General features: G+C 46.9%; 47 protein-coding genes, 2 tRNA genes and 2 pseudogenes (1 of these 51 running past the window's edge). 25 read left to right on the top strand and 26 right to left on the bottom strand.

All coding sequences use genetic code 11. From position 1 onward, the window contains the following. Positions 1-1,153 carry the 5' portion of an acyl-CoA desaturase gene (locus tag B0681_RS03835; RefSeq protein WP_078317436.1) on the bottom strand. 26 nt of this gene lie to the left of the window's left edge, so only the first 1,153 of its 1,179 coding nucleotides appear in the window; its start codon is at positions 1,151-1,153; its stop codon lies beyond the left edge, outside the window. A gap of 417 nt (positions 1,154-1,570) precedes the next feature. On the opposite strand from B0681_RS03835, the gene B0681_RS03830 reads away from it, so the two are divergent. Next, on the top strand, positions 1,571-2,299 hold the full coding sequence (locus B0681_RS03830; protein ID WP_199174083.1) for a TetR/AcrR family transcriptional regulator: 729 nt from the start codon (positions 1,571-1,573) through the stop codon (positions 2,297-2,299). A gap of 79 nt (positions 2,300-2,378) precedes the next feature. On the opposite strand, the gene B0681_RS03825 is transcribed toward B0681_RS03830, so the two are convergent. From B0681_RS03825 to B0681_RS03795, 7 genes are all read right to left on the bottom strand, one after another. Continuing rightward, the gene (locus B0681_RS03825; protein WP_078317435.1) at positions 2,379-3,767 is read right to left on the bottom strand and encodes an APC family permease; all 1,389 of its coding nucleotides are present in this window, start codon (positions 3,765-3,767) and stop codon (positions 2,379-2,381) included. 325 nt (positions 3,768-4,092) lie between these two features. Beyond that, entirely contained in the window at positions 4,093-4,863 is a 771-nt protein-coding gene (locus B0681_RS03820) for a pteridine reductase (protein ID WP_078317434.1), read from the bottom strand. A gap of 76 nt (positions 4,864-4,939) precedes the next feature. After that, positions 4,940-5,629, bottom strand: a complete 690-nt coding sequence (locus tag B0681_RS03815) for a metallophosphoesterase family protein (protein WP_078317433.1) — start codon at positions 5,627-5,629, stop codon at positions 4,940-4,942. A 61-nt stretch (positions 5,630-5,690) separates the two neighbouring features. Continuing rightward, complete coding sequence (locus B0681_RS03810) at positions 5,691-6,866, bottom strand: tRNA nucleotidyltransferase (RefSeq protein ID WP_078317432.1); 1,176 nt, start codon at positions 6,864-6,866, stop codon at positions 5,691-5,693. 100 nt (positions 6,867-6,966) lie between these two features. Then, a complete protein-coding gene (locus tag B0681_RS03805) occupies positions 6,967-9,297 on the bottom strand; it encodes an NADP-dependent malic enzyme (protein WP_078317431.1) in 2,331 nt (776 codons plus the stop codon). A 283-nt stretch (positions 9,298-9,580) separates the two neighbouring features. Beyond that, positions 9,581-10,585 (bottom strand): porphobilinogen synthase, encoded by a 1,005-nt coding sequence (gene hemB, locus B0681_RS03800; RefSeq protein WP_078317430.1) that lies wholly within the window; start codon positions 10,583-10,585, stop codon positions 9,581-9,583. A gap of 218 nt (positions 10,586-10,803) precedes the next feature. Then, complete coding sequence (locus B0681_RS03795) at positions 10,804-11,328, bottom strand: MCR_0457 family protein (protein ID WP_078317429.1); 525 nt, start codon at positions 11,326-11,328, stop codon at positions 10,804-10,806. A gap of 349 nt (positions 11,329-11,677) precedes the next feature. Between B0681_RS03795 and ruvB the strand changes: the two genes are divergently transcribed. After that, positions 11,678-12,667: a Holliday junction branch migration DNA helicase RuvB gene (ruvB, locus tag B0681_RS03790; protein WP_078317428.1), complete on the top strand. Its 990-nt coding sequence runs from the start codon at positions 11,678-11,680 to the stop codon at positions 12,665-12,667. Between the two features lie 212 nt (positions 12,668-12,879). Here ruvB and B0681_RS03785 read toward each other — a convergent pair whose 3' ends face one another. Beyond that, positions 12,880-14,163, bottom strand: coding sequence for an acetyl-CoA C-acetyltransferase (locus tag B0681_RS03785; protein WP_078317427.1), 1,284 nt, complete (start codon positions 14,161-14,163; stop codon positions 12,880-12,882). Between the two features lie 361 nt (positions 14,164-14,524). On the opposite strand from B0681_RS03785, the gene B0681_RS03780 reads away from it, so the two are divergent. The 4 genes from B0681_RS03780 to hpt all read left to right on the top strand — a co-directional run bounded on the left by B0681_RS03780 (position 14,525) and on the right by hpt (position 18,934). Then, positions 14,525-15,892: a 3-oxoacyl-ACP reductase gene (locus B0681_RS03780; protein WP_078317426.1), complete on the top strand. Its 1,368-nt coding sequence runs from the start codon at positions 14,525-14,527 to the stop codon at positions 15,890-15,892. Between the two features lie 39 nt (positions 15,893-15,931). Further along, positions 15,932-16,825, top strand: a complete 894-nt coding sequence (locus B0681_RS03775) for a MaoC family dehydratase (protein WP_078317425.1) — start codon at positions 15,932-15,934, stop codon at positions 16,823-16,825. A 279-nt stretch (positions 16,826-17,104) separates the two neighbouring features. After that, positions 17,105-18,364, top strand: a complete 1,260-nt coding sequence (locus B0681_RS03770) for a serine hydrolase domain-containing protein (protein ID WP_078317424.1) — start codon at positions 17,105-17,107, stop codon at positions 18,362-18,364. Between the two features lie 33 nt (positions 18,365-18,397). After that, positions 18,398-18,934 (top strand): hypoxanthine phosphoribosyltransferase, encoded by a 537-nt coding sequence (hpt, locus tag B0681_RS03765; protein ID WP_078317423.1) that lies wholly within the window; start codon positions 18,398-18,400, stop codon positions 18,932-18,934. A 49-nt stretch (positions 18,935-18,983) separates the two neighbouring features. Here hpt and B0681_RS03760 read toward each other — a convergent pair whose 3' ends face one another. Further along, positions 18,984-19,385 (bottom strand): hypothetical protein, encoded by a 402-nt coding sequence (locus B0681_RS03760; protein WP_078317422.1) that lies wholly within the window; start codon positions 19,383-19,385, stop codon positions 18,984-18,986. Positions 19,386-19,449: 64 nt separating this feature from the next. After that, positions 19,450-21,348, bottom strand: coding sequence for a dihydroxy-acid dehydratase (ilvD, locus tag B0681_RS03755; RefSeq protein WP_078317421.1), 1,899 nt, complete (start codon positions 21,346-21,348; stop codon positions 19,450-19,452). 563 nt (positions 21,349-21,911) lie between these two features. On the opposite strand from ilvD, the gene B0681_RS03750 reads away from it, so the two are divergent. Together B0681_RS03750 and B0681_RS03745 are read left to right on the top strand one after the other, a co-directional pair. Next, the gene (locus B0681_RS03750) at positions 21,912-23,600 is read left to right on the top strand and encodes a BCCT family transporter (RefSeq protein ID WP_078317420.1); all 1,689 of its coding nucleotides are present in this window, start codon (positions 21,912-21,914) and stop codon (positions 23,598-23,600) included. A gap of 258 nt (positions 23,601-23,858) precedes the next feature. Beyond that, positions 23,859-25,100, top strand: a complete 1,242-nt coding sequence (locus B0681_RS03745) for an AI-2E family transporter (RefSeq protein ID WP_078317419.1) — start codon at positions 23,859-23,861, stop codon at positions 25,098-25,100. Positions 25,101-25,136: 36 nt separating this feature from the next. On the opposite strand, the gene B0681_RS03740 is transcribed toward B0681_RS03745, so the two are convergent. Then, positions 25,137-25,784, bottom strand: a complete 648-nt coding sequence (locus tag B0681_RS03740; RefSeq protein ID WP_078317418.1) for a hypothetical protein — start codon at positions 25,782-25,784, stop codon at positions 25,137-25,139. Between the two features lie 153 nt (positions 25,785-25,937). Between B0681_RS03740 and B0681_RS03735 the strand changes: the two genes are divergently transcribed. Beyond that, positions 25,938-26,363, top strand: coding sequence for an HIT family protein (locus B0681_RS03735; protein ID WP_078317417.1), 426 nt, complete (start codon positions 25,938-25,940; stop codon positions 26,361-26,363). Between the two features lie 106 nt (positions 26,364-26,469). Here the strand turns inward: B0681_RS03735 and B0681_RS03730 are convergent, their stop codons facing one another. Further along, positions 26,470-27,243 (bottom strand): ferredoxin--NADP reductase, encoded by a 774-nt coding sequence (locus tag B0681_RS03730; RefSeq protein WP_078317416.1) that lies wholly within the window; start codon positions 27,241-27,243, stop codon positions 26,470-26,472. Positions 27,244-27,382: 139 nt separating this feature from the next. Here B0681_RS03730 and tsaA point away from each other — a divergent pair, with 139 nt between their 5' ends. Further along, positions 27,383-28,099, top strand: a complete 717-nt coding sequence (gene tsaA, locus B0681_RS03725) for a tRNA (N6-threonylcarbamoyladenosine(37)-N6)-methyltransferase TrmO (RefSeq protein WP_078317415.1) — start codon at positions 27,383-27,385, stop codon at positions 28,097-28,099. A 71-nt stretch (positions 28,100-28,170) separates the two neighbouring features. Here tsaA and B0681_RS03720 read toward each other — a convergent pair. Both B0681_RS03720 and B0681_RS03715 read right to left on the bottom strand, forming a co-directional pair. Further along, positions 28,171-28,257, bottom strand: a tRNA-Leu gene (locus B0681_RS03720). A gap of 275 nt (positions 28,258-28,532) precedes the next feature. Next, positions 28,533-28,606: transfer RNA gene (locus B0681_RS03715), tRNA-Cys, on the bottom strand. Positions 28,607-29,125: 519 nt separating this feature from the next. Between B0681_RS03715 and B0681_RS03710 the strand changes: the two genes are divergently transcribed. From B0681_RS03710 to B0681_RS03690, 5 genes are all read left to right on the top strand, one after another. Then, positions 29,126-30,559: an efflux RND transporter periplasmic adaptor subunit gene (locus B0681_RS03710; RefSeq protein WP_078317414.1), complete on the top strand. Its 1,434-nt coding sequence runs from the start codon at positions 29,126-29,128 to the stop codon at positions 30,557-30,559. A 19-nt stretch (positions 30,560-30,578) separates the two neighbouring features. Next, on the top strand, positions 30,579-33,716 hold the full coding sequence (locus B0681_RS03705) for an efflux RND transporter permease subunit (RefSeq protein ID WP_078317413.1): 3,138 nt from the start codon (positions 30,579-30,581) through the stop codon (positions 33,714-33,716). A 13-nt stretch (positions 33,717-33,729) separates the two neighbouring features. Then, complete coding sequence (locus tag B0681_RS03700; protein WP_078317412.1) at positions 33,730-35,337, top strand: efflux transporter outer membrane subunit; 1,608 nt, start codon at positions 33,730-33,732, stop codon at positions 35,335-35,337. A gap of 96 nt (positions 35,338-35,433) precedes the next feature. Continuing rightward, positions 35,434-35,808 (top strand): gamma-glutamylcyclotransferase family protein, encoded by a 375-nt coding sequence (locus tag B0681_RS03695; protein WP_078317440.1) that lies wholly within the window; start codon positions 35,434-35,436, stop codon positions 35,806-35,808. 94 nt (positions 35,809-35,902) lie between these two features. Further along, a complete protein-coding gene (locus B0681_RS03690; protein WP_211271499.1) occupies positions 35,903-38,056 on the top strand; it encodes a M3 family metallopeptidase in 2,154 nt (717 codons plus the stop codon). Between the two features lie 51 nt (positions 38,057-38,107). On the opposite strand, the gene B0681_RS03685 is transcribed toward B0681_RS03690, so the two are convergent. The 4 genes from B0681_RS03685 to B0681_RS03670 all read right to left on the bottom strand — a co-directional run bounded on the left by B0681_RS03685 (position 38,108) and on the right by B0681_RS03670 (position 41,557). Next, positions 38,108-39,286, bottom strand: coding sequence for a WG repeat-containing protein (locus B0681_RS03685; RefSeq protein WP_078317411.1), 1,179 nt, complete (start codon positions 39,284-39,286; stop codon positions 38,108-38,110). 151 nt (positions 39,287-39,437) lie between these two features. Beyond that, positions 39,438-40,598 (bottom strand): WG repeat-containing protein, encoded by a 1,161-nt coding sequence (locus B0681_RS03680; protein WP_078317410.1) that lies wholly within the window; start codon positions 40,596-40,598, stop codon positions 39,438-39,440. Positions 40,599-40,688: 90 nt separating this feature from the next. Beyond that, on the bottom strand, positions 40,689-41,282 hold the full coding sequence (locus B0681_RS03675; RefSeq protein WP_078317409.1) for a DUF2939 domain-containing protein: 594 nt from the start codon (positions 41,280-41,282) through the stop codon (positions 40,689-40,691). 14 nt (positions 41,283-41,296) lie between these two features. Beyond that, the gene (locus tag B0681_RS03670; protein ID WP_078317408.1) at positions 41,297-41,557 is read right to left on the bottom strand and encodes a DUF2798 domain-containing protein; all 261 of its coding nucleotides are present in this window, start codon (positions 41,555-41,557) and stop codon (positions 41,297-41,299) included. Between the two features lie 222 nt (positions 41,558-41,779). Here B0681_RS03670 and B0681_RS03665 point away from each other — a divergent pair, with 222 nt between their 5' ends. Further along, positions 41,780-43,303, top strand: a complete 1,524-nt coding sequence (locus B0681_RS03665; protein WP_114144946.1) for a helicase HerA-like domain-containing protein — start codon at positions 41,780-41,782, stop codon at positions 43,301-43,303. Between the two features lie 110 nt (positions 43,304-43,413). On the opposite strand, the gene B0681_RS03660 is transcribed toward B0681_RS03665, so the two are convergent. Together B0681_RS03660 and B0681_RS03655 are read right to left on the bottom strand one after the other, a co-directional pair. Beyond that, on the bottom strand, positions 43,414-44,082 hold the full coding sequence (locus tag B0681_RS03660; RefSeq protein ID WP_078317406.1) for a TerD family protein: 669 nt from the start codon (positions 44,080-44,082) through the stop codon (positions 43,414-43,416). Between the two features lie 183 nt (positions 44,083-44,265). After that, positions 44,266-45,669, bottom strand: a complete 1,404-nt coding sequence (locus tag B0681_RS03655; RefSeq protein WP_078317405.1) for an FAD-binding oxidoreductase — start codon at positions 45,667-45,669, stop codon at positions 44,266-44,268. 222 nt (positions 45,670-45,891) lie between these two features. Here B0681_RS03655 and B0681_RS03650 point away from each other — a divergent pair, with 222 nt between their 5' ends. The 4 genes from B0681_RS03650 (at position 45,892) to B0681_RS03635 (ending at position 50,106) form a co-directional block, all read left to right on the top strand. Further along, complete coding sequence (locus B0681_RS03650) at positions 45,892-46,905, top strand: LLM class flavin-dependent oxidoreductase (protein ID WP_078317404.1); 1,014 nt, start codon at positions 45,892-45,894, stop codon at positions 46,903-46,905. Positions 46,906-46,996: 91 nt separating this feature from the next. Beyond that, on the top strand, positions 46,997-48,052 hold the full coding sequence (locus B0681_RS03645; RefSeq protein ID WP_078317403.1) for an NADH:flavin oxidoreductase/NADH oxidase: 1,056 nt from the start codon (positions 46,997-46,999) through the stop codon (positions 48,050-48,052). A gap of 289 nt (positions 48,053-48,341) precedes the next feature. Next, on the top strand, positions 48,342-49,796 hold the full coding sequence (trhP, locus tag B0681_RS03640; protein ID WP_078317402.1) for a prephenate-dependent tRNA uridine(34) hydroxylase TrhP: 1,455 nt from the start codon (positions 48,342-48,344) through the stop codon (positions 49,794-49,796). A gap of 52 nt (positions 49,797-49,848) precedes the next feature. Then, complete coding sequence (locus B0681_RS03635) at positions 49,849-50,106, top strand: YfhL family 4Fe-4S dicluster ferredoxin (RefSeq protein WP_078317401.1); 258 nt, start codon at positions 49,849-49,851, stop codon at positions 50,104-50,106. Positions 50,107-50,178: 72 nt separating this feature from the next. Here the strand turns inward: B0681_RS03635 and B0681_RS03630 are convergent, their stop codons facing one another. Genes B0681_RS03630 through yihA form a run of 3 tightly spaced genes read right to left on the bottom strand, consistent with a single transcriptional unit; the run spans position 50,179 to position 52,201 of the window. Continuing rightward, positions 50,179-50,625 (bottom strand): GatB/YqeY domain-containing protein, encoded by a 447-nt coding sequence (locus B0681_RS03630; RefSeq protein WP_078317400.1) that lies wholly within the window; start codon positions 50,623-50,625, stop codon positions 50,179-50,181. Positions 50,626-50,664: 39 nt separating this feature from the next. Beyond that, positions 50,665-51,504 carry a 16S rRNA (cytidine(1402)-2'-O)-methyltransferase gene (gene rsmI, locus B0681_RS03625; protein WP_078317399.1) on the bottom strand — a complete coding sequence of 280 codons (840 nt, stop codon included), beginning with the start codon at positions 51,502-51,504 and terminating at the stop codon, positions 50,665-50,667. Continuing rightward, positions 51,497-52,201: a ribosome biogenesis GTP-binding protein YihA/YsxC gene (gene yihA, locus B0681_RS03620; RefSeq protein WP_078317398.1), complete on the bottom strand. Its 705-nt coding sequence runs from the start codon at positions 52,199-52,201 to the stop codon at positions 51,497-51,499. Before yihA ends, rsmI begins: the two co-directional genes overlap by 8 nt. 240 nt (positions 52,202-52,441) lie before the next feature. Between yihA and B0681_RS03615 the strand changes: the two genes are divergently transcribed. The 4 genes from B0681_RS03615 to B0681_RS03600 all read left to right on the top strand — a co-directional run bounded on the left by B0681_RS03615 (position 52,442) and on the right by B0681_RS03600 (position 55,251). Further along, a complete protein-coding gene (locus tag B0681_RS03615) occupies positions 52,442-52,741 on the top strand; it encodes a c-type cytochrome (RefSeq protein WP_078317397.1) in 300 nt (99 codons plus the stop codon). A 266-nt stretch (positions 52,742-53,007) separates the two neighbouring features. Then, a complete protein-coding gene (locus B0681_RS03610) occupies positions 53,008-53,703 on the top strand; it encodes a c-type cytochrome (RefSeq protein ID WP_078317396.1) in 696 nt (231 codons plus the stop codon). A 136-nt stretch (positions 53,704-53,839) separates the two neighbouring features. Further along, positions 53,840-54,919: a hypothetical protein gene (locus B0681_RS03605; RefSeq protein WP_078317395.1), complete on the top strand. Its 1,080-nt coding sequence runs from the start codon at positions 53,840-53,842 to the stop codon at positions 54,917-54,919. Beyond that, positions 54,916-55,251 (top strand): RnfH family protein, encoded by a 336-nt coding sequence (locus B0681_RS03600; protein WP_228143853.1) that lies wholly within the window; start codon positions 54,916-54,918, stop codon positions 55,249-55,251. Before B0681_RS03605 ends, B0681_RS03600 begins: the two co-directional genes overlap by 4 nt. Before the next feature lie 49 nt (positions 55,252-55,300). Here B0681_RS03600 and B0681_RS03595 read toward each other — a convergent pair. Then, positions 55,301-56,274 (bottom strand): annotated as a pseudogene (locus B0681_RS03595) (IS30-like element ISApl1 family transposase). Between the two features lie 384 nt (positions 56,275-56,658). After that, positions 56,659-57,501 carry a macrolide hydrolase EstT gene (gene estT, locus B0681_RS03585; protein ID WP_014053561.1) on the bottom strand — a complete coding sequence of 281 codons (843 nt, stop codon included), beginning with the start codon at positions 57,499-57,501 and terminating at the stop codon, positions 56,659-56,661. An 87-nt stretch (positions 57,502-57,588) separates the two neighbouring features. Between estT and B0681_RS10305 the strand changes: the two are divergent. Beyond that, a pseudogene (locus tag B0681_RS10305) lies at positions 57,589-57,671 on the top strand (IS1595 family transposase); the annotation flags it as partial.

Here is a 57,671-nt window from a genome sequence, read left to right as displayed (position 1 = left end):
TAAATGCCTTCTCGATGCGTTTGCTGTGATCCAAGATCTTTTGTTCGACTTGAGCAAATTGTGCTTTTAATTTCTCATCAGCATCGTGCAGACGATCGGCAAATTCCGCGCGTTTTAGCTCGATGGCCTCAGCTTTTAGAGCGTGCCATTCTTCGACAGTTTTGGTGAATTCGTCGTATTCGGCACTGATGCGCTCTTTAAAGGCGGCTAGTCGTTCATCTAAGCTGGGTTCGCCCCCTTTTGCGATGCGTTCTTGGGCACGCTTAAATTGCATGGTCACCTCAGCGTGCTTGATGGTCAAGTCATCGACTTTTTTGAGATTCTCAGCCAAGCCAACTTTTGACAAAATGGCGATAAACCACTTGGTCGGGTCGTATTGCCACCATTTGACACCATTGCGATAGTCGTATTGGAAATAGTGATGGTAGTTGTGATAACCCTCACCCCAAGTAAAAATCGCCAACACGCCATTGTCTCGTGCGGTATTGGTATCAGTATAAGGACGCGTGCCGATCATGTGGCACAGTGAGTTAATAAAGAAAGTAAAGTGATGTGTCAACACCAAGCGCAATAGGCCTGCGATCAAGAATGTCCCAAGCATATCGCCAGTAATCAAGCCTGCAATGCCGACGACGACAAGGTTGGTCGCCACCACCCAAAAACCGTAGTATTTATGCTGCAAGGTGAGCAGTTTGTCTTTTTTTAGGTCGGGGATATTTTTGTAATCGTACTGACCGCTGGGGTATTTGCGCAGCATCCAATCCATATGACTGAACCAAAAACCACGGCGCGCCGAATACGGATCTTCATACTCATCATCGACATGGCGATGGTGCGTACGATGACCTGAACACCAGTCAAAGGCAGAGCTTTGGACTGCCAAGGTCGCGCCAAGTAGCAAGAAATATTTGACAATCGGATGCGCTTCATAGGCCTTATGCGCCCACAAACGATGATAGCCTGCGGTGATTGACAAACCTGTCCACGCCATAAAAAACGCAAAGGCGGTCCAGACGGCAGGGTTGACGCCATGCGTCCATAGATACCAAGGCACCAAAATGATGGCAAGCAGCGGCGTGGATAAAAGCACAATGGCAGGCACCCAGTTGATGGGTGGATTTTCAAAGGCTTTTGGGTTTCGTTCAATGCTCATAAACCAAAATTATCCTATATAAAAGAGCAAAACTGGCAGACTTAAAATAAGTTTGCGATATCAATAAAAAGCATTCCAAAAACTTATAAAATCACTGCATCAGCACCTGCTAAGAGTCAGTATTTTAAAGGCTTTGGTAAGATTTTTTATTACCAAATTATCCTAACATAAAAGCTTTTAAAAGTGAACAATTATTCACAAAAAATATCAGCGAAATTGTAACAACTGCAACGATGGCTTGCTGTTTGGTATCTGAGATGATTTGACCGTTATGAGCCAGATTTTTTGTGAATAAATGTCTATACAGTATAAAAAAATTCACCAATGCGAACGGGTTTTGATATAATTTGCCAACTGATAGTTATTTTATGCCTCGATCCACAATGGACTTGAGCATTTTATCATTAAGGATGAACAATGAGTAATCGCAAGCAGCAGTTCGAACTGCGAGAGATGCGTATTTTGCAGACGGCTGAGCAGCTGCTGTTGGAATCTGGCGAGGGGGATTTGACCTTGGACAGTCTGGCACTCACTTTGGATTTGGCAAAAGGGACTTTGTATAAGCATTTTTCCAGTAAAGATGAGCTGTTGATGCGTATTTTAATCGACTATGAAAAACGCAAGCTGGATATGATCGTCGTCGAAGATGGTGCAGGCGCAGGCGTGGCACGATTGGTGCTGCAGCTTCTAAACCTGCCTCATCGCGCGATTTTGTTTAACCACATCGAAGAGCGTCTGTCCTCGACAGCATCAGGGCTAAATAAGATGTTCGCTGAGCTATACAGCATCCGCCGTGAGCGCATGGTGCGCATGTCAAAAATCGTTCAGTTATACCTATCCGAGCAAGACAGCGTGATGAACATTCGTGATTATATGGCGACTTTATATGCTGTGGGTCAGGGCGGAGCTAGTCTGCTAAACTCAAGCTTTTATCAGCGCTACTTGGGCAGTCGAGACACGCTAAAGACCGCTTTGGTGCGTCAGATGCTGGATTTGCCGCGTCTGTATCCAAGGGTTGATGGTATCAGTAGCGACAGCGAGGTGCGTGATCGGCTGATGAATGCCAGTCATGATATGAGCGAGGAGGAGATCCGAGAGATCGCTGAGGCCATCGGTCAGGTGATTCGCCCAGCGATGGCAGGTTAATCACTTTAAAGGCCATTGATGTTAAGCCAACAAAAAAATATCCCAAGCTAAGACTTGGGATATTTTTTGTGAAGTCGGATTATACATCTTCTTCTTTATATTGCGGAACAGGTGCTTTAAAGCCGCGAGTCTTAATGCCAAGCCAGATAAAGCCAATGGCTGCCCAGAATAGGCCGACTTTAAAAGTGGTGCTATCCACTTCTAGCCACATTAAGAATACGCTGATAAAGCCTGCTACTGGGACGATGATGTAGCTGAGTACATCGCCAGCAGTTTTGACCATCTTGTTGCGGAATACATAATGGAACAGCACCGAGATGTTCACGAAGCTAAATGCGGTCAATGCACCAAAGCTGATTAGGTTTACGACTGCTTCTAGGCTGATAAAGCCAGCAGTCAATGCCACAGCGCCAGCGATTAGGATGTTATTGACTGGAGTGAACAGTTTTGGATGAATTTGACCAAAAATATTCTTGCTGATGACGCCATCGCGACCCATCACATACATTAGGCGAGAAACACCTGCGTGCGCTGAGATCCCTGATGCCATCACAGTAATGATTGCAAAGCCCAACACGACCGCTTTAAACACTGCGCCACCCACTGCCTCTAGAATCTCAGGCTGCGTCTCATCCACTAGCTCAAAATAGGTGCTTGGATGATTTGGGAAATACAGCTGCATAAAGTAAGTACTGATGATAAACACGATACCTGCGATCAGCGTAGTTAGGATCATCGCTTTTGGCAATGTGTTTTTGGCATCTTTGGTTTCTTCAGCCAGCGTCGATAGCGCATCAAAGCCTGTGAATGAGAAACACAAAATCGTCGCACCAGTAATCAGGGCGGTCACTGAAGTCATGCTGTCCCAAAATGGTGCCATGCTCCATAGGTGGTAAGCGTTCTCAGGACTGATGATACCGTCAGCGTTTTGACCTGCTGATAGAGCGTCATAAGTCAAGAACACAAACACCGCGATCACTGCAAGCTGTACAAAAACGATCCAACTGTTAAAATACGCCACCACTTTTGAGCCGAACAAGTTGATGCCCGTCATGATTGCCGTCAAGCCAATGACCCATACCCAGTGGTTCACCGCAGGAAACAGCGCCTCAAGATAAATCACCGCCAAAATGATATTGACCAGCGGTGATAGCAGATAGTCAAGCCAGCTTGACCAACCGACCATAAAGCCCATGCTTGGGTTGATTGATTTTTGGGTATAAGTATAAGCCGAACCTGATGAAGGATAAGCGCGAATCATATGGCCATAGCTGATCGAGGTCAACAAAATGGCAATCAAGGCAAACAGGTAAGACATCGGCACATGACCGCCACTGTCTCGAGAGACCATGCCAAAGGTATCTAGCAGGGTCATCGGCTGGATATAAGCAAGGCCGATGATGATGACATGCCAAAGACCCAGATTTCGCTGCAGGCGAGCGACATTAGTAGTAGGTGAAGTATTCAACGATGGTATTCCTTTTAAGTGTGCAAAATGCAGCCAACACAAAAGAGAACTACAGCTTCATCGTATCAAACGCAATGGTTTGAATTTGGTTCGATTAGGCTATCTGCTCCAAAGATTTAACAAAAAGTTTAGGGGTTGAAAAAATGGGTATTAAAATTGCTGATTTGTAACAACATTCAATACCCATGTAAATTCGTGTGAATTTTAGCTTAAAAAAAGCGATTTGTCAGCAAGTTTTTTGGCGATTTGTGAATTTTTTCATCCATTTTGGCAAATTATTTTGTAAAAATTGATGAAAAATTCCCCAATGTGGTGTTTTGGTCAATTATCCACCCTTTAGGGTCAGTCCACGACCGCCATCGACCGCCAAGATTTGCCCCGTGATATATCGGCTATTTGCCATAAAGACCACCGCTGCTGCGATGTCTTCGGGCGTGCCGATTTGCTTAAGTGGTACTGAGTCTGTCAAGGTGGCTTGGGTTTGACTGTTCAATTCAGGATTTTGGTCGTCATCAGGAAAGATATTCACGCCAGGGGCGACACCATTGATGCGGATATCAGGCGCAAGCTCCAGTGCTAGGCTCTGCACCATCATACGATGTGCCGCCTTTGCCATATTATAAATCGGATAGCCAACAAAGGGCTTGGCATCGGCATGAATGTCAAGTAAGCTGATGATACTACCTTGATTTTGCTTAAGTTCTTGGGCGAATGCATGGGTCAGTAGTAGCGGTGCTTTGGCATTGGTCAGCATCAAATCATCCCAATGTGCCATCATCATCTCATGCGTACCATCGAGCGGTGTCGCATAAAAGCTAGATGCGTTATGCACCAAGACATCAAGCCTGCCAAAACAAGACAGCACTTGTTCTTTGAATGCATCAAGCTCATCACTGCTATTGACGACATCAAGCCCCGCTTGGAGGGTTTTGGCAGAGTTTGGGCGGATGGTATTTAGCATATCAGCCAAGGCATGGGCATCATCACAACTATGATGATAATGAATGATGACATCATAGCCATCAGCGTGTAGGGCAGTGGTGATGGCTTTGCCGATGCGTTTGGCAGCGCCTGTGATGAGTGCAGTTTTGTTCATGAGTGGTGTAATATTTTTATCAGTATATCAATATCAGTTTGCTTGGATATGTCAAATCATCGCATGCTAAGCGGTGTTAATGGTTGTGAATCAGTGTCAAAAAATAACTTCGGCATTTTGTCGCATCCGCCTGAAAAACTTGCATTTGAGTCACTTCAATCGCTGTCAGGCAATGATTGTCATGTTCGCAGGTATCGATGCAGATTAAGTTATTATGATGATAGATTTTACCATCTTTTTGGGTTGAGTGACCACAAATGATGGTTTTGCCTGTGCAATGTGCATCTTGACCATCGGGCGGTATGAATCGCCATCGCAAGCCTTCATCGCTTTGCTTATCCATTGCCAAGTGTGGCAAGGGCGTGGCATGACAAAAGATAAACTCTGCGGTTTCATAATAATCCACAGCGGATTTGAGCAATTTAAAATATTCAAATGGTATCTGCTTTAAGCCTTGTAAATCAGTGCTTACATCAAATGATTGTAAAGTTTCAATACCGCCAAATTTTAGCCAATATTTCAGATATTCTCGTTCATGCACCGCACCTAGCATCATCTCTTCGTGATTGCCTTTGATGAGTACGACTTGGCAAAGTGACTGATAATGCAAAATGGTATCTAGCACACCTTTACTATCCGCTCCACGGTCAATCACATCGCCCAAAAATATCAGCGTATCATCAGGCCCAATTGAGAGTGCGGTTAACAAGGTGGTCAGCTGTGCATGACAGCCATGGACATCACCGATGGCGTAGATTTTTGGCATGGTTAATGAGTGCTAAGTATTGTGATTAAGATACAGATAAATTGATAGGTAAGTCAAAAGATCAAAATACTGTCAATGCATTTGCCATCTGAAAATTGCCCAATAAACCATACAATGCTTGCTTTCTAAGTCGTGCCAGTTCATCACCGATTGCCTTGCCAGTGAGTGCTGGGTCGATATTTGCCATACTGACGGACTGATAGCGAGTGATGGCATCATGCAGCCATGCTTTTGGATAAGCCATTGATTTATTTTGATAAATTTCACAAGCATCATACAGTGACATCAGTAGGGTATCATCTTTATGAGCTTTGGTATGTTCGATGACGGTGAATAACTGTTCAGCGGTGATATTCGGTAAGTTTAGTAAAACTTGATGATAATTCACAAATGTATGAATAAACTGGCCGATGGCTTTTGGGGTATTAAGCTGTGTCAGGCAGTCATTGAGCTCGTTGCTATCATCAAGGATCGAAAATAGCATGGCAAAGCGAGTGGTAAGTGAGCTATCTCGGCGACAAGCGTTTTGTAGTCTTGTCATCATGGCTTGATAAACTTCGTCATCTGCCAATCGCTCGGCAAGTAGCGGTAGGATATGTGCCAAAATCCCAAGCTGATGCAAGCAATCGATAAAATAAAAACCGTGCGGCTCGCCCATCGCTCGTGATGTCTCTTGCCAAATGCGTTCACGGCTTAAGTGTGATAATTCGCCTTGATCAGCGATGTGCTGCATGAGCGCCTGTGTGTCATCATGAATGACAAAACCCAGTGGGGCAAAGCGGGCATAAAATCGTGCCACCCGTAGCACCCGCAACGGATCTTCGCTAAAGGCAGGGCTGACATGACGCAGGACTTTGGCGTGCAAGTCAGTCAGTCCGCCATAATAATCCACGACTTCGCCTGTGACTGGCGTATCATCAAAAAGACCTTGAACTTCGATGGCTAGGGCGTTGATGGTTAAATCACGGCGTAATAAATCATCAGCCAGATTGACATCAGGACTTGAATGAATATCAAAGGCAGTATGCCCTGTGCCAACTTTTCTCTCAAGGCGGGCTAGGGCGTATTCGGCGTGTGTGTCGGGGTGCAAAAATACAGGAAAATCAGCACCCACTTGGCTAAAGCCGTGCGATAACATGGTGGCAGCATCCGTACCGACCACCATAAAATCTTTGTCTTTGATGGGTAGTCCGAGCAGACCATCACGCACTGCACCGCCAACCAGATATACTTGCATGGTATGTTCCTAAGATAAAGGCGAATTTACTATAACAAGTTTTGCTAAAAATGCCAATAAAAATGCCAGCACTTAGGCTGACATTTTTGACGATTAACAATTATTTTTCAGCATTTTGGGCATCGGTGACCACGACTGCTGTCATGTTAACGATGCGACGCGCAGTCGATGCAGGCACTAGGATATGCACTGGTTTATCAGCGCCAAGCAAGATAGGGCCGATGGCTGAGCCGCCTGAGGTGGCCTTTAATAGGTTAAAGGTGATGTTGGCGGCATCCAAGGTCGGCATGACCAGTAGGTTCGCCGAGCCTTGCAGCGTGCTGAACGGATGGTTTTGTTCACGCACGCGTGCATCTAGAGCGGTATCTGCATGCATCTCGCCATCAAACTCAAAGTCCACATTCATCTCGCGCAGAATGCGATAAGCTTCACGCATTTTCACTGCAGATTCGCGCTGTGAAGTACCAAAGTCAGAATGCGACAACAATGCCACGCGAGGCTCAACACCGAATCGGCGCACGCTTTGGGCAGCCAAAACAGTCATCTCAGCGATCTGCTCAGCTGTTGGGTTGGCATGGATATACGGGTCAGCGATGAACAAGGTGCGGTCTTGGAGGATGACGCCGCTCATCGCGTAGTACTCGCTTACGCCCTCACGCTTGCCGATCACACGGCGAACATAGTTCAGATGCAGATCGTAGTAACCAAATGTACCACACAATAAGCCATCAGCATCACCTTGCTCAACCATCATCGCGCCCAACAGCGAACTCTTACGGCGCATATCACGGCGTGCAAGCTCGGCAGATACGCCCAGACGATGATTGTCTTGATGATAATGCTGCCAGTATTGTTCGTGTTTTGGATTGTTATTAATATCCACCACCTCGACATTGCCACCGAGGGTCAAGCGCAGACCCAGCTCTTTGATTTGGGCTTCGATGACATCAGGACGACCGATGACAATTGGTTTTGCCATATTTTCATCGACGACCACCTGTACAGCACGCAAGACATTGGCATCCTCACCTTCGGCATAGACAATGCGTTTTGGTGCTTGTTTGGCTTGGGTAAAGACAGGCTTCATCGCCAAGGCTGAGTTATAGACGAACTCAGACAGCGTCTGACGATAAGCATCAAAGTCTTCGATCGGTAGTGTCGCCACACCCGAATCCATCGCTGCTTTGGCGACAGCTGGGGCGATATTTAGGATCAGATTTGGCTCTAGTGGGCCTGGGATCAGGTATTCACGGCCAAATTGCTTGCTTTCGGTGATTTTATCTGTCTCTGAGACCGACACCTCAGTGTGTGCCATCGCAGCGATGGCATGCACGCAGGCGATTTTCATCTCTTCATTGACGATGGTGGCACCGACATCGAGCGCACCACGGAAGATGTACGGGAAGCACAGCGCGTTATTGACTTGGTTTGGATAATCAGAGCGGCCAGTTGCCATGATGACATCTGAGCGAGCGGCATGAGCAAGCTCTGGCATGATTTCAGGCGTTGGGTTGGCTAGGGCAAAGATGATCGGGTCTTTTGCCATGCGTTTGACCATCTCAGGGGTCAAGATGCCAGGGCCTGATAAGCCTAAGAAGAAATCAGCATCACCAATGACTTCGTCCAGCGTGACCGCATCGGTGTCTTGGGCGAAGCGTTGTTTTGATTCATCCAGATTGTCACGGCGCGTATTGATGACACCGCGAGAGTCTAGGACAAAGATGTTTGAGCGGCTGACACCCAAAGCGATGATCAGCTCAAGGCAGCTGATGGCTGCAGCGCCAGCGCCTGAGCAAACGACTTTGATCGCGCCGATGTCTTTATTGACCAGTTTTAGAGCATTTAATAGTGCAGCGGCAGCGATGATCGCGGTGCCGTGTTGGTCGTCATGGAATACAGGAATGTTCATGCGCTCACGCAGTTCGCGTTCGATCTTAAAGCATTCTGGCGCTTTGATGTCTTCTAGGTTGATGCCGCCAAAAGTCGGCTCAAGGCTTGCCACTGCTTCGATGAATTTATCTGGATCGTTTTGGTTGATCTCAATATCAAAAACATCAATACCAGCGAATTTCTTAAATAGCACGCCTTTACCTTCCATCACAGGCTTGGATGCTAATGCACCGATATTGCCCAGACCCAGTACGGCAGTACCGTTGGTGATGACGCCGACTAGGTTGTTACGAGCGGTATATTTGGCGGCAAGTTTCGGGTCTTTTTCGATTTCAAGGCAAGGTACGGCCACACCTGGAGAATACGCCAAAGCCAAGTCACGCTGGTTGGCGATTTTTTTGGTTGGGGTGACTGAAATTTTACCTGGGCGTGGGTGTTCATGATAATGAAGGGCAGCTTGCTCAAACTGCTGCTTTTGTAGGTCGGCATCCGAATTAAAAGTGGTGTCATCGACCTTTTGGTCTCTGGTAGCTGAAGTCATAGTACATCCATATTGGTGCTAAATCATACGGCGCTGCAGCATATCAAAAGGCAGCGCCTAGGGAGGATTTTGTTATTCTAGCATGATTTTTTGGCAAGCGGTAGGCGAAAGCGCGCTGATTGCATGAAATATTTTCAGGTGATAAAAAACTAAAAATTTACATAACAATCATTCATCTTTATCATCATCTGCTCAGAGTGGCAGCATGCGTCAGTTGAGTTGATGGCTAAAACTACCGCAAAATATCGCCAAAAAGTGCTGGCCAAAAGCGTGATTTGGCAAATCAATGCGCCTCGTTCAGTAGGCGTGCGGCATCTAAGGCGAAATAAGTCAAGATGCCATCACAGCCAGCGCGACGAAAGCCGATTAAGCTTTCTAGGATGACTGCTTCAGTGAGCCAACCGTTTTGGATGGCTGCCATATGCATGGCGTATTCGCCTGAGACTTGATAAGCATAAGTCGGTACACCAAAGCGGTCTTTGACCTCACGCACGATATCCAGATAAGGCTGACCTGGCTTGACCATCACCATATCGGCACCCTCATTGATGTCTAGGGCGACTTCGTGCAGCGCTTCGGCTCGGTTGGCAGGGTCCATTTGATATTGTTTTTTGTGGCCTTTTAGGTTGCCAGATGAGCCGACCGCATCACGAAACGGCCCATAATACGCCGATGCATATTTGGCAGAATATGCCATGATGGCGGTATTGACATAGCCAGCTGACTCAAGTGCGTGACGCATCGCACCAATACGGCCATCCATCATATCGCTTGGGCTGATGACATCGGCACCTGCTTGGGCGTGGGCTAGGGTTTGCTTGACGAGCGCTTCGGTGGTGATGTCATTCATCACATAGCCTGACTCATTGATGATGCCATCTTGACCATGTGTGGTATAAGGGTCGAGCGCCACATCAGTCATGACAATCATCTCAGGCACGGCATCTTTGATGGCGCGCACTGCACGTACCGCCAGCGTCTCAGGATGATAGGCATCTTGACCGTCTGCAGTCTTGAGAGCGGGATTGATCACAGGGAAAATGTCAATCATCCGCACGCCTTCGGCATACAGTGATTTGACATAATCAATTAATAAATCAATCGTGTAGCGATAGACATTCGGCATACTGGCGATGGCTTGTTTTTCGCCAGTACCTTCGATGACAAATACAGGGGCAATCAGATGACATGGTGCCAGATGCGTCTCACGCACCATCTCGCGGATGCCATCACTGACACGCAGACGACGCAGGCGCGTGTTGGGAAATTGTCGATTAAAAATATGCATATCGGCCTCATCAAGGGTTTGGTTGTGTTTATTATAACAAATTATCACAAACCTCGTGGCCAAAAATCAACATCACTACAGCACCACAGCAGCCATTTGATGAGCGACCAAACATGATGGGCGAAACAAAGCATCTTGAATGATCAAGCCAAGATAAACGATGGATCAACAGCTATCAATAAAATCAGTCGATCACATTGCATCAATCAATGGCGTATTCACATTTGTGCTAAGCTTGCAAATTCACGGCACAAGGCGCGATTTTCGGAGGCGGGAAAACTGGCTGTCCATGCGCGCACATTATGCAGCACCATTCGATATTCACGCTGCGTTGTCAGCTGACGGAGCGTTTGATGCGGATTGGCAGCGCGCGGCATGAATAATCGCAGCTGCTGATTATAAGCGCGGTTAAAATTGGCTTTTTGTTGAGCGTTTAACACTGGCGGGCAGATCTCTGATAATACTTGGATCAATGCCAATTCATACTGCGAGACGCTCAGATACACCTCTTGACTAGCGACCGCCTGCGCAGAGGACACGCGCTGATAACGGGGCGTATTATTGGCTGAGGCCATCGATGAGATGCCGATGCTGATCATCACCAATAATACCAAACCAAGCCTTCTAAAAAACTCGCGCTGATGGCTGAGTGAGGCTGATCGTGAATAATGGCGTGCAGCTGCCACGATGGACATGTCTGGCACATCGGTTTTGGCGGCTGATATGATGGCAGAATTAATCATTGGCACTAAATAAATCGTCAGTGATAATATTAATGGAATATAATAAAGCGTTTACCTCAAAAAATCCCCTAATCTGTGTATGTATATTGTAGTGCAAAGTTTACTTTAGTTACACAGGTGAAAAATTTGCTCACTTTGTGCCAATTTGTTGGGTGTATGATGCATCACTCAGTGATGATGCATTACGCAAAGTGATTCATAGCCAAGATACTTTTAATTAATCAGCTATTCGTAATCAGCCATCAACGACTCTCAAGATCTGCCGCCATCACCAACAACTGCATCAATGAAGTTTCTTTGATTAATTTGTGTTAAAATACCCATTCATTATCATTGTATGCAAATCATCATGTCACAAACCCGTCTTATCGACCCTATTGCCAAAAAAGATGATGCCGCCGATCGCGCCATCCGTCCTGTCAGCTTAGATGAATACATAGGCCAACCCAAAGTGCGTGAGCAGATGAAGGTTTTTATTCCAGCTGCCAAAGCGCGTGGAGAGGCGCTCGATCATACGCTGATTTTTGGGCCGCCAGGGCTGGGTAAGACGACACTAGCCAATATCATCGCGCGTGAAATGGGTGGTAATCTGCGCTCGACCTCAGGCCCTGTGCTGGAGCGCGCTGGTGATCTGGCGGCGATTTTGACCAATTTGGAAGCAGGCGATGTGCTGTTTATTGATGAAATCCACCGCCTAAGCCCAGTGATTGAAGAGATTTTATATCCTGCGATGGAAGATTATCAGCTGGATATTATGATCGGTGAAGGGCCGGCGGCTCGCTCGATCAAGCTGGATTTGCCGCCATTTACCTTGGTGGCGGCAACCACACGCGCAGGCTTGTTGTCCGCGCCTTTGTTTGATCGTTTTGGGATCGTGCAGCGACTTGAGTTTTATAATGTGGCTGATTTGACGACGATTGTTAAGCGGTCAGCTCGGCTTTTGGGTGTGCGCATGGATGATGGCGGCGCTCAAGAAGTGGCGCATCGTAGCCGTGGCACGCCGCGTATTGCCAACCGCCTTTTGCGTCGTGTGCGTGACTATGCTGAGATCAAAGGCGATGGCGTGGCGACAGCCGAAATCGCATCGGCAGCGCTGGATATGTTGGCAGTGGATAAGCAGGGCTTGGATCAGCTTGATCGCCGTTATCTGTCAGTATTATCCGATCGCTTTCATGGCGGGCCTGCTGGCGTGGAGGCGTTGGCTGCAGCTATGGCTGAAGACCGTGGCACGCTCGAGGATGTCATCGAACCATATCTACTACAGCAAGGCTATATCCAGCGCACCAGTAAAGGGCGAATCATCTCCGATAAGGTCATCCAAGATCAGATCTTGGATTAGGCTGGGTTTTGAGCAGGTGATGGTTGCAAGGCTGCTGTGTACGCGGTGGATTTATCATAAATCCTTTTCTGTGGATTATTGTTTCGGTTTGACTTGTGCTATCTAAGATGGGTTCATGAAAATTTAAATAAATCATTTTTTGGGCGAATTATTATCCATAAAATTTAAAAGCCTGCCACGATCGGTCATGGCAGGCAAGCTATCAAGCTATCTTAACGCTCCAAAATACAAGTCACGCCTTGACCGCCAGCTGCACAGATAGAAATCAATGCACGGCCCGAGCCTTTTTGGGCAAGCAGCTTGGCAGCAGTGGCTAGGATGCGGCCGCCAGTCGCTGCAAATGGATGCCCTGCAGCTAGGCTTGAGCCATTGACATTGAGCTTACTGCGGTCAATCGCCCCTAGTGGCGCATCCAGTCCCAGACGCGTCTTGCAGAAAGTCTCATCTTCCCAAGCTGCCAGTGTCGATAGTACTTGCGATGCAAAAGCTTCATGAATTTCATAAAAATCAAAGTCTTGCAGCGTAAGGCCTGCACGTGCCAGCATCTTGGGAACTGCATAGGCAGGCGCCATTAATAGACCTTCGGTAAGACCATTTTTACCAATAAAATCTACCGCCGCTGTTTGCTGATGGGTGATATACGCCAGTGGTTCATAGCCATGCTCCGCCGCCCATGCTTCGCTAGATAGCAGGACACATGATGCACCATCGGTGAGCGGGGTAGAGTTGCCCGCGGTCATCGTCGGATTGGCGTTCTTTTTGCCAAAAGCAGGCTTTAATGTGCTTAGCTTTTCTAGTGTGGTATCAGCGCGTAGGTTATTGTCTTGGGTCAGTCCTTTATATGGCGTGATCAAATCCTCAAAAAATCCCTCTTCATAAGCGCGCGCTAGATTCTGATGGCTTTGATAGGCCAGCTGATCTTGATCGGCACGGCTGATGTTCCACTCAAGCGCGGTGATGGCCTGATGTTCGCCCATCGATAGACGGGTGCGTGGCTCACCATTTTCAGGAAATGCCAGCAGATCTTTTGGGTTGATGCTGCTGATCGCGCCCAGACGCTGCTTGGCGGTTTTGGCACTGCCTAAGCGCAGCAGTGGCTTACGAAGACCATCGCCCAGTGCGATCGGTGCATCCGAGGTGGTGTCTGTACCGCCTGCGATGCCGCTGTCGATGATGCCAAGTGCGATCTTATTAGCCACCGCAAAGGCGGCTTGTAGGCCAGTACCACACGCTTGAGAGACATCATAAGCAGGCGTGGTGGCTGCCAGTGGGGTGTTAAGCACCGCCTCTCGGGTGAGGTTTAAATCACGGCTATGCTTAAGTACAGTGCCTGCCACTACCTCGCCAATGTCTTTATCTGCCAAGTCAAATCGCGCGACCAAGCCATCCAAGGCTGCGGTCAGCATGTCGATATTACTGGCGTCGGCATAAGTGCCATTGCTCCGTGCAAATGGAATGCGGTTGCCACCTAGGATGGCGACTTTTTGAATACTCATAATCTGTCCTTAAAATGATCGTTTATTTTGCTGATTGGGTGAGTTTTGTGAGGCCATCGACCAACGCCCAACGATGTACCCAAATCGGCGCTTGATGGTTAGCTTAGCATTAATAAGGATAAATGTGGCGGAAATTTCCCAATTAATAACAAAATATTATACTAATTTTGTATAGTATAATAATAATTTATATAACAGCAAAATTATTCGACCAAGCATCGCGAAATCGCGGAATGCTGCGATTTTATGCTACAATAAACTGCCGCTTTTGGATAGATATTAATTTTATATTAATAAATATTTATAAGCATTGAAAAGTGGAAAACTGATAAATAGGTTAATAATACAACAGGAGTGCGTGATGAGTGATCGTTATGGTGAATTGGTGCAGTCATCGTTAGGCAGAAAAGTCGCCAAAAATTTAGGCTTGCCGACACCGATTAAGCTGGATCGTTATGAGGCTGGACAGCCTGTGATTCTTGGCGAGGTGGCGCTTGGCATCTCAGCGGGCGATGATCATTCGGTGCGTGATGCACTGGTGCAGACCTTAGGCGATCAACATGCCAAGGTGAGCTCAAATACACCGCTGTCAGCGCTAGCCACCACGGCGATCGATGAGCGCTTGGCAGATGATAATGCGCGATTTAAGGTGGTGATTTTTGATGCCACGAACATCAAAAAAGCCGATGAGCTCAAGCAAGTGTACGACTTTTTTCATCCGATCGCACGCCGTATCAAGACCTCAGGTCGTGTGATCATCATCGCTCGTCCAGAGTGCTGCACTGCGGATGATGTTGGTTTTGCATTGGCGCAGCGTGCGGTGTTGGGCTTTGCCAAGTCGATTGCCAAAGAATTTAAAAAAGGCATCACCGCGCAAGTGCTGTATGTCCAAAAAGGCGCTGAAGATCAGCTTGAGCATACCCTAAACTTCTTCATGTCTGCCAAGTCGGCCTATGTCTCAGGTCAGCCTATTTATATCACCAAAGCCCAATCGAGCAGTAGTGATGACCTAAAAGGGAAAAAAATCCTCGTCACTGGCGCAAGCCGCGGCATCGGTCAGGCCATCGCACAGGTATTGGCACGCGATGGCGCCAAAGTCTATTGCCTAGATGTGCCAGCAAGCCTTGCTGATCTACAAAAAGTCGCGGGTCAAATCGGTGGCCATGCCCTGCCTTTAGACATTACCGCCAACGATGCAGGTGAGCAGATCGTGCGCGCGTGCGGTCAGCTTGATGGCGTCGTGCATAACGCTGGCGTCACCCGAGATAAGACCTTGGCGAACATGAGCGAGGATAAATGGGATCTGGTGATGAACATTAATTTAGCCGCCATCCATCGCGTCAATGATTATCTGATCGGCCATCAAGGTCTGTCTGAAGCGGCACGCATCGTCTGTGTGTCATCGATCTCAGGCATCGCCGGCAATGTCGGGCAGTCAAACTATGCCATGAGTAAGGCTGGCGTGATCGGCTTGGTGCAAGCCACAGCCAAGGTATTTGAAGGCTCAGCGCGTACCATCAATGCCGTCGCACCTGGATTTATCGAAACTAAAATGACAGGCCAAATCCCATTCGCCATCCGTGAAGCTGGCCGCCGCATGAACTCAATGAGTCAAGGCGGTGATCCGATCGATGTCGCCGAAACCATCGCATGGATGCTGTCACCTAAAGCAGGTGGCATCAATGGCAATGTCGTCCGCGTCTGTGGCCAAAGTGTGCTTGGCGCGTGATCTTGCTGTATTTTTAGTATTAATAAGTAAGGAAAACTTATGTCGGATCAACATTTTCGCGAATTGCCAAAAATGCACACGACTTATGCCAATGTCATCAAAAGTCTGCTGCCCTCAGGCGATGCCAAAGCGAAGCAATTACCCAGCTCGGTATATACCGTTGATCAATTGGTCATTGATCAGGCCAATCTGAGCGATTATCGCAAAATTTGTGGATTTATGAATGATGGCCGTGTGCCTGCGACTTATTTTGCGGTGTTGTCACAGACGCTGCAAATGAATATGATGGCAAAGCCTGATTTTCCGTTTGCGATGCTGGGTCTGGTGCATCTGGAGAACAGCGTCACTCAGCATCGGGTGATTTTCGATACTGAGACGGTGCGCATGTCGGTGCAGTTGGATAATTTGCGTGCGCATGACAAAGGTCAGCAGTTTGATTTTGTGACCACAGTATTTGTGGGTGAAGAGCTGGTTTGGCAGGGTGTCTCAACCTATCTGTCGCGCCAAAAAAAATCCAAACAATCCCCACAAGCTACCAAGCCCAAAGAGACCATCACGCCCGCCAAGCTTGATGCCAGCGAGGGCGGATTGTCATTGTCGATCGAAGTACAAGAGGACATTGGTCGTCGATATGCCTTTGTGTCGGGGGATTTTAACCTAATTCATCTACATCCATTATCAGCGCGCGCTTTCGGCTTTCCTAAGGCGATCGCACACGGGATGTGGACCAAGGCGCGTGCGCTTGCTGCCATCGCGCGCAATTTTGAGTTGCCAGCGGCATATCAGGTGCAGGTGTCATTTCGTCAGCCCGTTTTTTTGCCATCTGCCATTGAACTTGTGACCGATGCGCCAGATGCTTTGGGGATTGAATTTGGGCTGTATTCTAAAGACGGCAAAAAAACTCATGCGCTGGGGACAATTGCTTATTTATGATGGCTTATTTATAATAACTCAAGTATCCCACCTCCGCAGGCTTGGTAATTATCAGGCTTGCGGTGTTATTTTTGGTGATGCAAGGATTGTTAACTTACCATGAATCGGCGATGCTTTGTGGTTTTTGGTGATGTAAGTTGAGCTTGAGCATTTCAATGACCAACCATTGCCAAACAAGCCAAATGGATGTCAAAATTGATGGCTGAATTTTGATAGCTGAATTAAGCGAATGATCCATATTAATGTATAACAGATTTCATGGCCTAACAGAGATAATAGATGCAACAACAATTTCAACGCGTACTTGATGAGCTCAAGCTCGATGACGCACCTGCAGGTGGGGCTTTGGTGATTTATCATCAAGGCAAAGAGGTCGTGAATGTCGCCACAGGCAACGCGCTGCCTGATTTGGCTTGGTCTGCCAAAACTTTATCGGTGAATTTCTCCATCGGCAAGGGTGTGATGGCAACTTTGATCGCGATCTTAGTAAGCCAAGGGATGCTCGATTATGAGGCGCCGATCAGTCGCTATTGGCCAGAATTTGCTGATAATGGCAAAGCGAATATCCGATTAAAGCAAGTATTGTCACACAGTGCAGGATTGTTTGACATCACCTCCATCACCACAGATGCAAATCTGCTACTGGACTGGGAACAGATGATACAGCGTGTCGCAGCGATGCCAGTGAGCATCCCCAAAGGCCAAGATGAGCAGCACTATGCCAGTGCGTACAGTGCTTTGGTGTCGGGCTGGGTGCTAGGTGCTTTGGTGGAGCGTGTGACAGGGCTTGGACTAAATGATGCGCTCAATCGTTATTTGGCTGAGCCGCTGGATGTGGCAGGTGAACTGTATTATGGCGTCGATGAGGCGCTGCTGCCGATGATCGCTAAGCCTGAACGCTATTTTTATCAATCACCTGATAAGTCCACGCCACGACGAAAACCTGTATTAAAGCCAGACAGTGAAAAAACGCTACACACTTTGGGTCATCTGCCAGTCAGTGGTATGTGGCAGCGCGCTTTGGGTGAACAAGCCATCAGTACCTCTGCCATTAATCGCCTGTATTTTGACACCTCGCGGATGAATTTGGCCAACTACAAAAACGCCTTGATGCCCAATGCCAAAGATGGCTTGGAATATCATCGGGATGATGTGCTGATGGCAAAAATCCCTGCTGCTAACGGCGTCTCAACGGCCAATGCACTGGCGCGCATTTATGCCATGCATGCCGCTGACGGCATCCATGATGGCCAAGTATTGATCGTGCCAGAGGTCATCGCGCAGATGCGCCAAATCCAGACCGAGGGCTATGATGCGGTGATGCCTGCTGATATGCGCTGGCGTATGGGCTTTCATCGTGTATTTAGCCTACAAGATACACAGATAGCTTATGGACACATGGGTTATAATGGCTCGGTGGCGTTTTGTGATCCCAAGCGTCAACTAGCTTTTGTTTTTATTCATAATTTTGATACCACCATGCTAAATGATGTCAGACAATTTGCTTTGTCTGAGATGGCATTGGATATTTTTTCTTAAATTTTATTTATTAATCAAAATCGGGAGTCTTTCATGAGCGAACCGCGTGAATTGAATGTCATGATCAGCAGTGAACAGATCGCTGCCAGAGTTAAAGAGTTGGGTGTTGCCATCAATGCACATTATCAAAACAGCGATAAAGAACTGGTGCTGGTCGGGCTGCTGCGTGGATCGGTGATTTTTATGGCGGATCTGTGCCGTGTCATCGATAAGCCGCATGAAATTGATTTTATGACCGTCTCAAGCTATATCAACAAAACCACCGTCTCAAGTGGCGATGTCAAAATCATCAAAGATCTTGATAGCGAAATTAAAGACAAAGATGTGCTGATCGTCGAGGACATCATCGATTCTGGCCGCACTTTATCAAAGGTCGTGGAGATTTTGCAAACGCGCGAACCCAATTCCATCGAGATCTGCACCTTGGTGAGCAAGCCGTCGCGTCGCGAGATTCCGATGGCGGTGAGCTTTTGTGGCTTTGAGGTTGAGGATCGCTTTATCGTTGGCTATGGTCTGGATTATGACCAAAAATATCGCCATCTGCCGTTCATCGGTGAGATCGGTTTGTGATCAAAAAAAGCCCATCTGCAGTTAGATGGGCTTTTTTTGATTGGTGATATTAAGAATTTTGGGCAGGGATCGCCAATGAATTGAGCGTCTCGGCGACACAAGTCTGAAGTGAGTTGACGACGATTTTTTGGGCGATTTGCGTGCGTGCGCTTGGATCGATGGCAGCAGTGGCAAGCTCTGTCATACTGACAGATTCTGGCGCTTTATCCGCCACACAGCCACAGGCGGTATTTGAGATGTTGGCTTTGGATTGCTCAGACATCGCCACCGTTGCCAGCTTCCAATATTGATGATTGGTTAGCTGTGTTTGGCAGGTTTGCTTGATGCTGGTTTTTAGGATATTCATACCGATACTTGTGGCAGCATCTGTGCTTTGGCTGCCATCAGTGGCAGCACAGCTGGCCAGTGTGGCAGCGGCGATGAGTGCGCTAAAGATTTTTAGTGATTTCATAAATTTTCCTTTGGTTTTGGTGAGTCAGCCAAGCAGTACTTGGCTGACTATGGCACTGCTTGGATTATTCAACCTGACTAACATCACGCACAGCACCAGTATCAGCACTGGTGGTCATCGCCGCATAGGCACGCAGGGCAGCTGAGACTTGGCGAGTGCGATTGACAGGCTTAAAAGCTTGTTTGCCACGAGCCAGCATCGCTTCACGACGAGTGGCCAGCACTTCGTCCGATACTGCCAGATGAATGCGACGATTTGGGATATCAATCTCAATCGTGTCAAACTCTTCGACCAAGCCAATAGCACCGCCTTCGGCAGCTTCAGGGCTGGCATGACCGATAGACAGACCTGATGTACCACCGCTGAAGCGACCATCAGTGAGCAGGGCACAGGCTTTGCCTAGACCTTTTGACTTCAGATAAGATGTCGGGTAGAGCATCTCTTGCATACCAGGGCCGCCTTTTGGGCCTTCGTAGCGGATGATGACGATGTCACCTGCGACGATTTGATCATCCAAGATGGCAGCAACAGCGGAGTCTTGACTCTCAAACACACGAGCGCGGCCAGTGAATGTTAGGATGCTTTCGTCCACACCTGCGGTCTTGACCACACAGCCACGCTCAGCGATATTACCAAATAGTACCGCAAGTCCGCCATCTTGAGAATAGGCGTGTTCGCGGCTACGGATACAGCCTGATTCACGATTGACATCGAGATTTGACCAGACTTTATTTTGGCTAAAGGCTTGGGTGGTGCGTACGCCGCCTGGGGCCGCGATATATAGGTCACGCGCTTGGGTATTGTCAGGATTCATGATATCCCACTTGGCAAGTGCATCAGCCATCGTCGCACTGTGTACAGTCGGTACATCAGTCTGTAGTAGCCCTGCACGGTCAAGCTCGGCTAAGATACCCATCACGCCACCGGCACGGTGCACATCTTCCATGTGATATTTTTGGGTAGCAGGAGCGACTTTTGATAGGCAAGGTACTTGGCGAGATAGGCGATCAATGTCCGCCATCTTAAAGTCCACGCCTGCTTCATTGGCAGCAGCCAATAGGTGCAAGATGGTATTGGTTGAGCCACCCATGGCGATATCTAGGCTCATGGCATTTTCATAAGCAGCTTTGGTGGCGATCGAGCGTGGTAGCACTGATGCATCATCTTGTTCATAGTAGCGTTTGGCAAGCTCGACGATACGGCGACCCGCTTCTAGGAACAAATCTTTTCGCTTGGCGTGCGTCGCAAGTAGTGACCCATTGCCTGGTAGTGATAGACCAAGTGCTTCGGTCAAGCAGTTCATCGAGTTCGCGGTGAACATACCTGAGCATGATCCACAAGTTGGGCAGGCTGAGCGTTCGGTGGTGGCGACATCGCTATCACTGATCAAATCATCGGCAGCATCGATCATTGCATCGACTAGATCAAGCTTACGCACCTTTTGACCATTTTCATCCGTCACAGTCTCATGTACGGTATGACCATCGCCTAGCGTGCTCGCTAGCACCTTACCTGCTTCCATCGGACCACCAGAGACAAAGATGGTTGGGATATTCAGACGCATTGCTGCCATTAGCATACCCGGGGTGATTTTGTCGCAGTTTGAGATACAGACCAGTGCATCGGCACAGTGAGCATTGACCATATATTCGACACTATCAGCGATCAAATCACGGCTAGGCAAGCTATACAGCATACCGCCATGACCCATCGCGATGCCATCATCGACAGCGATGGTGTTGAACTCTTTGGCGACACCGCCGGCAGCTTCGATCTCACGAGCGACCAGCTGACCTAAGTCCTTAAGATGCACATGACCTGGCACGAACTGAGTGAATGAGTTGGCGATGGCGATGATTGGCTTATTAAAATCCTCATCCGTCATACCGGTGGCACGCCATAGGGCGCGAGCACCTGCCATGTTGCGACCAGCAGTAGAAGTCTTGGAGCGATAAATTGGCATTGTGTTTCCTTATAACATCACAAAAATAAAATGAATTTTGCTTGGCGAATATTGCCTGGCATCAATGTCGTCTCTTTGGCTATTTTAGCACTATTTGATGATAAAAAGGTGTTTGATTTTTTGGCATGAAGATAAATTTTGGTTAATAATGTGCCGATTTAGCGTGGCATATTCATCAATTTATATGATAAATATGACGCGAATATCTGGATAATTTGACCAAAAATTACTCAAACTATCGATAATTTGTCACAATTATAAGCAGTTTTGCTAAGTTTTGCAGGTAATTTGTGTCATATATATCAGATTATTTGCAAAATCCAATAATTCTTGCTAGGCTTATGCCAAGGATGGATTTTTAATGGTATTGCCCAAGGACTTGGCGATGACAAGGATTTATGGTCGTTCATAACACTCATTTGCTGATACTGCTCGGCATTACGCAGCGTCTGTAGTGTGAAGTGATCTTAAGCAACTTAGCGATCTTGATGGTAATGTTATTAAAAATCTTTTCAGTCATCAGGCGGTCTTATGACTGCTTATAGATTGTATTGGGAGGAATTATGGGCATTTCGCCGACACCGTCGGATCAGCACAGACAAGAAAAACGCATCATGAATGAAGGGGTAAAAATCAGCCGCTTTGGGATATTCCCAAAAGTGAGCGTCCCTGTTTTTGCCATCTCAGCCTTATTGGTGGTGCTATTCATGCTCTATGGCGCTTTGTTCAGTGAGCAGGCAGGGCAGCTATTTTCGAGTATTCAGGCCTTTATCAGTGACAAATTTGGGTTTTTGCTGATCATTTTGATGAATGTGGCTTTGGTGTTTTGTGTGTATTTGGCATTGAGTCGCTATGGCGATATTCGACTGGGCCATCAGACCGAGGCGCCGCAGTACAGCTTTGGGTCATGGATCGGGATGTTGTTCTCGGCAGGCATCGGCATTGGACTGCTGTACTGGGGGACGGCTGAGCCATTGTATCACTTTGTCGCACCGCCAAGAGCTGAGGCGCAGACGGTGGATGCTGCAGTCGAAGCGATGCAGATTTCTTTTTTGCATTGGGGGCTACACGCGTGGGCAGTCTATGCGGTGGTGGCGCTATCTTTGGCATATTTTCATTATCGTCGCGGATTGCCATTGTCGATCCGATCGGTTTTGTTTCCGCTGATTGGCAAGCGCATTTATGGCGGTTGGGGTCATACGGTGGATATTTTGGCAGTGTTTGGCACCATGTTTGGGGTCGTGACATCGCTTGGTCTTGGCGTGATGCAGCTTGAAACAGGCTTGGCAGAGCTTTGGGGCATCACACCGAGTTTGACACTAAAAGTCGCGCTGATCGCAGGCATCACAGCATGTGCCACGGTGTCGGTGATGGCAGGGCTGGATAAAGGGGTTAAGCGCCTTAGTGATGTGACCATCGTTGCAACGATTGTGATGCTGGCCTTTATGATCATCGTTGGCCCGACACAGTTTATTTTTAATAGCTTTGTAGAAAATGTCGGCAATTATGCAGGCAATCTGATCACGCTTGGCCTGTGGAATGAAGCGTACAGTGACAGTAATTGGCAGGCGAGTTGGACGGTGTTTTATTGGGCGTGGTGGGTGAGTTGGTCGCCATTTGTGGGCATTTTCATTGCTCGCATCTCACGCGGTCGCACGATTCGAGAGTTTTTATTTGGGGTGCTATTCGTGCCGATGCTGCTGCTGTTTTTGTGGTTCACCACCTTTGGCGGTGTGGCGATTCATATGGAATTGGGCGACAGCTTTGGCTTGGTTGAGGCGGTGCAGGCGGATTATGGCAGTGCGATTTTTAAATTGATTGAATATTATCCATTCACTCAAGGATTAACCGTGATCATTTTGGGGATGATTGTGCTGTGGTTCGTGACATCAGCGGACAGTGCTAGCCTTGTCGTCGATATGCTGACCGCAGGTGGTGAGACCGACCCACCGAAGATTCAGCGCCTATTTTGGGTGACGACTGAGGGTGTGATCGCTGCGATCTTATTGGCGGCAGGGGGATTGTCAGCACTTCAAGCAGCGGCAATCGTGGCGGGCTTGCCATTTGCAGCAGTGGTGTTTGTGATGATGTATTGCTTATGGCGCGGCTTGGGACGAGATCGTCTGACCTTGTATCGCAACAGTCAATGGTACATCACCCAAGAGTCAGCTGAGCATAATTCGCACAATGAGATGGCGGATGAGCATCTGCTTGGTGGCCCGCTGCCACTGCCAAAGTCAGATGCGCTGTGATGCATCTGCCAAATGATCGAGCAAATTTGACTTGATTATCAAAAGACTGGCTTGACAAGCTGTCAAGTTGGTCTTTTTTATCTGGGCAAATGATGGTATGATGAGCGCGACCGTACTTGATGCTGTCTAGGCTGCGGATGCTGATGGCAGATACCAAGTTTACAAGCAAAACCCAAACTAACAGATGTTCCAGACTCAATGATAGGCTGATAGATAGGATCAGGCCATCAAATCATTTTCTTGTAGAGTGACACCGATATGAATCTTCAAGCCCAAAAAATGTTCATCATCATGACAGTGGCGGCGCTGCTACTGCTGCTGAGTTTTTATTATCTCATTCATGTCTGGCTGATCGTGTTTGCTGCGATTTTGACGGCGATTTTTTTGCTGAGTTTAGTGGAGTATCTGACCAAGACGCCTTGGATTGGCCCTCACCTAAAAAAACTGCCACATGGCCTATTGCTCGGCACCGTGGTGCTTGGCTTGATTGGGATTTTATCGGCGTTTGCTGCGACTTTTGGTATGGAGCTTAAAAGTCAGCTTGAAGATCTACAAAGCATGGTACCAAAAGCCATCGAATACATGCACCAATACCTAAAAAGCTATCCTACCATCTATGAATGGCTAAGCACGCGCGAGTGGGCGCGAGAGCTTCAGGCTGACCCACAGGCGTTCTTAGCGCAGTTTAGTGATGGGGCGATGGCGCATCTGCCGACCTATCTGGGTGGTATGGTCAGTGGCATCGGTACCTTTGTGGTGATCATGATCTTAGGCTTATTTGTGGCGATCTCACCATCGATTTATCGCCGCAGCTTTGTGGCGATGGTGCCAAAAGACAGCCGAGATAAGGCAGAGTATTTGCTTGATCGTAGCTATCGCTCAATCCAGCAATGGCTGTTGGGGCAGCTGGTGGTGATGTCTTTTGTTGGTGTATCGACTTGGCTTGCGCTAAAGCTCATGGGCATTCCTTTTGCACTGGCATTGGGCTTTATTGCGTTTTTGTTGGACTTTATTCCTGTATTGGGGCCATGGCTGTCGGCGGTGCCGATTGTATTGTTGACAGCACTGGTAGCGCCTGAGATGCTGGTGTGGGTCATTGTCATGATCATCGTCGTGCAGCAGTTAGAAAGCTATGTGGTGGCGCCGATTGTCCAAAATCGCATGGTGGATCTGCCACCTGTGGCGCTGCTGCTGTCTCAGGTCATCATGGGATCGATTACAGGCATCATGGGTGTGGCATTGGCAGCACCTTTGATGGTGATCGCCATCGTATGGGTGCAAGTCTTGTACATCAAATTCACCTTGGGTGATTATGCAGTGCGCGTACTGGATCAAAATGATGCGCAGATGCAAGCCGATCCCTTTGGAGATTGGGAAGCTTATCAAAAAAAACAAACCATTGAAAGCAATCCATCTTTAAAGATGCGCCTACAGATGCTACGCCGACGCAAGCTGGGCAAAGATGCGATCGATGCCGCGAAGAAAGATAATAAGCTGTAAGCTTTTTTTAGATAAATGAATCCATCCTCACCGCCATCACATGCTGCTGGCGGTGACTTTTTCGATGATGGCAGTGTCTAAATATGCCAACAGATCAGGCTGGGTGTTTTTTAGGGTATTGATGGCGTGCGTGGTGGCTAGTGCATGGCTGTTTGGCAAGCGCACATAGCCATCGTGTGGCGGCAGGGAAAGGGCATCACCTTGCAAATCAACGCTGACAAGCTCATAAGCAGGATTTTTGAACAAGACATTGACATTGCCTGACATCTGCCAGCGCGCAGCTTCTTGTAAAATCAAACTGCTTGGCTCGCCATATACCGCTTGGCTACTTTTGGCGGTGTTGGTGAATTGCACATGTAATGCTAGCGGCAGGGCATCGCACACGATGACGGCAGTGCCGCTGATCTTGATGTGCCATGCAGGGCGAATGCTGCCTGATGGCAAGCTCAGTAAGGCACAGGCCTCATCGGCGCGCACGAGGGTGTTGATTTTTTTGAGCAGTGCTGGCGTCAGTGGCAGATCTGCTTTGATGTCATCGGCCAAGCTGTCATAGTGCGCCAAAAACATCTGCGGCAAATCATAGCTGCTGTCAACGGTGGCAAGCTTGACATTGTGCACCCGAAACACAAAACCTGGGTCGGTGAAGAGTTCTTGTAATATCAGCAGGGGCTTATCATTATCCATAAGTGGTGATCGATGCTAAAATTGATACTATAGCATAAATTGAGTGATAAAATCAGATTAAATCATACCCAAAGCTGTGCTAAAATGTAACCATAGCCATCGATGCCGCAGCGACATCGATGAGCATATTCACGAGATAAAAAGGAGCATATCATGACATCAGCCTATGATGAGAATAATATTTTTGCCAAGATTTTGCGTGGTGAAATCCCATGCCATAAGGTCTATGAAGATGACAAAACTCTTGCTTTTATGGACATCATGCCAGTGGCAAAAGGCCATACGCTTGTGATTCCAAAATGCCAAGCGGTTGAGCTGTCGGATTTGCCTTGTGAATTTGCTTGTGCGGTATTTAAGACTGCTCAAAAAGTGATGACAGCACAGCGTGCGGTGCTTGACGTACAAGGCATCACCCAGATGCAGCTGAATCACTCCGATGCAGGTCAGTCGGTGTTTCATTATCATATGCACCTTGTACCGACGCATTTTAGTGCCTTTGCTCATCACGAAAGCAAGATGGGCGATCAAGATGAGCTTGCCAAATTGGCAGAACAGCTACGCACCGCCATCGCTGAATAATTGCCAAATAACTTTTTTTCATAAAAGTGTTTATCAACAAAGCAAAAAGCCAACAAATCACTGTGTTGGCTTTTGTTTTGCTGGTTGTATGGCTTGTATGGCTGAATCAACCCACAAATGCACGCTCAACCACATAATCAGCAGGCTCACCCATGCGTGGTGAGATGGTCAGACCAAAGCCATCCAAAATCGCACAGGTGTCATTATTCATCGCCATGCTACCGCAGATCATCACACGGTCGTCGTCTTTGTTCATCGGTGGCAAGCCGATGTCGGTGAACAGTTTGCCTGATTGGATCAGATCAGTGACACGACCTGTGTTTTTGAACTCATCACGGGTGACGGTTGGGTAGTAGATGAATTTTTCACGCACCCATTCACCAAAGATCTCATCATTTGGCAATTCATTCTCAAAGAAATCACGATACGCCAAATCATCAACATGACGCACGCCATGTACTAGGATGACTTTTTCAAAGCGTTCATAGACTTCAGGGTCACGGCATAGCGACAAGAATGGTGCAAGACCTGTACCTGTGGCAAGCATATACAGATGTTTGCCTGGCAGTAGGTCATCTAGTACGAGCGTGCCCGTTGGTTTTTTGCTGATGAGCAGCTCATCGCCGACTTTGATGTGCTGTAGGCGAGAAGTGAGTGGGCCATCAGGTACTTTGATTGAGAAAAACTCCAGCTCTTCTGCCCAGTTTGGACTGGCGATAGAATAAGCGCGTGCCAATGGCTTGCCATCGACCATGATACCAATCATCGCAAACTCGCCATTGCGAAAACACAAGCTGTCGCCACGCGTGGTCTTGATGGTAAATAGGCTATCGTTCCAATGATGCACATAAGTGACGGTTTCTGTGATAAACTTTGACATAGTAAACTCTTATTATTGGTGTTGGCAATGAGGTGCCAATGAGTGAAATTTTGGCTATAATAACGAGTTTTTACCCAATGGTTTAGGGTAAATTTGGAATAAGCACTGTTTATTTTAGCATAAATAAGAAAAATTCTCTATGACTACGCTACAAATACCCATCATTGGTGTTCATCGCTCGCCTTTGGTTCAAAAATTCGGCACGCCAAGACAGCCCAATCTTGTCAATGTGGCAAGTGTGATTGAATTTGTGCCGCCTTATGATACGCCATCGGCTTTCGAGGGTATCGAAAAATTCAGCCATCTGTGGGTGATGTGGCAGTTTCATCAAAACAAATCCCAAGATAGCTTTCGCCCACAGGTGCGTCCACCCCGTTATGGTGGCAATGATAAAGTCGGCGTGTTTGCTACTCGCAGTATGTACCGCCCATCCGCGATCGGACTGTCTGTGGTGCGACTGGCACGAGTGGAGACAAATCATCATCGCGTGCGACTGCATATCATCGGTGCTGATATGGTAGATGGTACGCCGATTGTCGATATCAAGCCGTATCTGCCGTTTGTCGATAGCGTGCCTGATGCCATCAGTGGCGAGATTGATGTGCCAACGACCAAGATGGTAGCCATGACAACGCAGGCAAGTACAGACTTTGATACGCTATGCCAAGACGGTAGGCTTGCCATGCCAGACAAAAGCATTATCCAACATCTCATCGCCCAAGACCCACGAGTGGCATATCGTCAAGCTGAAATCGAAGTGACCAGCACCATGCGATATGGCGAGGTGGATGTGGATTTTTGGATGGATGAAATGGGTGTGATGGTCATCACAGGCTTACGAGTGGTAGATGAATAGCAGTAGTGGCGGGTAAGTCTTATGGCAACAAAAAAGCCCTTATCCTATCGATAAAGGCTTTGATCATACGGTGGTGCCCGGGGCCGGACTTGAACCGGCACGCTCAAAAGAGCGAGGGATTTTAAATCCCTTGTGTCTACCAATTTCACCACCCGGGCATATTCGTCAATTTATTTCAAAACAATACGGCGTTAGCTTCGCCTTGCTGTACTTGAGTACTATCTGCGGCTCGCTGCCTAGTCTTGTTTTGAACTAAATAAGACGGTTTGACTTGTTTTATTGATTCGATTGCGTCGTTAAACTCACTCGATGTATATCGAATACACCTTCGCTCGTTTGCCTAGCACTCAAATCAATAAAACGGCGTAATTGTCAATCGATTTGATTATATGCTTACGCAGAAATCATCAAAACAAACTGGTAAACCAAAAAATGGAGGCTGGAGTCGGAATCGAACCGGCGTACACGGAGTTGCAGTCCGCTGCATGACCACTCTGCCATCCAGCCATTTAAGAAGTGGGTGCTATATTACCAAAAATTTTTAAAAATACAAGCGAAATTTTCAAATTTTGACAAAAAAACGCAAATTTGCAGGATTTGTCAGTGCTTTGTACACAAAAATTACCAAAAAGCAAGACACATTTTTGTCACCTAAGGCGAAAAAGCAAAAATATAGCCCGAAATCACCAGAAAAAACATGCTATAATCAAAATATTTCTCTCATGCTGTATTGTTTGTATTGAGTGACCTAATCATACCGCGATGTATCCAACTTAACTTATATATTATAACAATTTATAAGGCATTAGGTGATGTTCTCAGTCAATAAATGCAGTTTTTATATACAATCATTCAGTTTCTATATTAATTAGAAGAAATTGCTATATTTTTAAAAAATTTAATAGAAATCGTTTTTTTTTGAAATGTGGCAAAATGAAAAGCTTAGTGATATAGAACGATATTTTTTAACTTTAACTGATTAATTTTTATAATTAATTATAATCTAAAAGCCAATGTGAGATACTTATGAAAGTGAAATTTCAAGTGGCGATGATCGTTGCGCTGATGGCAGGTACTGGTGTACTGACTGCGTGCAGCAAGTCAGACGAGCAGCAAGCCGCCGCAGCCCAACAGCAAGCGCCAAAAGCGACCGTCGATATCCAAACCATTCAATTGCAGCCTGTGCCGATCATTCAGACCTTCGCAGGTCGTGTCGCGGCTGTCGAGACTTCTGAAGTCCGTCCGCAGGTGACGGGCATCATTGACGAAGTCATGTTCCGTGAAGGTGCAATTGTGCAAGCAGGTCAGCCACTGTATCGAATCAATATCGATAGCTACACCAGTGCCATCGAGTCGGCGCGTGCAGCGATCGCCAGTGCCGAAGCGTCAGTGAACAATGCCAAGGCGTCGCGCGCATCTGCACAAGCGAACCTACAATCCCAAGAAGCAAACCTTGCGCAGGCGCGTGCAGATTTGTCGCGTTATAAAGAGCTGATCGAAGTCGAAGCGGTCTCTCGCCAAGTCTATGACCAAGCGATCACCGCAGTACGCACCGCTGAAGCGAATGTCGCTGCCGCGCGCGCTGCTGTTCAGCAAGCAGAAGCCATCATCCAAAGTTCGCAATCAGCCGTGCGTAATGCACAAGCAAGCCTAAGCGCAAGCGAGCTGGATGTCGGTCGTACCATCGTACGCGCACCGATCACAGGTCGTATCGGCATCTCGAATGTCACCGCAGGCGCACTGGTCTCAGCGAACCAATCGCAGTCGATGGTGACGATCAACCGACTGGATGAGGTGTATGTTGATATCAGCCAGTCATCAACCGATATGCTCAGATTGCGCGAAGCGGTCGAGTCGGGTCGTGCAGGCGCAGGTTCGCTAGAAGTGCAGCTACAGCTAGAAGATGGCACGATTTATCCTGACATCGGTCGTCTGTTGCTTGCCAATGCACAAGTTGATCAAGCCACTGGCGCGATGACCTTGCGTGCGGTATTCCCAAATCAATCAGGTAAATTGGTGCCAGGTATGTTTGTCAATGCTCGCCTTATCCAATCGGTAGTACCAAGTGCTGCCTTGTTGCCACAAAGTGCCATCACTCGCACCCCAAAAGGTGAAACCCAAGTCTATGTGGTCAACGCCCAAAACAAAATCGAAGTGCGTGATGTCACCACTGCAGGCACTTATAATGGTAACTGGATCGTGACAGGTGGCATCAATAATGGCGACCGTGTTGTCATCATCGGTGGCGAAAAAGTCAAGCCAGATCAAGAAGTGGATGTGCGTGAACTACCAGCGGCAGGCATGGGCGAAGGGGCACAAAATCAAGCGCCACCTGTAGCACCTGCAGAGACCAACTCAGCAGCACCATCAGCACCAGCCCAAACTGCACCGCAAACCGCAGTACCAATGGCGCGTCCAGCTGAACAAACTGATAGTGCGACTACGCAAAAAGCCCAATAACCCAACAAATAGGTAATTTATGTCTCGATTTTTTATTCAAAGACCGATTTTTGCTTGGGTCATTGCATTATTGATTATGTTGGTGGGTATTTTGTCCATTCGTGGATTGCCTATTGAGCAGTATCCGCAGATTGCACCCCCAACTGTACAGGTGTCCGCTGTCTATCCAGGTGCTGATGCACAGACCATCGAAAACTCAGTGACGCAGGTGATTGAGCAACAGATGAAAGGCTTGGATGGTTTGATGTATATGTCATCTAGCTCATCTGCAAACGGTCAAGCAAGCGTTACGCTTACCTTTGAAAGTGGTACTGACCCTGATACAGCACAAGTCCAAGTGCAAAACAAACTACAATCAGCGACCAGTTCATTACCAGAAAGTGTGCAGCGTCAAGGCGTCTCGGTCAATAAGTCATCCAGTGGCTTTTTGATGGTTTATGGCTTTGTCTCAGAAGATGACAGTATGGATGAGGCGGATATTGGTGATTATCTTAATACCAATATTGTTGATGGTCTAAGCCGTGTCGAGGGCGTGGGTTCAGTAGAGGTGTTTGGTTCATCTTATGCGATGCGCATTTGGCTAGACCCTGCCAAGCTACGTGCCTATAACCTAATGCCATCTGATGTCTCAGCGGCGATTCAGTCGCAGAATGTGCAAGTCTCAGCAGGTCAGTTGGCAAGCCTACCGACCAATAATGAGCGTGCTTTGATTAGTGCTAGTATTGGCGTTCAAAGCCTGATGCAGACTCCAGAAGAGTTTGAAAATATTCTGCTAAAAACTGATACCGCAGGGGCAAAGGTATATCTAAAAGATGTCGCCCGTGTGGAACTTGGCTCTCAAGATTATTCAAGTAACACCAAGTACAATGGTAAAACCGCTGCAGGTATGGCAATCAGCCTAGCATCTGGTGCTAATGCGCTTGAAGTGCGTCAGGCGGTCGAAGATAAAATGACTCAAATGTCAGCCAACTTTCCAAAAGGCTTGACCTATGTTGTGCCATTTGATACCACGCCATTTGTCCGTCTGTCTATTGAGCAGGTGGTCAAGACGCTACTTGAAGCGATTGCACTGGTATTTGTGGTGATGTTCTTGTTCCTACAAAACTGGCGCGCGACCATTATTCCTACACTAGCCGTGCCTGTGGTAATTCTAGGTACATTTGCTGTGCTGTCCGTATTTGGCATGAGTATCAATATCTTGACCATGTTTGCGATGGTGCTTGCTATTGGTTTGCTGGTCGATGATGCGATTGTTGTGGTTGAGAACGTTGAGCGTCTGCTCGAAGAAAATCCGCAAATGTCCGTCATCGAAGCGACCACCGAATCGATGCGTGAGATTAGCAAAGTGGTTATCGGTATTGCGCTGATTTTGTCAGTGGTGTTTGTTCCGATGATTTTCTTTGGTGGCTCAACAGGGGTGATTTATCGTCAATTTGCTGTGACGCTGATTACCAGTATGGTGCTGTCGGCGATTGTGGCGTTGGTATTTACGCCTGCACTGTGCGTGTCGATTCTTAAGCGCAAAAAACACCATGATATTCAAACCCAAAAAGGCTTTTTTGGTTGGTTTAACCGTGCTTTTTATAAGGCAAGTAGCGGTTATGAAAAATTTGTTGGCAAAACCTTTAATGCCAAGCTGATTTATGTCGTTGTCTATGCGGCGATTATTGCTGTACTTGGCTTTTTCTTTGTGCGTCTGCCAAGCGCGTTTGTCCCTGAAGAGGACCAAGGCGTGCTATTTGCGATGGTGCAGATGCCAGCAGGCACAACCGAAGATAAGACTTCAGCAGTGATGGACAAGGTTCGTCAGTATTATCAAACCCAAGAAGAAAAGAATGTCGAAAGCGTATTTTCGATTACTGGCTTTAGCTTTATGGGTAGTGGTCAAAACATGGGTATGGCGTTCATCAAGCTCAAAGACTGGAGCGAGCGTACGGGCGATGAGAATGCCGCGGCAAATATCGCCAATCGTGCCATGATGATGAATATGACCATTCCTGAAGCAAGTATGGTAATTTCAATGGCACCGCCTGCGATTATGGGTTTTGGTAACTCAAACGGCTTTAACTTGCAGGTTAAAGATAATGGTGGTGTTGGTCGTGAAAAACTGCTCGAAGCACGCAATATGTTACTTGGCATGGCATCCCAAAGCCAAGTGGTGACAGGTGTCCGCCCTGGCGGTCAAGAAGATGCACCAAAGCTAAAACTCAATGTTGATTATGAAAAGGCAGCAGTGCTTGGCATCCCTGCAAGCAATATTAACTCAACACTTGCAATGGCATGGGGTAGTAGCTATGTCAATGATTTCATTGACCGTGGCCGTATCAAAAAAGTCTATATGCAAGGTGAGCCTGATAGTCGTGTGATACCAGAAGATATTGGCAAATGGTATGTGCGTAATAACGATGGTCAGATGGTGCCGTATAGTGCTTTTGCAACGAGCGAATGGGAGTACGCTAGCCCAAGCGTCGGTCGTTATAATGGCGTACCATCGATGGAGCTATCGGGCAATGCTGTACCGGGCAAGAGCTCGGGCGATGCGATGGCTGAGATGGAGAATCTGGCGAAGCAACTACCAGAAGGCGTGGGTATTGAGTGGACTGGACTATCATTAGAAGAGCTCAAATCAGGTGGTCAAGCGCCGCTACTGTATGCATTGGCGGTCTTGGTGGTCTTCTTGTGCTTGGCAGCATTGTACGAAAGCTGGTCAATCCCATTCTCGGTGCTGCTGGTGATTCCACTGGGTGTCTTGGGTGCGGTGCTGTTGACCAAAGTGCATGGGCTTAGCAATGACGTGTACTTGCAAGTGGGTCTGTTGACCGTCGTCGGTCTATCCGCCAAAAACGCCATTTTGATTATTGAGTTTGCCAAAGAGCTTCAAGAGTCAGGCAAATCGCTCAAAGAAGCAGTGATGCAGGCAGCTCGTATGCGTTTGCGCCCAATTATCATGACATCACTTGCATTTGGTATTGGTGTTGTGCCATTATACTTGGCAAAAGGTGCAGGCTCGGGCAGTCAAAATGCCGTTGGTACAAGCGTACTTGGTGGGGTGATTACCGCAACCTTGCTGGGCGTGTTCTTTATCCCGATGTTCTATGTATGGGTGAGAACCTTATTCCCGCTCAAGCAAAAAGATGTCAGCACCACAGCCAAATAATTCAGGAAAATATATGAAAACAACTCAAACTTTGCGTATCTTTGCATTGTCTGCACTCGCTGTCAGTATGACAGCGTGTAGCACCATTCCAAAGAAAATTGACACCAGTATCCCTGTGGTCGCACAGCCAAAAGTTGATATGGATAAAGCTTATCAAGTCTATGATGCTGATACCATCAGCGCAGTGGAAGCACCGAGTGTGGCATCTGTACGCTGGCAAGATTTTTATACCGATCCTAAGCTCAAAGCTCTGATCGAGTTGGCTTTGAATAACAATAAAGATTTGCAGTCAGCCATCTTAGCGGTACAGTCGGCGCGCGCTCAGTACCAAATCACTGAGACCAATGCATGGCCTAAGGTCGGTGCATCAGGTGGCGCGACTCGTTCAGCAAATACAAATAACCGTGGTGATGTCAATCCAGCCACCGCTTATAATGTCGGCTTGGCAATGAGTAGCTATGAGCTGGATCTGTGGGGCAAAGTCGCCAGCCAAAAAGAGCAAGCGCTGCATCAGTATCTGGCGACCAATGCCGCCAAAGATGCTGCGCAAATCTCCATCATCTCAAGCGTAGCTCAAGGCTATGTCAATCTGGCACACGCGCTTGCACAGCGCCAGCTTGCCGAGCAGACACTACAGACGCGCGAGCATGCGATGATGATCACCCAAAAACGCTTCGAGGCTGGCATCGATTCTAAGTCACCAAGCTTGCAAGCGGCCAGCTCTCTGGAGTCGGCGCGATTGGCGGTCTATAGCGCTGATACTGCGATCTTGCAGGCGCGCAATGCCTTGCAGCTGTTGATCGGCCGACCTGTGCCGAATGAGCTTTTGCCGATGATCGGTCGGGATATGCACATCGGTAACATCACCTCGCAGACCTTGTTCAGCACAGGTTTGCCGAGTGAGCTCTTGTATTATCGCCCTGACATTGTCCAAGCGGAACACAACTTAAAAGCTGCTGGCGCGAACATCAATGTCGCTCGTGCTGCTTATTTCCCGTCGATCTCTTTGGCGTCGAACATTGGCTTTAGCAGCGGCAGTTTGGATAATCTTTTAGAATCTGGTGCCTTTGGCTGGTCATTTGGCCCAAGCATCAGCTTGCCGATTTTTGATGCAGGCGCCCGTCGTGCCAATCATGAAGTGGCGCAAGTTGCTCAAAAATCAGCTTTGGTCAATTACGAAAAAGCCATCCAAAACGCCTTTAAAGAGGTCTCTGATGTGTTGGCTGAGCGCGCCACTTTGGGTCAGCGCATCGATGCGCAAGTACGACTTCAAGATAACTACCGCCAGACTTATGACATTGCTTATGCGCGTTTTCGTTCGGGCTTGGATAATTATCTGACCGTACTGGATGCTGAGCGCTCATTGTTTGCCAATCAACAAAGCATTTTGCAATTAGAATTGGCAAAGCTGGTGAGCCAAATTCAGCTGTATCAAGTGCTAGGCGGTGGAGCGAATCTGACCGCTGAACAGATCACTGAGTTTAATCGCCAAAAAGAAGCGATGCGTACTGCAGAACTGGCAGCCAATCAGCCTGTAGCACCAACCACCATCGAAAATGGCACTGGTGTACAAATCACTCAGCCTGAGCCACAGACGACGCCAGCGACCCAGCCGCGCTAAGCTGTTGTTTGATCAGGTATCAGCCACAAAGCATCCTTCGGGATGCTTTTGTGTTTTGGCTGTGCTACAATGCCAAAAAAACGATCGGAGTTTGGTATGCTAAATCAACTGTTTGTCTATGGCACACTGGCGCCAAATCGCAGCAATCATCATTGGCTGGCTAATATCGCTGGCAGCTTTGAGACGGCGAGCATGACAGGCGTGTTGATTCCACAAGGGTGGGGCGCGGCCGAAGGTTTTCCTGCCATCATTCCTGATGAGCGTGGCCAAGTGGTGCAGGGTTATTTATTCAAATCTGAGAATCTGCCAAACCACTGGCAGGCACTGGATGACTTTGAAGGTGAGGGCTATGTGCGTACACGGGTCATGGTGACGATGGCTGATGGTCGCCAAGAGCAGGCGTGGGTCTATGCCTTGGCGGTCGATGATGCCAACAAAGCCGATCTGATGGCAACTTATCAGCAAGCTTAATGCCGATGAAAGCTACTGGTTTTTGGCTTGGGCTGTGTATCCTACTAGATAAATTTGGATACTGTGTATCGTAATTAAATTATAAGGAATTATCATGAATCGCAGACAAGTATTACAAGGCGGATTATCATTGATGGCACTAAACTTGGTGGGTTTGCCAAAAATCGCTTCCGCTGCTGTGCCAAGCGTCGCACTGCAAATCCCCGATGAGCTGATGGGTAATCCGCTACTTGATTTTAGCGGTTTACCAAAATACACCAAAATCAGTGCCGCCGATGTCGTGCCTGCGATGGATTTTTTGATCAATCAATCCAAAAAAACCATCGATGACATCGCTGCCATTTCACCAATCTCATGGGATCGCTATTATTATTCGCTGCTGGATATTGATGATAAACTATCCAAAGCATGGTCTGCGGTGGCGAATTTGCACTCAGTGCGTAATGACGATGCGATGCGAGCAGCCTATGGCGATGCTCAAAAGCGATTAAGCGACTATTCGACATGGCGCGGGATGCACAAAGGATTGTATCGGCAGGTGATGGCGATCAAGAATTCAGCAGAATTTGCCACACTTGACACACCCAAACAAAAAGCGATCGATGATACTTTGATGGATTTTCGCTTATCAGGCATTGGACTGTCTGATGGCGATCAGCAGAAACTGGCAAAAATCAATAGCCGCCTATCCGAGCTATCCACACAGTTTAGCAATCATGTACTTGATGCGACCAACGGCTGGCATAAGACGCTTGATGCTGATGCACTAAAAGGGCTCAACGAATCAGCACTGGCAAGCGCCAAACAAAAAGCGACAGAAAAAGGCGAAACTGGTTATCGCATCGGTCTTGATACACCAAGCTATTTGGCGGTGATGAACTATGCTGATGATGGCAAACTTCGCCAAGAGATGTATGAGGCATTTGCCACTCGTGCATCCGATGTCGGGCCAAATGCAGGCAAATGGAATAATAATCCTGTCATCGCCGAAATCCTAAAGTTACGCCTACAAATGGCAAAACTACTTGGCTTTGATAACTATGCCGAATATTCACTGGCGACCAAGATGGCGGACAGTCCTGCACAAGTGATGGAGTTTCTTGATGGACTTGCCAAACGTAGCCGTGCCAAGGCACAAGCGCAGTATGATGAGCTGGCCGCCTTTGCCAAGAGCGAATACGGTATCGATACGCTAAACCCATGGGATATCGCCTATTATACCGAGAAGCACAAGGCGAAATTATACGATTTTGATAAAGAGACTTTGCGTGAATACTTCCCAGAAGAGAAGGTCTTGGCAGGGCTATTTGAGATTGCCAAGCGTCTGTTTGGTATCACCATTCGTCTTGCGTCGGCAGATGTGTGGGATCCGTCGGTGAAGTTCTTTGAAGTGTATGATGCATCCAGTCAGCACAAAGCATCGTTTTATCTTGACCTGTATGCCCGTGAGAATAAGCGTGGCGGAGCGTGGATGAGTACAGCGATTGACCGTATCCGCCATGCTGATGGCAGTGTGCAGCTGCCTGTGGCGGTGCTTGTGGGGAATTTTCGCAAGCCTGCCGATGGCGAGCCGTCATTGCTACTGCATGATGAAGTGACGACCTTATTCCATGAATTTGGGCATGGCGTGCATCTGATGCTGACACAGATGGATATTCAGGGCGTGACAGGGCTAAATGGCGTGCCGTGGGATGCGGTCGAAGTACCTAGTCAGCTGATGGAGGGCTTTACCTTTAATCGCACGACACTGCCATACATCTCATCGCACTATCAAACAGGTGAGCCACTACCTGCCGAGCTACTTGATAAACTGCTCGAAGCCAAGCACTATCAAGGGGCGTTCAATCTGATTCGTCAACTGGAGTTTGGCATCTTTGATATGAAAGCCAATATCGAATACACTGCTGATAAGCCAGAGAACTGGGCGCAAGAGCTGTTCTTGGCGGTCAGTCGTGAGGTGGGTGTGCTGACACTGCCTGACTATGTGCGTCGCCCAAATTCATTTACGCATATTTTCTCCGGTGGCTATGCAGCAGGCTATTATAGCTATCTGTGGTCGGAGCTACTGGCCAATGACGGTTTTGCTAAGTTTGAAGAAGAGGGCGTGCTAAACCCAGTCACTGGTAAACGCCTAGAAGATACCATCCTAGCCCAAGGCGGTTCTCGTCCGCCGATGGATCTGTATGTCGAGTATCGTGGTCGAGCGCCAAAACTCGATGCCTTACTTGCCAATTATGGGATTCAATAAGCAACAAAGCCACCTTGTATGGATTATACAAGGTGGTTGGGCTGTGTGTGATTATTGATTACCTACACTTGAAAATATTGGCTTGCCAAGCTGATACTGGCGCTCACCTTGTTTATTGATATAAAATGATTCGCCAGTAGATGAATCCGAAACAACTGCAACATCATTATAAAAAGGATAAGCATCATCATACTGTAATGGTATAATAATTTGACCAGTTTGATTGATAAAGCCGTATTTACCGTTTTGTTTGACCGCTGCTAATCCTTCAGAAAAATACCAAGCATCATCATACTGTAATGGAATCACTACTTTGCCCGATTTATCAAGAAATCCTACTTTCCCATCTTGCTCTACCCGTGTCAGGTCATCATCAAAAGGCTCAATATAATCATACTGCAATGGTGCTATTACCTTGCCATACTTGTCAATCAGTCCAGTTTTATCACTTTTCATAACTATAGCTAATCCATCATTAAAAGGATAAACGGTATGGTAATATTCTGCTAATGGAATTAATAGCTTGCCTGATTTATCAATAAAACCCCATTCGTCCTCTTGTTCAACATATGCCAATCCTTCACTAAAAGAGCTAACATCATGATATTGCAGTGGAATCACGATGCGACCAGTTTTATCAACAAATCCCCATTTGCCATTTTGATAAACTCCAGCCAGTCCTTCGCTAAAATTATAAGTCCGCTTAAAAGTCAGCGGGATAATTACCTTGTCAGTTTTGTCGATAAATCCCCTTTTGTCATTCTTCTCAACACTTGCTAACCCTTCACTAAAAGGATAAGCACCATCATATTTCAGCGGAATCACCACCTGACCAGTTTTATCAATAAAACCATATCGATCATTTTGCACAACTACAGCCAATCCCTCACTAAAAGAATTCGCCCAATCATATTTCAGTTGGATGGCTATTTGACCAGTAGTATCGATAAATCCATATTTGCCATCTTTCATCACCATTGCCAAACCATCATTAAAATCCCAAACAGAGTCATAATCAGTAGCAACCAATTCACCCGTCCTATCAATAAATCCCCATTGATTATTTGGTAAAATTACACCTGATAAGCCATCAGAAAGGCATCTTACAAATCCGTATCTATGCACTTCTGGTTGCTCACACGCCCAGAGATTTTGGCTGCATAAGATACCGCCTATCAGTAGCAGGGCGGATGAGAGATGGCGGATGGTATGAGTGATAGGGCGTTTCATAAATTTTCCATGGTAAGAATGGTTTGATAAATAATGTATCAGACTTTGGTAAATTGGGCAAATATAATCAATGATCAATCAAAAAACACCCAAAAGCTGTCTAACTTTTGGGATGTGGTTTAGAATTGTAAAAGGTGGTTTGACTGTGTGATTATTGATCATTAAAGCCAATAAAGATGGGTTCACCTGACCAATCAAGGCGCTCAGCTTGTTTATTGATATAAAACGCTTCACCGATGGATAAATCCAAAACGCCCGCTACACCATCAGCAAAAGGATAAATCTCATCATACTGAAACGGTATGACCACCTGACTAGTTTTATCAACAAATCCCCACTTGTTATTTCGCATCACTGCTGCCAATCCATCGCTAAAAGACTTGGCGTGATCATATTCTGGCGGAATTACGACCTGACCGGCTTTATTAACAAAACCCCATTTGCCAAGCTTTCTAACAGCAGCCAACTCATCACTAAATAAATCAACTTCATCATATTCCAGTGGAATCACTGCCTCGCCAGTTTTATCAATAAATCCCCATTTGTCATTTTGCTGAACCGCTGCCAAACCATCGCTAAAAGAATAGGCGTCATCATACTTCATTGGAATCACCACTTTACCAGCCTTATCAATAAATCCTTTGTTGTTATTTTGTTCAACCATTGCCAAACCATCGCTAAAAGACCCGACCCAATCATAGTTTAGTGGAATCACCACCTTGCCAGTGTTATCAATAAATCCATATTTGTCATTTTGCTTAACGCTTGCTAATCCTTCGCTAAAATTCCAAGCATCATCATAGTTTAGCGGAATTACCATCTTGCCAGCCTGATCAATAAAGCCGTATTTGTCATTTTGTCGAACTGCTGCCAATCCACCGCTAAAAACCCAAACCCAATCATATTTCAGCGGAATCACTATCTGACCAGTTTTATTCATAAATCCATATTTATCATTTTGCTTAACGCTTGCCAATCCTTCGCTAAAATCCCAAGCTAAATCATAGTTTAGCGGAATTATTATCTGACCCGTTTTATCAATAAAGCCGTATTTGTTATTTTGCCAAACCCTTGCCAATCCTTCACTAAAAGACAAAGCCGAATCATACTTCGGTGGAATTACCACCTGACCAGTATTATCAATAAATCCCCATTTACCATCACGCTTAACCTTTGCCAAGCCGTCCGACAAGCAATCAACATAATCATATCCATATACTTCAGGTCGCTCACATGCCCAGAGAGTTTGGCTATATAAGATACCGCCTGTCAGTAGCAGGGCAGATGAGAGATGGCGGATGGTGTAGTTCATCAGATATCCTTAGTAAGTCTAAGTAAATAATTAGATAATGTAGCAGAATTTGATGAGTTGGGCAAGTGAGGCTAGAGTTATCTGACTTAGTTACTCCATCGGCAGTCGTACATCAACAATTTTCCAAGTAAATAGTCCGTATCGCTGCATGACGACGGTCAGAGGCTGATTGGCTGATGGTTTTTTGATGTCGATGCTAAAGGTGTTGAGCGTCTGATAGCTGGGATGATACTCAAGTTCATCGGCGATAGACGACGAAGTAGTGGTGGTGGCTTGATCGGTCTTGGCGAGGGTTTGGGCATCGGTGGCTTGATTGGTCATACTGTCTTGTAGTTTGGCTAATGATAAATCTTGAGTGATGTCCTTGCCTTGGATGAGTAGTTCCATCGACTTTGGCGAGACGACAGCATCGATCAGACCATCAATCATGACAGTGGCAAATGCCGCACCGAGTAGGGCAAATTCATCATTGGTATCAGGCAGTTCGGTGGCAAGCTTGGTTTTGAGCTGATCTTTGATACTGGCTTTGACACTGACAAAATCCACCGCATCGACCAGTGTGGCTGTATCGTGTTTTTCTACTGCATTTTTTAGTTGGTATAAAGTATAATACGGCGATGCGACATAATAGCCGCCAAAGATCAGGGCGCAGATGACCACTGTCCATGCAAGTAATTTTTTCATAACAAAATCCTGTGTCACGGCGGATCTTGGGATTTGACCGTGAAATTGATGAGTTTTTGAACCAAAGGCCGCACCATAATAACACAACAGCCAGCAATCGGCATCGAAATGACATAAGAATGCAGCACACGATCAAAAAACCCATCATCCCATCCTGTGTTGATCCACACCAAAATGATCGACATCAAAAACGCCATAATCCCCGCCATATAAAAAGCAAAAGCAATGTGTGCAAATCGAGCAGGGATGACGGCAAAACGCTGAGTGGGTCGCATAAGTAATCCTGATAATTGGGTGTTGGTTTATTGTAATTGAGCCAAAGCAATTTCGCCATTGATTAAAAATTATAAATCATCACCAAAAATTCATAAATGCCATCGCTCTGATACCATCTTTTAGCCGTCATTTACAAAATTTCACTGCACAGCTGATGGATATTCGCAGTATAATGAGCCAGTTTATGCATCTTTAGGATGCGTCTTTTTTAAGGATTAATGATGATTTTAACACTAGCAAAAACCGTACAAGGCAGCACTGATCTGGGTATTCATACCAAGATGGCGAACCGCCACGGCTTGATCGCAGGGGCGACAGGTACAGGTAAGACCATCAGCCTGCGTAAGATGGCAGAGAGCTTTAGCCGTCTTGGTGTGCCAGTATTTTTGGCGGATGTTAAAGGCGATCTATCAGGCATCGCCAATGCTGGCACAGCCACTGGCAAAGTCGGCGAGCGTATGACAGAATTTGGGCTTGGTGATGATTATTTGACAGGCTTTCCGGTGCGTTTTTGGGATGTGTATGGCGAGACGGGCATTCCAGTGCGTGTGACCATTTCACAGCTGGGTAGTACGCTGCTTGCGCGTCTATTGGGGCTCAATGACACCCAAGAAGGCCTATTGAATCTGGTGTTCAAAGTCGCTGATGACCGTGGCTGGCATCTATTGGATCTCAAAGATTTGCGTAGTATGCTTGTCTATGTCTCTGATCATGCCGCTGAATTTCGTGTGCAGTATGGTAATGTGTCGGCAGCGAGTATCGGTGCGATTCAGCGTCAGCTACTACAGCTAGAGAGCGAGGGCGGTAATGAGTTTTTTGGCGAGCCGTCATTGAACCTAGAAGACTGGGTGCAGTCTGAGGGTGATAAAGGGGTGATTAATATCCTAAATTCCGAAAAGCTGATGCGTTCGCCACGCTTGTATGGCGCGTTTTTGCTGTGGTTTTTGGCGGAGATTTTTGAGACCTTTCCAGAAGTGGGCGATCTTGACAAGCCAAAATTTGTGCTATTTTTTGATGAAGCGCATCTGTTGTTTGACGATATGCCACCTGCCTTGACCAAGCAAATCGAGCAAGTGGTGCGTCTGATTCGCTCAAAAGGTGTGGGCGTGTATTTTGTCACCCAAAACCCGCTGGATCTACCAGATACCATCCTAGGACAGCTGGGTAACCGCATCCAACACGCCTTGCGTGCCTTTACGCCACGAGACCAAAAAGCAGTCAAATCTGCCGCTGAGACTTTCCGCAGTAATGATAATCTTAATGTCGCTGAAGTCATCAGCGAGCTGGGTGTGGGTGAGGCGCTGGTGTCATTTCTCGACGAAAAAGGGATGCCGAGCGTGGTTGAGCGTGCGTATATCTTGCCGCCATCATCACAGCTGCCGCCTTTGGATGCTGCTGAGCGTGATCAAGCGTATCAAGGCGATGTTTTGTATCGCTATTATAAAGATATGGTGGATAATTATTCGGCATTTGAAGCCTTAAACGAAGAAAAAGCAAAAGCCGAGCAAGCTGAACAGGCGACAAACACCACTCAAGCACAAGCAACCAATCAACAAGCTACCCAAGAAAAGAGCGGTAGCGGTGCTTTGGAGGGATTTTTGGGTGGCTTGACTGGTGGTCGCAAAAAAACTGGTCAAGGCACTGCCTACAATGTCGCGGATGCACTAGGCAGTCAGATTAATAAGCAAGCAACCAAAGCCATCAGTCGTGGCTTGATGGGTGTGATTAAAAATCTGCTAAAATAAACCTAAGCGCTGCTGATGCAAATCAGTATGTGTGATATATTAACTTAAAAATTAACTAAAAAAACGGTGTTCATAGACACCGTTTTTAGTATACAGAGCAGGCTGTGCAGCTACCAGCGCTGGGCTTGAGCGGCTTGGGTTTGGCTGATGAAGGTTTCGGTCAGCTTCTTTAAAGACTTGCCAGACAGCTTGGTGAGCTTTAGATCAATCATTGGCGCTGTCAGTTGCCAATCATTATGCGTGCGTGATAATTGCCAGACGATCAGCGACTGACAGTCAGGTTCGATCTGCTCAAAGCTAATGCTGTGCAGTTTGGGAAATTCTTTATCGCCAAAATGAATCACGCCTTTATCGGCCTTGGCCAAAGGTTGATTGTGATAACTGGTCAAAACAAACGCCAGATGATGGGCGCGTTCGGGCAGTTTGTCCAATTTAATTAAAATTTGTTCTTGTTGGATCAAGCTGTCCTCAAAGCTTTTGGCACCGATCAGTGCATCACCTTGATGGCGGATGGATTCATTGGCATTGCGCAGATTGCCATACCAAATCACATCAATCGCACTCATCTTTTTGTCCAGTACAAAGCAAGACAAATCCACATCCATCGCCACAGGCGCATCGCTGATCATAGGCAGCTTAGCAGCCAATGCCGCCAGACCTTGTTTTTCAAGGCTGGTAAAATGATAATTCACCCCAACTGTCAGCGTGTTGCCCAACTGGGTTTCGCCAAGATTGATCGGGTCGAAATATTCTTTGAGTACATGCGTTGAGTGAGCCATAAATTCTAAAAATTCCTAAAATGAATCAACATCATACCTGATAATTGGCTGATTTTCGAGTGTCTAACTGCCAATTAGTCGCGATTTTGGCAGAATTTAACAAAACACCTAATAATGTCGTACAAACAGCGCCAATAAACCAACAAAGCCCTGACGAGCAGAGCTTTTGTAAGTGTACAAAGATTAATCAAAAATCTTACCCGGATTGATGATGCCATTTGGGTCAAAGACCGCTTTGACGGCTTTCATGTACTCAATCTCAGCAGGCGTGCGAGTGTAGGTGAGATACGGTTTTTTGGTCATGCCGACACCATGTTCCGCTGAGATAGAGCCTTTGTATTTTATGACCGTATCAAAGACATATTGGTTCACGGTTTGGCATTTTTCAAAAAACTCATCTTTGCTGAGATTGGCAGGTTTTAAGATGTTTAGGTGCAAGTTACCATCGCCGATATGACCGAACCAGCAGATTTCAAAATCAGGATAATTGTCCTTGACGATTGTCTCAATATCGCTGATAAAGTTGCCCAAGTGGCTAATCAGTACCGACACATCGTTCTTGTACGGGGTGAATACTGAGATGGTCTCAGAAATTGACTCACGCAGTTTCCATAGCTCCTGTAGCTGAGCGACGCTTTGGCTCATCACGCCATCGACAATCAACCCTTCTTCGGCACACGCTTCAAACACGCTCATGGCTGTATCCAGCACTTCATCATTGAGCGCTTCAAATTCTAGCAAGACATAAAACGGTGTTTCGCTCTCAAAAGGTGCTTTGGTATGACCAGCTTCGATGACTTTGGTTACGGCAATGTGGTCAAAAAATTCAAAGGCGGTTAAGTTTAATGCCTTGCCAAATTTATCGAGCAGGCCTGTAATGCTGTTAAAATCAGGCACACCAAGCACCATCGCAGTCAGATTCACTGGCTGCTTTTCAAGTTTAATCAGTGCTTTGGTGACAAAACCAAGCGTACCTTCAGCGCCGATGAATAGATGGCGAAAATCATAGCCGGTGGCATTTTTTAGCATACCGCCGTTTAGCTCAAGAATATCGCCTTTGCCAGTGACGACAGTGAGTCCTAGGATTTGGTTGCGAGTCATGCCGTAGCGGATGACCTTGATGCCACCAGCATTGGTGCCGATATTGCCACCGATTTGGCTTGAGCCACTCGATGCAAAATCCACCGCATAATATAGGTCTTTTGATTCGGCGAACTCTTGTAGGGCTTTGGTGACGACACCTGCTTCGACTTCGACCATACGGTCAGCTTCATAAAATGTACCGATTTGGTTCATCTTATCAAAGCTCACCACCACTTCACCATGTGCTGCCACCGCGCCTGCTGACAGACCGGTGCGACCACCACTTGGCACCAGTGCTGTGCCGTGTTCATTGGCTAGGCGGACGATGGTGGCGACTTCTTCGGCGGTCTTAGGGAAAAGCACAGCGGTGCAATCGACCGAAAAATGCACGGTCCAATCACGACCCCAATGGGCAGTGCTGTCGGTATCTGTTTTGATGGCAAGCGATGGCAATTCGCTGCTTAGGGCGGTCAAAAAAGCTTGTGTGCTCATGGGGCTTCCTATGTGATGGCGTGAAAATTTAGTAATTATACCTGATATGATGGCATTGGAGTAGCGTTAATTTTATCAAGATTTATCTCAAAACAAAAGGTAGGCTTGGGCTGAACTTTACTTTTGTGATCACAAATGGACATTCATTTGTGGGCAGATGTGGACAAGCGTCTTGAGAATTTGGATCATCACCCCAAAGTAATCCATAACTTAGATTAAAAAAAGGAAAAAAACATGTCCCAATCGACCAAACTCTCCATCCTAAACCTAGCACCCGTCCGCCAAGGCCAAAGCAATAAAGATGCCATCGACAGCATGGTGGCACTGGCAAAATTTGCCGATCAAGTAGGCTATCACCGCTACTGGATCGCCGAGCATCACAATACCCGCTCGCTGGTCAGCTCAGCCACCCAAGTGCTGATCGGCCATACATTGTCGCAGACTGACCGCATCCGTGTCGGTAGCGGTGGGGTGATGCTACCCAATCACAGCCCATTGATGGTCGCTGAACAATACGGGACACTTGCAACGATGTATCCAAATCGTGTGGATCTGGGGCTTGGGCGAGCACCAGGTACTGATCCCAAGACCGCTGCGGCACTCAGACGCCATGCGCATGATATTTCGCATCAATTTCCGCAGGATATCGCTGATTTGCAGCGATATTTTGGCGATGATGTAGTGCAGGGTGATGTCAAGGCGATCCCTGCCATTGGCACCCAAGTTCCGCTGTATATCTTAGGCTCAAGTACTGACAGTGCGTATTTGGCAGCCAAGCTTGGTCTGCCTTATGCCTTTGCCAGTCATTTTGCACCAAGCCTGATGCCTGAAGCGTTGCACATTTACCGTACCAACTTTATGCCATCAGATGTACTGGATGCGCCTTATGTCATCATCGGCTGTAATGCCATCATTGCCGATACCGACCGTGAAGCCCAGTATCTTGCCACTACGCAGCAGCAGTCATTTTTGAATGTCGTGCGTGGTCGTGGTCAGCCGATGCAGCCGCCTGTCGATGATATGAACGCCATTTGGCTGCCGCACGAAAAAGCTGCCGTCATGCACATGACCGCTTGCTCGTTCGTCGGCGGTCGAGAGACTGTACACCAGCAGCTACAAGCCTTCCAGTCACGCTATCAAGCCGATGAGCTGATGGTGATGAGTCATATTTTTGACGAAAACTTACAACAAAACAGCTATCGGATGCTGTATGATATCGTCCAAGATCTCAATCAGTCAGCAGTTTAATCTGATTTGATGGATTGCTATGAAAACGATTTTAAAATCTTTACCCCATAAGCCCAAATCATTTTTTATGATGAATTAACAAGAGAAACTCATGCCGACATTTCGCCATTTACACACGCCATTTAGCCTAAAAAATTTGACACTCAAAAACCGCATCGTCATGCCACCGATGTGCCAATACCAAGCCACAGACGGGATGCCAAATGACTGGCACTATGTGCATTATGTCAGCCGAGCCATCGGTGGTGTGGGGCTGATTATCGTTGAGATGACCAATGTTGCACCCAATGGCCGTATCTCGCCACGCTGTCTTGGGCTTTGGAATGATGAACAGGCCGATGCCTTTGGGCGTATCGTCGATGGCGTACACGCCCAAGGTGCCAAAATCGGCATCCAAATCGCCCATGCAGGGCGTAAGGCACAAGACTGCCCTGATGCCATCGCTCCAAGCGCTATCCACTATGGCAAGCTTGATTTTGATGGTCAAAATCTCATCACCCCAAGAGCGATGAGTGTGCAAGAAATTGACGATACCATCGCTGCCTTTGCGGCATCTGCTCGCCGTGCAGTAGCAGCAGGCTTTGATGTGATTGAGCTGCACGGTGCGCATGGCTATTTGATCCATCAATTTAGCTCACCCAAGTCCAATGTGCGTGATGATGACTATGGTCAGGATAAATTTTTGTTTGGCGAAAAAGCCATCCAAGCGGTCAAAGCCGTCATGCCTGACGATATGCCGCTCATCATCCGTATCAGCGCCCAAGAATACGGCGAAAACGGCTATGACATCGACTATGGCGTACTGATGGCACAGCGTTTTGCCAAGGCAGGCGTGGATATGATCCATGTCAGCGGTGGTGGCGATGGCGTCCTTGCCAAGGGGCATCATCCTGCTTTTGGGGCAGGTTATCAAGTGGGTCTGGCAAATACAATCAAACAAGCTACTGGTTTGCCCGTCATTGCCGTGGGTATGCTCGATAATCCGTTGGTTGCTGATTTTGTGCTTGAGTCTGAACAAGCGGACTTGGTGGCGGTCGGTCGTGGGCTGCTGCGTGATCCGCATTGGTGGCTGAATGCTCAGCGTGATTTGGGGCAAACAGCTCAACAGATGCAAGATTTGCCATCCTCTTACGCTCGTGGATACTGAGCATCACGGATAATCAAAGGATAACACAAGGTAATGTTCCCAAAGCGTATCAGCACATGATGGGTTTTGGGAATTTTACGACTTTTGGTAATCCTTAGTGGCATACTAGGAATTTTTTGGTATAATAGTCTTTAAAAAACTAAAATGATACGGCGCCCGCTCGCCTTGCTGTACTATTTTGTACTATCTGCGGCTCGCCGCCTAGTTTCATTTTGTTTTTTAGCGACTATGTAATATTTTCCCAATGCATTTCTTATTTTTCTAAAAAAGAACCAAACAGGCAGCCAAGATGAGCCAAACCGCCAATCAATCCACCCAGCCAACCAAAAAAGCCGAACTACTTTGCCCAGCAGGGACATTCAAAAATATGCAATACGCCTTCGCCTATGGTGCGGATGCTGTCTATGCAGGGCAGGCGCGCTATAGCTTGCGTGTGCGTAATAATGACTTTGATGAAGACAACCTACGCCGTGGCATCGAGTATGCGCACAGCTTGGGTAAGCAGTTTTATGTGGTGGTCAATATCCAAGCGCATAATGCTAAGCTTAAGACCTTTATCGAAGACATCCGCCCTGTGATTGAGATGAAGCCAGATGCGCTCATCATGTCGGATGCTGGTATGATTATGATGGTGCGTGAGGCTTTCCCTGAGCAGGCGATTCATCTGTCGGTACAAGCCAATGCGGTGAACTGGGCGACGGTGAAATTTTGGAAACAAATGGGTGTCAGCCGTGTCATCGTCAGCCGTGAGCTATCGATGAAAGAGATTGAGCAGATTATCGCTGAAGTGCCTGATATGGAGATCGAAGTATTCGTCCATGGCGCACTGTGCATGGCGTATTCGGGTCGCTGTCTGTTATCTGGCTATATCAATAAGCGAGATGCTAACCAAGGCACCTGCACCAACGCTTGCCGCTGGTCGTACAACACCTACAAGGCCACCGAAAACGAAACTGGCGACATCGTGCCAGTCACCCAAGGCACGGACACCGCTCAAGTCTTTGTACCAAATCAAGCTACCGATACTAATGCCATCGGCACTGTGAATCTAAACGGTGATATGGTGATGGGTGATGACTATGTCGAACAGCCGAGCGATGAAGTGGTGCTGATCGAAGAGCAGGGTCGCCCAGGTGAGCTGATGGCGATGTATGAAGATGAGCATGGTACTTATATCATGAACTCCAAGGATCTGCGTGCGGTGGAGCTTGTGCCTGATTTGGTCAATATGGGCGTGCATTCACTCAAGATCGAAGGGCGTACCAAGTCGCACTACTATGTGGCACGCACTGCTCAAGTCTATCGCCGTGCCATTGATGATGCGGTGGCGGGCAAGCCATTTGACACAAGTCTCATCACTGCACTGGATGGGCTTGCCAACCGTGGCTATACCGAAGGTTTCTTACGCCGCCATGTACACAGCGATTACCAAAACTACGAGTACGGCTCATCCAAGACCGACCATCAGCAGTTCGTCGCTGAAGTCTCTACCGTCAGTGATGAGCGTCTCACGCTAGAAGTCAAAAACAAACTGATGGTTGGCGACACCATCGAAATCATGACACCAAAAGGCAATATCACCTACACGCTCACCGAGATGTGGGACAAAAAAGGCGAGCCAATCGATGGTGCGCTTGGTTCTGGCTGGATTTGCCAAATCGCCAATCCGTTTAAGGATATGGATCATGAAGTGCTAAAATTCGCCCTGGTGATGAAAAGTGTGAGTGAGGCGATTTATACGTGAGTGATGAATGAGGCAATCGTATGTAACTCGAATAAATAAAAGACGCTAAACCATGGCACTAAAAATCACCACCGACTGCATCAACTGCGATATCTGCGAGCCAGAATGTCCCAACGATGCCATCAGCTATGACCAAAAAGGTCAAAAAACCTATGTCATCAACCCTGACCTATGCACCGAGTGCATAGGCTTTTATGATGAGCCGACCTGTGATAAGGTCTGCCCGATTGATTGCATCATCAAAGACCCTGAGCGTGTCGAGTCGCCTGATGAGCTGATGGCTAAATACAAAGCCATTTGGAATAAATGATGGCTTTCCAAAATCCGAAACTTAAGCTAAAAAACGCGCCAATGGACAAACAGTGGCGCGTTTTTTAGGGGATTAGGCACTAAGAGCTTGTTTAACGAGTACTGAGATCACGGCAGGATCGGCGCGACCGACGGTTTTTTCTTTGACGGCATTCATCACTCGACCCATGTCTTTCATGCTGCTGGCAGACAGCTCGGTGATGGTGGCACTAATAAGATCCTTGAGGGCGGCTTCGTCAAGCTGTGGTGGCAAAAACTGGCTGATGACCTCAATCTCAAGCTGTTCTTTAGCAGCCAGATCTTCACGGCCATTGGCTTGATAAATATCCAATGACTCTTGGCGCTGCTTGATCTGTTTTTGTAGTAGCTCAAGCACGGCAGTGTCATCAAGTTCGGTTTGGCTGTCGATTTCCACTTTTTTGATGGCGGCTTGCACATTGCGCAGGATTTTCACCACTTCCATTTCACGCGCTTTCATCGCAGACTTGACGGCTTCGGTGAGAGAGTTTTTTAGTGTCATGATATGCTCCAGTTAAACGATTAAAAATTAATTGACCTATCAATTGACCTGTTGTAGCGCCAAAAGACGATCGTAGATGGCAGATTTTTTGAGTCCTGTGACATCAGCGACGATGGCGGCAGCTTTTTTGGGTGGCAGCTCTTTGGCGATGGCGATGAGCCAATCATCATAAGCCATCTGTTCGGCAGGCGCGCGCTCATTGCCAGCTACCACAAGTACGATCTCGCCTTTTTGTTGGTTGCTGTCATTTTTGACGAACTCAAGCAGCTCACCCAATGGCAGCTTTTTGATGGTCTCAAAAGTCTTGGTCAGCTCACGGCACAGTGTTGCCTCGCGCTGTGCGCCGAATACAGCCACCATATCCGTCAGGCTATCGATGATACGATGCGGCGCTTCATAAAAAATCAGGGTCTCGCTACGGTCTTGCCAGTCTTGCAGCGCCTTGATACGGCCGTGAGTCTTGGCAGGCAAAAAGCCAATAAAACTGAATTTATCCGATGCCAATCCTGCTGCTGACAAGGCTGCTACCATCGCGCATGCACCGACGATCGGCACGACCGTGATGTCATTTTCGTGCGCTGCTTTGACCAAGCGAAAGCCAGGGTCTGACACCAAAGGCGTACCAGCATCACTGATGAGCGCCACCGAATCGCCTGCAGCCATCCGCTCAATGATCTTTGTTGTCTGTGTATCGGCATTATGCTCGTGATAAGCGATGGTGGGTGTGGCGATGTTAAAATAATTTAATAATTTGCCTGATGTGCGCGTATCTTCACAGGCGATGAGATCGACTGACTTAAGCGTACTGATGGCGCGCTCGGTGATGTCTGACAAGTTACCGATTGGCGTGGCGACAATATACAGCAGCCCCTTAGTCATTGGCAGTCACCGCTTGAGTGCCATCGAAACTGGCAGCTGCATCATCAGCGATGGCATCTGTAGCGATATTACCATCAAGCTCAGACAAATGCAGCCAATCGCCCAATACCGCAGCCAGATCATGCACGCCTTCTTTTTTGAGTGCAGAGAACAGCTGGATGCTAAATGGCAAATCCAGCGCCTCTAGCTGTTTTTTGGTGGCGAGCAGTGCAGCTTTTTGGGCGCCGCGCTTGAGCTTGTCGGCCTTAGTCAGCAGCACATGCACAGGTAGGCCGCCATCTTTTGCCCAGTGAAGCATCTGTTCATCGAAGTATTTGAGTGGATGACGAATGTCTGTCATCAGTACCAACCCCACCAAGGACTGACGCGACACCAGATACTCTTCAAGCTCTTTTTGCCATTTGATTTTCATGCTTTCGGGTACAGCGGCATAGCCATAGCCTGGCAAATCAACGATGCGCGCATTTTCATCACTAACGGTAAAAAAATTAATCATCTGCGTGCGACCTGGGGTCTTTGATGAGCGCGCCAGCTGTTTTTGGTGGGTGATGGTATTGATGGCTGAGGACTTGCCGGCATTGGAGCGTCCAGCAAAAGCGACCTCATAGCCAGTGTCAGCAGGGCAGAGTTTGAAGGTTGGTGCGGATAATAAAAATTGCGTTTGATGGATTTTTTTTAAAAAATCTTGGCTAGTCATGTCGGTTAATCATCTTAAAATATGTGCTAAGTTTACCATGAAAGCAGCATGCTTTAAAAGGCAAAGTTATGCATTATCATCCATCTGATGCACTGTCATGCAGTGGATGCGGCTTTGGTTACCAAAATCTGCTTGTAATTGCCTAAAAATCCCTCATAATAATACCTATGTGTACGCTTGTACGAAACCTAAGCCACCATCTTAAGATGGCAGCACTCACAACCATAATAAGATAAAATTATGAAAACATTGATAAAAACATCGCTTATCGCCATGCTTGGATTGGCATCCGCAAGTTTGGTGCATGCCGACATCGCCCAAACCTACAACAAAAGCTGTGCCACTTGCCACGACAGTGGTGCTTTAAATGCGCCTAAAAAAGGCGACAGTGCAACATGGCAAAAGCTCATCCAACAAAAAGGTCAAGCTGCACTTGTAAAAGCTGCACACGATGGCAAGCATCAAATGCCTGCGATGGGTCTGTGCCAAAGCTGTAGCGATGAGGATTTGGCCAATTTGATCGATTATATGAGTAAATAATCTTCAAATTAGCGTTTTTTGGGGTGAATTTGGCTGGGTTTTGGATCTGTGATGGCTTAAAATCACGGAATTTTTACTAAAAATGCCACTTTTTTAAAAAAAATGTTACCAAAACCACAATTTTTGTAGGAAAATTGGCCCAACTCTTGCTATAATAGCAAAAGTTATTCCAGTATGATTGGTTTTAATCGATAAAAAGATGCGCTGGATTTAAACATTCAGCCACAACATCACCCAAGACTTAGCCAAGTTAGTAGGAAATTGTTATGAAACCTGCAAAAAAAGCAACTTTAGCCAAATTCGCTCTCGCCTCAGGGATTGGTATCGCCAGCCTGTCAGCCTATGCCGTTTCTTATCCTGTGCCTGCCTATGACATCGAAGCTGGCAAGGCCATCGTGGAAGCGAACTGTGCTGCTTGTCACGGTACGAATGGTGTCAGCCCAGTGCCTGCACAGCCAAACCTTGGCGGTCAGAATATCAAATATCTCTACAAGCAGCTGGTGGATTATAAGACCAAAGCACGCCGCAATGGTATCATGGAAGCACAGCTGGCGGGTCTAACGCAGCAAGATTTGGCGAACTTGGCAGGTTATTATGCTAGCCAAGCGCCTTGGACTCCAGGTTATGGCAACAAGGCAACTGTTGCAGAAGCCACCAAGTTGTACTTAGGTGGTGATAAGACGCGTGGTGTTATCCCATGCGCAGGCTGCCATGATCCAAAAGGCGCAGGCAATGCCTATGCAGCATTCCCACGCTTAGGTGGTCAGCATGCAGGCTATTTGGCAACCCAGCTAAAGCTCTTCCGTGCTGCGGGTCGTGAAGATGAAGTAGCATCTGATATGGAAGTTCGTACCAACGACTCTGCCAAAAAAGGCGAGAAAGGCATGATGCAGATGGTTGCAGCGCGTCTGTCTGATCGCGACATCAAGATTTTGTCTGAATTCTTGGCAGCTGTTCACTGATCACAAGATGATTACAAGTGGTCTTTTGATTTAAGATTGCATCATTTAACACACCCCAAAAGCCTGTGCTTTTGGGGTGTGTGCATTTGCAGGGACTTTTGTGGTAGAATAGTTCAAATTTTTAATGGTAAAGATTATGCTCCATCGATATACGGTATTTTTTGTGGCGTGCGCCTTGCCTTTATTATTCATCGGTCAAGTCGCACCAAACATGGCGCGCGAGTTGGATTTTTGGCTGTTGTGGGTGGCGGCGATGGCACTGGTTGGATTGCCTGTGTTATTTGCTGAATTTGCGCTCTCAGCGCGTTCAGCGGACATGCCGTGGCAAGGCATGCAAAAACTGACCCGTGAAGCAGATGCCAGTATCGCATGGCGCGGCTTTGCATTGTTGTCGGTGGTGGTGGCCATTCTCATCTCGGCCAATATCTCAGGGCGTATTGCTTTGGGTGCTGCCGCTCAGTTTCCATCAGTGCTTCAGTCGTCTGGCATACCGATGGCAGGCATCGCCGCAGGTCTGAGCGTGATCGCTGTGATTTTAAGCTTGTTAAAGACGCGACTGCTCTTGGTCGGCGTGCTGCTGATTTTGTTAGGCTCATTGCTTTCGTTATTTGATAGCTCGGTGAGCGTGCCTGTGATGACTGAGGTAAGCCTAGGTGAATGGTCGCGCGCGGTGATCTTGGCGTTGCTATGCGTCGGTGTGGGTACAGGTCTGTATTGGTTTGGTGGTATGGCAACAGCGCCTGGCGTGATGCAAACCAAAAAATCTTTGGCAGGTTATATCCTTCCTGTCTGGATGACGCAGCTGATCTTTGGTTCATTGGCAATTTTGGCGGGCAGTTCGATGGTCACCATCCCATCATTTGTGGTGACTAGCCTAGGCATGCTGCTGATTTCAGCGTTTTTATTGCATTATGCATCCGTGCAGTTGATGGCGCGCTTTGGCATCGTCGCTGCGGCTGTGGTGTTGGTTTTGGCGATCTTATTTAGTATCGTGCCTGTGCAGATGACCTTGATTGTCATCATCTGTTTGAGTCTGGCGGCGGTATTGATGCTGTCGATTTTCTCAGGATTTGTGATGAAAATCAGTCATCTGCGCAAGACGCTAAATCTAAGCAGTGAGATGCGCTATAATCTTTGGCGCGTATTGGTACGCATCGTGGTGCCGATTGCCATCATCATCGCAGTTGTTGGCTTGGTCATCGAATGGCTGGCATGATTGCAATCGCCATCGCTGCCGTACCTGACTCGGGTCGGCAGTATTATACAGAGCTGATGCTGCCTTTGGGGACAGGTGTGTTTGAGGCGCTGATGGCATCGGGCTGGATGGAGGATCCTGATTTTGCCGAGTTTTGGGCTTGGGCGCAAGATAATAAACACAGCGAGCCTCGACATTCGGCTTGGTATGTCGGCATATTTAGTCAAAAAACGCGGCTTGATGCACCTTTAAAATCTGGGGATCGCGTGGAGATTTATCGGCCGCTGATCATCGATCCGATGACTAAGCGCAAAAATTTGTCCAAAAAATCCCCAAAAAAGCACAGCAGATGACCAATAAAAAAGATGCTTAACATAGCATCTTTTTTTATTGCTTGAATTGTCAAACCAAGTGCAACGTTTTTTTGAAGTAAACTTCATAAGGTGTTTTCCAACCCAAACATTTACGCGGTCGTAAATTCAGTTTATTGATCACCTGTTGAATATCAACTTCGCTCCACTGATTGATGTCTTGGTGCTTCGGAAAGTATTCACGAAGTAACCCATTTGTATTTTCATTCGTTCCCCGTGTCCACGGTTGATGCGGCTCGGGGAAGTAAAATTCTACACCCAGTGCTTCTGTTACCAAACGATGTTGGGCAAATTCTTTACCACGGTCTGGCGTAATTGACCGCAATATATGTGAATCCAGCAATTCAATCATGGCTTTTTGGACTGCTTCGGCTTTTTTGGCAGGAATTTTCTTCACCAACTCAAAACGACTTTTGCGTTCCGTCAGCGTCAGCAAACAAGCTCCACCCGCTTTACCCAGTACGGTATCGGCTTCCCAATGTCCAAAGCGACTGCGATTTTGCGCCGAAATGGGACGGTCGTTCAAATGGTTGGATATCTGAATTTTGCCACGTTTTTCATGATGATTTTTTGTATGCCGTGTTTTGCCTTTGTGGCGCAGTTTGCGACTGGCTTTGCGTTCGCCTATATCAAACAACCCTGAATAAATACCACGATAAATGGTTGAATAACTAATGGATAATTCAGATTTTTCCAATTTTAATCGTGCGCTGATTTGTTCGGGCGACCAGTTTTCTGTCAGAAACTTTTCTTGCACCAAATTGAAATATTCAGGCTGCTCTAATTTGCGCTGTGCTTTGCTATTTTGACGATGCTTCAAATAGCTGTTTTGTGCGTTCGTTGCACTGTAGCTTTCTAGAGCGTGTCGTTTCAGCTCGCGAGAAATGGTGCTGGAGCTACGTCCAGTGCTTTGGCAATTTCTGCTTGTTTTTTGCCCTGTGCGAGTAAAATCATTATCTTTTCTCGCTCGTTTATTGTAAGATGTTGATAGGAAGTACTCATCATTTGGAAGTGGTTTTTGTGTGGAAACAAAATTATATTCTAGTTGATGAGTACTTCTTTTTTTTGTTGCACTTGGATTGTAAATTCAGCTTATGAAAGATTTTGTATTCTCCGTTTCTACATTCAATACAATTTTGTTTAAGGTTAAAATCTTCTGCATAACCTTGTTTTTTTAGTTCATTTATTCCTTCAACCAATGTGTCAAATGATTCCATATTCTAGTGTTTTCTTACATTACCGCCAACGGTTAGTATATGAAAAGTAGGCGATTTCGAAGTGCCAAATTTTCGGTTAAGCACAAAGTATAATACGAGCCAAAAGCCTTGAATTTACTACTGTTTCGCCTATTTTTTATATACATTGTTAGCGGGTCGTTGTTTTTGTTTATCAGTCATTTATGTGTTTTTCTATTCCATCAATTATTGATTTCCAATCATCAACGTGTAATTCGTGTCCTGTACCTTCAAGGGTGATTAGATTTGAACCTTTTATTTTTTCTAGTAAAAAACCTGCATTCTTATAATGCCAAATTTTGTCGTCTGTTCCGTGGATAATTAAGGTGGGTTGTTTGATTTCGTTTAATCTGTTCCAATATTCTTCACCACCTTGCAATGCAGCGTGATTGAACATACTTATATAATTGTTGGCTCTATTGAACTCAGCTCTTATCAGTTTTTCACTTCTTTGTTTGTCAAATTGTTTCTTGCCACTCATTAATTCTGCACCCTGAATTAAATAGTTTACCACACTGTCTTCATTTGTCCAATTGACTGTACCTGCTTTACTATGGAAATCTAAAATACTCGTGTCCATTTCAGGTATAGTTGGGTCTGAGTCTCCCCAAGGGCCTGATGACATAAGAGTTAAGGAGTTAACTCTGTCGGCAAACTTTATTGATGCTATTTGAGAAATTAGTCCGCCCAAAGAAATCCCCACAAAATGTGCTTTGTCAATCTTGTAGCCATCCAATATTGAAATAGCGTCATTAGTTAAGTCAACAATATCGTATGGAGTAGAACCTGGTTCATAATTAGTGGATTTTCCTACATCTCTGTTGTCGTAACGAATAACAAAAAATCCTTTTTCAGATAATTGTTGGCAAAATTCAGTGTCCCAATACAGCATTGATACGGTTGCACCTGCTACCAAAAGGATTGCTGGATTTTTCTTATTTCCAAAACTTTCCGTACAGAGTTCAATGCCGTTTGTTTTAATTATTTTCTCTTTCATTTCTGTTTTCCTTTGTTTGCAACTGATTATTATCAGTCCTAAAATTAAGGGGCTGTACTAGAATAACTCTCATGTTATACTAGTTTTATGAAGATAACCCATTGTAAACTAAGTAAAAAAGTACAAAAAAGACTGCTTGAATTTTTTTGTGCTTGAAGTTACTGCTCGTT

Source organism: Moraxella porci DSM 25326 (assembly GCF_002014855.1).
In the GTDB taxonomy this organism is placed as follows: Bacteria; Pseudomonadota; Gammaproteobacteria; order Pseudomonadales; family Moraxellaceae; genus Moraxella; species Moraxella porci.
Note: the sequence above shows the minus strand (reverse complement) of the source record. Positions and strands in the feature narration are given on the sequence as shown.

Coding starts and splice junctions, on each gene's coding strand:
- B0681_RS03760 (WP_078317422.1), bottom strand. CDS start 19,385: ATGAAATCACTAAAAATCTTTAGCGCACTCATCGCCGCTGCCACACTG.
- B0681_RS03600 (WP_228143853.1), top strand. CDS start 54,916: ATGATTGCAATCGCCATCGCTGCCGTACCTGACTCGGGTCGGCAGTAT.
- estT (WP_014053561.1), bottom strand. CDS start 57,501: ATGAAAGAGAAAATAATTAAAACAAACGGCATTGAACTCTGTACGGAA.
- B0681_RS03780 (WP_078317426.1), top strand. CDS start 14,525: ATGAGTGATCGTTATGGTGAATTGGTGCAGTCATCGTTAGGCAGAAAA.
- B0681_RS03750 (WP_078317420.1), top strand. CDS start 21,912: ATGGGCATTTCGCCGACACCGTCGGATCAGCACAGACAAGAAAAACGC.
- B0681_RS03830 (WP_199174083.1), top strand. CDS start 1,571: ATGAGTAATCGCAAGCAGCAGTTCGAACTGCGAGAGATGCGTATTTTG.
- B0681_RS03695 (WP_078317440.1), top strand. CDS start 35,434: ATGCTAAATCAACTGTTTGTCTATGGCACACTGGCGCCAAATCGCAGC.
- hpt (WP_078317423.1), top strand. CDS start 18,398: ATGAGCGAACCGCGTGAATTGAATGTCATGATCAGCAGTGAACAGATC.
- ilvD (WP_078317421.1), bottom strand. CDS start 21,348: ATGCCAATTTATCGCTCCAAGACTTCTACTGCTGGTCGCAACATGGCA.
- B0681_RS03670 (WP_078317408.1), bottom strand. CDS start 41,557: ATGCGACCCACTCAGCGTTTTGCCGTCATCCCTGCTCGATTTGCACAC.
- B0681_RS03770 (WP_078317424.1), top strand. CDS start 17,105: ATGCAACAACAATTTCAACGCGTACTTGATGAGCTCAAGCTCGATGAC.
- B0681_RS03690 (WP_211271499.1), top strand. CDS start 35,903: ATGAATCGCAGACAAGTATTACAAGGCGGATTATCATTGATGGCACTA.
- B0681_RS03680 (WP_078317410.1), bottom strand. CDS start 40,598: ATGAACTACACCATCCGCCATCTCTCATCTGCCCTGCTACTGACAGGC.
- B0681_RS03685 (WP_078317411.1), bottom strand. CDS start 39,286: ATGAAACGCCCTATCACTCATACCATCCGCCATCTCTCATCCGCCCTG.
- ruvB (WP_078317428.1), top strand. CDS start 11,678: ATGTCACAAACCCGTCTTATCGACCCTATTGCCAAAAAAGATGATGCC.
- B0681_RS03660 (WP_078317406.1), bottom strand. CDS start 44,082: ATGGCTCACTCAACGCATGTACTCAAAGAATATTTCGACCCGATCAAT.
- B0681_RS03810 (WP_078317432.1), bottom strand. CDS start 6,866: ATGCAAGTATATCTGGTTGGCGGTGCAGTGCGTGATGGTCTGCTCGGA.
- B0681_RS03610 (WP_078317396.1), top strand. CDS start 53,008: ATGAAACCTGCAAAAAAAGCAACTTTAGCCAAATTCGCTCTCGCCTCA.
- B0681_RS03665 (WP_114144946.1), top strand. CDS start 41,780: ATGATTTTAACACTAGCAAAAACCGTACAAGGCAGCACTGATCTGGGT.
- B0681_RS03740 (WP_078317418.1), bottom strand. CDS start 25,784: ATGGATAATGATAAGCCCCTGCTGATATTACAAGAACTCTTCACCGAC.
- trhP (WP_078317402.1), top strand. CDS start 48,342: ATGAGCCAAACCGCCAATCAATCCACCCAGCCAACCAAAAAAGCCGAA.
- B0681_RS03700 (WP_078317412.1), top strand. CDS start 33,730: ATGAAAACAACTCAAACTTTGCGTATCTTTGCATTGTCTGCACTCGCT.
- B0681_RS03815 (WP_078317433.1), bottom strand. CDS start 5,629: ATGCCAAAAATCTACGCCATCGGTGATGTCCATGGCTGTCATGCACAG.
- B0681_RS03745 (WP_078317419.1), top strand. CDS start 23,859: ATGAATCTTCAAGCCCAAAAAATGTTCATCATCATGACAGTGGCGGCG.
- B0681_RS03735 (WP_078317417.1), top strand. CDS start 25,938: ATGACATCAGCCTATGATGAGAATAATATTTTTGCCAAGATTTTGCGT.
- B0681_RS03820 (WP_078317434.1), bottom strand. CDS start 4,863: ATGAACAAAACTGCACTCATCACAGGCGCTGCCAAACGCATCGGCAAA.
- B0681_RS03775 (WP_078317425.1), top strand. CDS start 15,932: ATGTCGGATCAACATTTTCGCGAATTGCCAAAAATGCACACGACTTAT.
- B0681_RS03705 (WP_078317413.1), top strand. CDS start 30,579: ATGTCTCGATTTTTTATTCAAAGACCGATTTTTGCTTGGGTCATTGCA.
- B0681_RS03650 (WP_078317404.1), top strand. CDS start 45,892: ATGTCCCAATCGACCAAACTCTCCATCCTAAACCTAGCACCCGTCCGC.
- B0681_RS03605 (WP_078317395.1), top strand. CDS start 53,840: ATGCTCCATCGATATACGGTATTTTTTGTGGCGTGCGCCTTGCCTTTA.
- B0681_RS03630 (WP_078317400.1), bottom strand. CDS start 50,625: ATGACACTAAAAAACTCTCTCACCGAAGCCGTCAAGTCTGCGATGAAA.
- B0681_RS03645 (WP_078317403.1), top strand. CDS start 46,997: ATGCCGACATTTCGCCATTTACACACGCCATTTAGCCTAAAAAATTTG.
- B0681_RS03675 (WP_078317409.1), bottom strand. CDS start 41,282: ATGAAAAAATTACTTGCATGGACAGTGGTCATCTGCGCCCTGATCTTT.
- B0681_RS03730 (WP_078317416.1), bottom strand. CDS start 27,243: ATGTCAAAGTTTATCACAGAAACCGTCACTTATGTGCATCATTGGAAC.
- tsaA (WP_078317415.1), top strand. CDS start 27,383: ATGACTACGCTACAAATACCCATCATTGGTGTTCATCGCTCGCCTTTG.
- B0681_RS03710 (WP_078317414.1), top strand. CDS start 29,126: ATGAAAGTGAAATTTCAAGTGGCGATGATCGTTGCGCTGATGGCAGGT.
- yihA (WP_078317398.1), bottom strand. CDS start 52,201: ATGACTAGCCAAGATTTTTTAAAAAAAATCCATCAAACGCAATTTTTA.
- B0681_RS03785 (WP_078317427.1), bottom strand. CDS start 14,163: ATGAGTATTCAAAAAGTCGCCATCCTAGGTGGCAACCGCATTCCATTT.
- hemB (WP_078317430.1), bottom strand. CDS start 10,585: ATGCATATTTTTAATCGACAATTTCCCAACACGCGCCTGCGTCGTCTG.
- rsmI (WP_078317399.1), bottom strand. CDS start 51,504: ATGACTAAGGGGCTGCTGTATATTGTCGCCACGCCAATCGGTAACTTG.
- B0681_RS03805 (WP_078317431.1), bottom strand. CDS start 9,297: ATGACTTCAGCTACCAGAGACCAAAAGGTCGATGACACCACTTTTAAT.
- B0681_RS03795 (WP_078317429.1), bottom strand. CDS start 11,328: ATGATTAATTCTGCCATCATATCAGCCGCCAAAACCGATGTGCCAGAC.
- B0681_RS03615 (WP_078317397.1), top strand. CDS start 52,442: ATGAAAACATTGATAAAAACATCGCTTATCGCCATGCTTGGATTGGCA.
- B0681_RS03635 (WP_078317401.1), top strand. CDS start 49,849: ATGGCACTAAAAATCACCACCGACTGCATCAACTGCGATATCTGCGAG.